General features: G+C 40.1%; 48 protein-coding genes (1 of these 48 running past the window's edge). 20 read left to right on the top strand and 28 right to left on the bottom strand.

The window, feature by feature from the left end; all coding sequences use genetic code 11:
• The 12 genes from H1A14_RS19705 to H1A14_RS19650 form a co-directional block, all read right to left on the bottom strand.
• Positions 1-504: the 5' portion of an HdeD family acid-resistance protein gene (locus H1A14_RS19705; protein WP_194778024.1), read on the bottom strand. Its footprint begins 105 nt before the window's first position; only the first 504 of its 609 coding nucleotides appear in the window; it begins with the start codon at positions 502-504; its stop codon lies off the left edge, out of view.
• Between the two features lie 285 nt (positions 505-789).
• Entirely contained in the window at positions 790-1,083 is a 294-nt protein-coding gene (locus H1A14_RS19700; RefSeq protein ID WP_194778023.1) for a chaperone modulator CbpM, read from the bottom strand.
• On the bottom strand, positions 1,070-1,990 hold the full coding sequence (locus H1A14_RS19695) for a DnaJ C-terminal domain-containing protein (protein WP_194778022.1): 921 nt from the start codon (positions 1,988-1,990) through the stop codon (positions 1,070-1,072). The genes H1A14_RS19700 and H1A14_RS19695 overlap by 14 nt, the downstream gene beginning before the upstream one ends.
• Before the next feature lie 53 nt (positions 1,991-2,043).
• Positions 2,044-2,820: an LOG family protein gene (locus tag H1A14_RS19690; protein WP_194778021.1), complete on the bottom strand. Its 777-nt coding sequence runs from the start codon at positions 2,818-2,820 to the stop codon at positions 2,044-2,046.
• Positions 2,821-3,050: 230 nt separating this feature from the next.
• A complete protein-coding gene (locus tag H1A14_RS19685) occupies positions 3,051-3,734 on the bottom strand; it encodes an ABC transporter ATP-binding protein (RefSeq protein ID WP_194778020.1) in 684 nt (227 codons plus the stop codon).
• The gene (modB, locus tag H1A14_RS19680) at positions 3,731-4,405 is read right to left on the bottom strand and encodes a molybdate ABC transporter permease subunit (protein ID WP_228527892.1); all 675 of its coding nucleotides are present in this window, start codon (positions 4,403-4,405) and stop codon (positions 3,731-3,733) included. The genes H1A14_RS19685 and modB overlap by 4 nt, the downstream gene beginning before the upstream one ends.
• A gap of 8 nt (positions 4,406-4,413) precedes the next feature.
• Positions 4,414-5,169, bottom strand: coding sequence for a molybdate ABC transporter substrate-binding protein (modA, locus tag H1A14_RS19675; protein WP_194778018.1), 756 nt, complete (start codon positions 5,167-5,169; stop codon positions 4,414-4,416).
• A gap of 35 nt (positions 5,170-5,204) precedes the next feature.
• Positions 5,205-5,714 carry a molybdopterin-dependent oxidoreductase gene (locus tag H1A14_RS19670; RefSeq protein WP_194778017.1) on the bottom strand — a complete coding sequence of 170 codons (510 nt, stop codon included), beginning with the start codon at positions 5,712-5,714 and terminating at the stop codon, positions 5,205-5,207.
• A gap of 92 nt (positions 5,715-5,806) precedes the next feature.
• On the bottom strand, positions 5,807-6,148 hold the full coding sequence (locus H1A14_RS19665; protein ID WP_194778016.1) for a winged helix-turn-helix domain-containing protein: 342 nt from the start codon (positions 6,146-6,148) through the stop codon (positions 5,807-5,809).
• Between the two features lie 427 nt (positions 6,149-6,575).
• The gene (locus H1A14_RS19660; RefSeq protein WP_194778015.1) at positions 6,576-10,697 is read right to left on the bottom strand and encodes a hypothetical protein; all 4,122 of its coding nucleotides are present in this window, start codon (positions 10,695-10,697) and stop codon (positions 6,576-6,578) included.
• A gap of 25 nt (positions 10,698-10,722) precedes the next feature.
• Entirely contained in the window at positions 10,723-16,017 is a 5,295-nt protein-coding gene (locus H1A14_RS19655; protein WP_194778014.1) for a hypothetical protein, read from the bottom strand.
• A 327-nt stretch (positions 16,018-16,344) separates the two neighbouring features.
• Entirely contained in the window at positions 16,345-16,785 is a 441-nt protein-coding gene (locus tag H1A14_RS19650; protein WP_194778013.1) for a DinB family protein, read from the bottom strand.
• A gap of 430 nt (positions 16,786-17,215) precedes the next feature.
• Here H1A14_RS19650 and H1A14_RS19645 point away from each other — a divergent pair, with 430 nt between their 5' ends.
• Complete coding sequence (locus H1A14_RS19645; RefSeq protein ID WP_194778012.1) at positions 17,216-18,736, top strand: thiol-activated cytolysin family protein; 1,521 nt, start codon at positions 17,216-17,218, stop codon at positions 18,734-18,736.
• A gap of 175 nt (positions 18,737-18,911) precedes the next feature.
• On the opposite strand, the gene H1A14_RS19640 is transcribed toward H1A14_RS19645, so the two are convergent.
• Positions 18,912-21,464, bottom strand: coding sequence for a serine/threonine-protein kinase (locus H1A14_RS19640; protein WP_194778011.1), 2,553 nt, complete (start codon positions 21,462-21,464; stop codon positions 18,912-18,914).
• Positions 21,465-22,028: an ECF-type sigma factor gene (locus tag H1A14_RS19635; RefSeq protein ID WP_194778010.1), complete on the bottom strand. Its 564-nt coding sequence runs from the start codon at positions 22,026-22,028 to the stop codon at positions 21,465-21,467.
• A gap of 440 nt (positions 22,029-22,468) precedes the next feature.
• Here H1A14_RS19635 and H1A14_RS19630 point away from each other — a divergent pair, with 440 nt between their 5' ends.
• Together H1A14_RS19630 and H1A14_RS19625 are read left to right on the top strand one after the other, a co-directional pair.
• On the top strand, positions 22,469-22,864 hold the full coding sequence (locus H1A14_RS19630) for a DUF2846 domain-containing protein (RefSeq protein WP_194778009.1): 396 nt from the start codon (positions 22,469-22,471) through the stop codon (positions 22,862-22,864).
• A 417-nt stretch (positions 22,865-23,281) separates the two neighbouring features.
• Entirely contained in the window at positions 23,282-23,863 is a 582-nt protein-coding gene (locus H1A14_RS19625) for a hypothetical protein (protein ID WP_194778008.1), read from the top strand.
• 294 nt (positions 23,864-24,157) lie between these two features.
• On the opposite strand, the gene H1A14_RS19620 is transcribed toward H1A14_RS19625, so the two are convergent.
• The 5 genes from H1A14_RS19620 to H1A14_RS19600 all read right to left on the bottom strand — a co-directional run bounded on the left by H1A14_RS19620 (position 24,158) and on the right by H1A14_RS19600 (position 29,568).
• Positions 24,158-25,075, bottom strand: coding sequence for a sugar phosphate isomerase/epimerase family protein (locus tag H1A14_RS19620; protein ID WP_194778007.1), 918 nt, complete (start codon positions 25,073-25,075; stop codon positions 24,158-24,160).
• 167 nt (positions 25,076-25,242) lie between these two features.
• A complete protein-coding gene (locus tag H1A14_RS19615; protein ID WP_194778006.1) occupies positions 25,243-26,343 on the bottom strand; it encodes a hypothetical protein in 1,101 nt (366 codons plus the stop codon).
• Between the two features lie 24 nt (positions 26,344-26,367).
• On the bottom strand, positions 26,368-27,126 hold the full coding sequence (deoC, locus tag H1A14_RS19610) for a deoxyribose-phosphate aldolase (RefSeq protein WP_194778005.1): 759 nt from the start codon (positions 27,124-27,126) through the stop codon (positions 26,368-26,370).
• A gap of 29 nt (positions 27,127-27,155) precedes the next feature.
• A complete protein-coding gene (locus tag H1A14_RS19605) occupies positions 27,156-27,869 on the bottom strand; it encodes a GntR family transcriptional regulator (RefSeq protein ID WP_194778004.1) in 714 nt (237 codons plus the stop codon).
• 775 nt (positions 27,870-28,644) lie between these two features.
• A complete protein-coding gene (locus H1A14_RS19600) occupies positions 28,645-29,568 on the bottom strand; it encodes an AraC family transcriptional regulator (protein WP_194778003.1) in 924 nt (307 codons plus the stop codon).
• Positions 29,569-29,801: 233 nt separating this feature from the next.
• Here H1A14_RS19600 and H1A14_RS19595 point away from each other — a divergent pair, with 233 nt between their 5' ends.
• The 11 genes from H1A14_RS19595 to H1A14_RS19545 all read left to right on the top strand — a co-directional run bounded on the left by H1A14_RS19595 (position 29,802) and on the right by H1A14_RS19545 (position 41,038).
• Entirely contained in the window at positions 29,802-31,328 is a 1,527-nt protein-coding gene (locus H1A14_RS19595) for an aldehyde dehydrogenase family protein (protein ID WP_194778002.1), read from the top strand.
• Positions 31,329-31,401: 73 nt separating this feature from the next.
• The gene (locus tag H1A14_RS19590; RefSeq protein ID WP_194778001.1) at positions 31,402-31,797 is read left to right on the top strand and encodes a DUF779 domain-containing protein; all 396 of its coding nucleotides are present in this window, start codon (positions 31,402-31,404) and stop codon (positions 31,795-31,797) included.
• A 459-nt stretch (positions 31,798-32,256) separates the two neighbouring features.
• Positions 32,257-33,417 carry a dipeptidase gene (locus tag H1A14_RS19585; protein ID WP_194778000.1) on the top strand — a complete coding sequence of 387 codons (1,161 nt, stop codon included), beginning with the start codon at positions 32,257-32,259 and terminating at the stop codon, positions 33,415-33,417.
• Positions 33,418-33,419: 2 nt separating this feature from the next.
• Positions 33,420-34,151: a VIT1/CCC1 transporter family protein gene (locus H1A14_RS19580; RefSeq protein ID WP_194777999.1), complete on the top strand. Its 732-nt coding sequence runs from the start codon at positions 33,420-33,422 to the stop codon at positions 34,149-34,151.
• A complete protein-coding gene (locus H1A14_RS19575; protein WP_194777998.1) occupies positions 34,148-34,915 on the top strand; it encodes a DUF5995 family protein in 768 nt (255 codons plus the stop codon). Before H1A14_RS19580 ends, H1A14_RS19575 begins: the two co-directional genes overlap by 4 nt.
• Before the next feature lie 513 nt (positions 34,916-35,428).
• Positions 35,429-35,683, top strand: a complete 255-nt coding sequence (locus H1A14_RS19570) for a hypothetical protein (protein WP_194777997.1) — start codon at positions 35,429-35,431, stop codon at positions 35,681-35,683.
• A 163-nt stretch (positions 35,684-35,846) separates the two neighbouring features.
• Positions 35,847-36,335 (top strand): YybH family protein, encoded by a 489-nt coding sequence (locus H1A14_RS19565; RefSeq protein ID WP_194777996.1) that lies wholly within the window; start codon positions 35,847-35,849, stop codon positions 36,333-36,335.
• A 202-nt stretch (positions 36,336-36,537) separates the two neighbouring features.
• Positions 36,538-38,553 carry a tetratricopeptide repeat-containing sensor histidine kinase gene (locus tag H1A14_RS19560; protein WP_194777995.1) on the top strand — a complete coding sequence of 672 codons (2,016 nt, stop codon included), beginning with the start codon at positions 36,538-36,540 and terminating at the stop codon, positions 38,551-38,553.
• 316 nt (positions 38,554-38,869) lie between these two features.
• Positions 38,870-39,496 (top strand): response regulator transcription factor, encoded by a 627-nt coding sequence (locus tag H1A14_RS19555; protein WP_194777994.1) that lies wholly within the window; start codon positions 38,870-38,872, stop codon positions 39,494-39,496.
• Positions 39,497-39,505: 9 nt separating this feature from the next.
• Positions 39,506-40,336, top strand: a complete 831-nt coding sequence (locus tag H1A14_RS19550; protein ID WP_194777993.1) for a helix-turn-helix domain-containing protein — start codon at positions 39,506-39,508, stop codon at positions 40,334-40,336.
• Positions 40,337-40,522: 186 nt separating this feature from the next.
• Complete coding sequence (locus tag H1A14_RS19545) at positions 40,523-41,038, top strand: hypothetical protein (protein WP_194777992.1); 516 nt, start codon at positions 40,523-40,525, stop codon at positions 41,036-41,038.
• Between the two features lie 130 nt (positions 41,039-41,168).
• On the opposite strand, the gene H1A14_RS19540 is transcribed toward H1A14_RS19545, so the two are convergent.
• Positions 41,169-41,771, bottom strand: a complete 603-nt coding sequence (locus H1A14_RS19540; protein WP_194777991.1) for a TetR/AcrR family transcriptional regulator — start codon at positions 41,769-41,771, stop codon at positions 41,169-41,171.
• A 135-nt stretch (positions 41,772-41,906) separates the two neighbouring features.
• Here H1A14_RS19540 and H1A14_RS19535 point away from each other — a divergent pair, with 135 nt between their 5' ends.
• The 6 genes from H1A14_RS19535 (at position 41,907) to H1A14_RS19510 (ending at position 46,359) form a co-directional block, all read left to right on the top strand.
• Positions 41,907-42,479, top strand: a complete 573-nt coding sequence (locus tag H1A14_RS19535) for a Crp/Fnr family transcriptional regulator (protein WP_194777990.1) — start codon at positions 41,907-41,909, stop codon at positions 42,477-42,479.
• Positions 42,480-42,601: 122 nt separating this feature from the next.
• Positions 42,602-43,171 (top strand): Crp/Fnr family transcriptional regulator, encoded by a 570-nt coding sequence (locus tag H1A14_RS19530; protein ID WP_194777989.1) that lies wholly within the window; start codon positions 42,602-42,604, stop codon positions 43,169-43,171.
• Positions 43,172-43,346: 175 nt separating this feature from the next.
• Entirely contained in the window at positions 43,347-43,934 is a 588-nt protein-coding gene (locus H1A14_RS19525; RefSeq protein ID WP_228527888.1) for a hypothetical protein, read from the top strand.
• A gap of 259 nt (positions 43,935-44,193) precedes the next feature.
• The gene (locus tag H1A14_RS19520) at positions 44,194-44,805 is read left to right on the top strand and encodes an RNA polymerase sigma factor (protein WP_194777987.1); all 612 of its coding nucleotides are present in this window, start codon (positions 44,194-44,196) and stop codon (positions 44,803-44,805) included.
• A gap of 31 nt (positions 44,806-44,836) precedes the next feature.
• Positions 44,837-45,565 carry an outer membrane protein assembly factor BamD gene (locus H1A14_RS19515; RefSeq protein WP_194777986.1) on the top strand — a complete coding sequence of 243 codons (729 nt, stop codon included), beginning with the start codon at positions 44,837-44,839 and terminating at the stop codon, positions 45,563-45,565.
• A gap of 74 nt (positions 45,566-45,639) precedes the next feature.
• A complete protein-coding gene (locus H1A14_RS19510) occupies positions 45,640-46,359 on the top strand; it encodes a hypothetical protein (RefSeq protein WP_194777985.1) in 720 nt (239 codons plus the stop codon).
• A 35-nt stretch (positions 46,360-46,394) separates the two neighbouring features.
• On the opposite strand, the gene H1A14_RS19505 is transcribed toward H1A14_RS19510, so the two are convergent.
• The 8 genes from H1A14_RS19505 to H1A14_RS23230 all read right to left on the bottom strand — a co-directional run.
• Positions 46,395-49,175: a CHAT domain-containing protein gene (locus H1A14_RS19505; RefSeq protein ID WP_194777984.1), complete on the bottom strand. Its 2,781-nt coding sequence runs from the start codon at positions 49,173-49,175 to the stop codon at positions 46,395-46,397.
• Between the two features lie 28 nt (positions 49,176-49,203).
• A complete protein-coding gene (locus tag H1A14_RS19500) occupies positions 49,204-50,172 on the bottom strand; it encodes a hypothetical protein (RefSeq protein ID WP_194777983.1) in 969 nt (322 codons plus the stop codon).
• 7 nt (positions 50,173-50,179) lie between these two features.
• Positions 50,180-50,935: a PP2C family protein-serine/threonine phosphatase gene (locus H1A14_RS19495; RefSeq protein WP_194777982.1), complete on the bottom strand. Its 756-nt coding sequence runs from the start codon at positions 50,933-50,935 to the stop codon at positions 50,180-50,182.
• Between the two features lie 10 nt (positions 50,936-50,945).
• A complete protein-coding gene (locus H1A14_RS19490) occupies positions 50,946-52,283 on the bottom strand; it encodes a TolC family protein (protein WP_194777981.1) in 1,338 nt (445 codons plus the stop codon).
• Position 52,284: 1 nt separating this feature from the next.
• A complete protein-coding gene (locus tag H1A14_RS19485) occupies positions 52,285-53,505 on the bottom strand; it encodes an HlyD family secretion protein (protein WP_194777980.1) in 1,221 nt (406 codons plus the stop codon).
• A complete protein-coding gene (locus H1A14_RS19480) occupies positions 53,468-55,876 on the bottom strand; it encodes an ABC transporter transmembrane domain-containing protein (RefSeq protein WP_194777979.1) in 2,409 nt (802 codons plus the stop codon). Before H1A14_RS19480 ends, H1A14_RS19485 begins: the two co-directional genes overlap by 38 nt.
• A 6-nt stretch (positions 55,877-55,882) precedes the next feature.
• A complete protein-coding gene (locus H1A14_RS19475) occupies positions 55,883-57,094 on the bottom strand; it encodes a protein kinase domain-containing protein (RefSeq protein ID WP_194777978.1) in 1,212 nt (403 codons plus the stop codon).
• Positions 57,095-57,450: 356 nt separating this feature from the next.
• The coding region (locus H1A14_RS23230) for a hypothetical protein (protein WP_228527887.1) at positions 57,451-57,671 on the bottom strand (221 nt) is incomplete at its 5' end.

Raw genomic sequence — 57,671 nt, 5'->3', positions numbered from 1 at the left:
TATAAATGCCATACCTGTAAAATAAACAATGGCCAATCCCCCAATCATCGGGTTAAAAACAATCATGATCCCGAGCAACATGGAGACTATTCCAAAAAACAACCCCCATCCCCATCCTGCGACGCCGGCACGACGGATGTCCATAGAAGCACCGATTCCGGCGAAACCTTTAAACATAAAATAAAAAGCCACCATCAATGGAAGTACAGCCATCGTCAGGCCAGGATAAAACAGGAGCATGGCCCCAATGATAAAGTCCACGATGGCCCCAGCAAAATGCCAACCCCAATTATCAATTTCTTTTCGGTTAGAAATAGAGAAAGTTAATTCTGTCACTCCTGAAACAAACATGATTACACCAAACAATATACTCAAACTTACAAAACTGGATAAAGGAGTAGCCATGGTCCAGATTCCTACCAGAATAAAGAGGATTCCCAATACCAGAGTAAGCCACCAGTTTTTAACCTTGTATTGCAATTTTTCTATGATTTCTTTAGGCATGATCGTAGGGATTTAGTGTTTTTGATAAGGTATATGACGGAAAGGGATAATGAAGAATAAAATTTTATAAAACTTAGCTAATGCTTAACGAAAATTTTGATATTCAACTCAATGTTAGTATAACTAATTTCACAAAAAAAGTCAATTTTTCAAATTAATCCTACTTTTAATTTTTTTCATCACCTAACTTTTGTAAATGAATGGGCTAAAAGTGTATTTCATTTACCTTATTCGGCAAATAAATAGGCCTTCGGAAAAGAGTTTTCACCTGCAATTTACCATGATCTATTGATCTAAACGCCTAATTTTTTGAAGTAAATAATTGTTTTCTTGTTGCAAGCGGTCGATCTTTTCCAATAACTGAACCACCACATCGATTCCCTCGGGGCTTAGTCCAAGATCTTTATAAATTCTTACCAGCCTCTCCAATTCGGATAGCTTATCTTCTTCCAGGTACTTCTGTTCCTCAATTTCGTACACGTTGATCAGTCCAACCTCCTCCAGCCTATAAATCAAACTGTCCTCCACACCATGATAAGTGCAAAAGGTTTGAATGGTAATCATTTCAGTTTTTTTCATGAGATCTGAGTTTAGCCAATTCAGTGAACAATTCCTTTTCTTTATCCGATAGCTGTTGGGGTATTGTCACTTTATAAGTTACATAAAGATCCCCAAACTGTCCTTCCTTTTTATAAACAGGAAACCCCTTCCCTTTCAACCGGACTTTGGTATCATTTTGAGTGCCAGCCTGTACTTTGAGCCTGACCTTACCATCAAAAGTCTCCACCTGGATTTCTCCTCCCAAAACAGCGGTATAAAGGTCCAGTTTTTCCTGAACATGCAGATCACTTCCTTCCCTTTGAAAACGCGTATCATTTTGAATGACAAAGGTGATGAAAAGATCACCTTTAGGTCCCCCATTTATTCCCTCTCCCCCATATCCCTTGATTTTGATGGTCTGCCCGTCCTCAATCCCGGCTGGCACATTGATCCGTATATTTTTGCCTTCTATTGTAAGGGTATGCTTTTGTGTGGTGTAAATGGCTGAAAGAGGAAGCTGCAATTCAGCTTTGAAATCGTGGCCTTTATACCGTACCTCACTCCCTCTTTGTCCCCCAAAATCCCGGTGTGAACCTCCACCAAACATTGAACTGAAAAAATCTGAAAAATCTTCTTCAGAGAACCTTCCGGAATAAGCCCGTTGCCCTCCTCCACTTGGCCGGGTACCCGAACTTCTTCCCGCTTTCTCAAAGGCTTCTGCATGCTTCCAGTCTTTGCCGTACTGATCATATTTTTTCCTTTTTTCAGGATCGCTAAGCACTTCATTGGCTTCATTGATTTGCTTGAACTTGAGCTCTGCCTCCTTGTCATTGGGGTTGAGGTCAGGATGGTACTTTCTAGCCAATTTCCGATAGGCTTTTTTGATGTCTTCTGGTTTGGCAGAGTTCTCGATCTCTAATACCCTGTAGTAATCTATAAAGTCCATAAGTGAATAAGCTTCAAATTTGATACTTAAGAAAAAAAGCAGAAAAACCGAAATTATGATTTTTTTTCAATCACTTCTTCCTTCTCACCCAACAAAGTAGATGGCTCGATGGGTTGTTTTCTTATAAGGCCAAATCCATCGATAGCAAATTTACGGATATGTGCTTCCATTTCATCAATGGAGTCAGTCAAAATAAAGAGTTCCAAATCACTTTTGTTGATGGTACCATACTCTGCCATATGCTTGATGTAAGCATAAAGGTCTTTGTGAAAATCACTGCAGACAAGCACTACCGGAAAACGTTTCATGATTTTCGTCTGTATCAGGGTCAGGGCCTCAAAAAATTCGTCAAGGGTCCCAAATCCACCAGGCATGACTACAAAAGCGTAACTATATTTAGAGAGCAACACTTTACGAACAAAGAAATACTTAAAATTCATCCATTTGTCCAAGTAAGGGTTGGGATGCTGTTCGAAGGGCAAAATGATGTTACAGCCGACAGATTTGCCACCCACGTTTTTGGCACCCCGGTTGGCAGCTTCCATGATTCCCGGCCCACCTCCAGTCATAACCGTAAATCCCATTTTACTGAGCCTTTCCCCTACTGTAACCCCCATCTTGTAATAGAAGTCGTCTTCCTCAAACCTAGCCGATCCGAATACCGTCACACAAGGACCAACGAAATGGAGCATCCGGAATCCCCTGATAAACTCCAAAACCACCTTGATGACAAATTTAAATTCCTTCCAACGTGTCTGAGGTCCCGCAAAAAATGCCTCCTCTTCAGGATTAACCAAAGGTGAAAACTGCTCTTTTCCGTCTTTTATCATATTTTGGGTTTTTATATAGGATTTTTTCCCTCCTAACTTTTGACTTATCTCAAATTAACAAAGTATGGCCTAAAGCCAAAGGACAAGGCTTGAATTTTTTAAAAGAATGGTAGTTATGGAAGGAATTAAACAATTGTTTTGAATAAACCAACTGTGGTTTAAAGGTGAAATACAAATAGAAATCAATGATCTTTTACACCAAAAGATCTTGAATAATCATTTAATTTTTACTACTTCCATGTCTCCTTAAAAACCTCCCCTACCTTTCCTTCCGATTCAATTTTTCCGTTTTCTATCAATAGGACCCTGTCAGACATTTTTTGGACCTCGTGAAAATCATGGGAAACCAAAATGGTGGTAAGACCATACTTTTTGTGAAAATTCAGAATATCATCCTGGAGTTTAACCCTCATATTGGTATCCAATGAAGACAAGGGTTCATCCAACAATAAAATGGAAGGTTTGCGGACCAAGGCTCTAGCAAGGCCTACCCGCTGTTTTTGACCACCCGATAGCCAATTGGTTTTTTTATCTCTTAAATTTTGAAGCCCTATGGTATCCAACATTTCCTCAATGATGTCTTCAGAGGCATCTCTGGGTAAAGCAAATTTCAAGTTACCGAAAACCGTCATGTTGGGGAAAAGGGAATACTCCTGGAAAACCATGCCTATAGGCCTTTCCTGCGTTCTGAGATGAATTTTTTGCTGGCTATCAAACCATGTCTCTTCATTCACCAAAATACTTCCCAGATCAGGCTTCATCAAGCCGGCGATCATCCGGATGATGCTGGTTTTACCTGCTCCGGATGGCCCGTACAAGGTCACGAGTTCGTTTTTTTGGATATCGGTTTTCACCTGTAATTGTATCAAACCATCAGCGCCGTACAATTTTTTATGAAGATCCAGTTTGATCATAGGATTCTGATGTTTTTGCGTTGCTGATAATTGAAAAAATAAACAAAAGACAAAATCAAAAACGAAAAAACCAAAAGTATCAAAGCATAATGGTTGGCCAAGCCATAATTCATGGCTTCCACTTCATCATAGATACTGATAGAAACCACCTGGGTGATTCCCGGAATATTGCCGCCCACCATCAGCACCACGCCAAATTCTCCAATCGTATGGGCAAAAGTCAGGATGCAGGCCGATAAAATAGCCGCCGACATATTGGGCAAAATCACTTTTCTCAAGGTCGTCCACCTGCTTTTTCCCAAAGAATAAGCAGCCTCCACCAGGTAATAAGGAACCGACCGAAAACCTGATTGCAAAGGCTGTATCATAAAAGGCAAACTGTAAAATACCGAAGCCAGCACCAACCCCTCAAATGTGAAAACCAATCTCAGGTCAAAATTTCTTTCCAGCCAAGCACCCAAACCATTTTCAGGGCTGAAGGCCAACAAGAGATAAAATCCCAACACTGTGGGAGGAAGTACCAATGGCAATGCCACAATTGCCTCCAAAAAGATTTTGTATTTTCTGGGATTGAAAGCCAACCAATAAGCCAAAGGTACCCCCAACAAAAAAAGTAGGATGGTAGTCACCAAAGCCAATTGTAAGGACAGTATAAAAGGACCGTAATCCATCATTTTGGTCAGGGTTTGGAAAAACCATAGTGTAACAAAATCAAACTTGCCTGCTCCCCTTTCACAAAATCAAGAAAATTACCAGCTCTGGGGTCCGATTCCGGTTTTTTGAGCAATACAGCACCTTGGAGCAAGGGTTGGTGGTGGGATTCGGGAATCAGGTAGTAGGTATGATTTATTTTTTTCATATTGGGAGAAAGTGCAAGAGATAAGGCTATGATTCCAATGTCTGCGGCCCCGCTGCTGACAAACTGGGAGGCTTGGGCGATATTTTCACCAAACACCAATTTGGATCGAACCGTATCATAAAGATCCAGGTGTTTCAATGTCTCTTCTGCTCTTTGGCCATAAGGGGCATGCCTGGGGTTGGCGATGGCTATTTTGCGGATTTGTCTGTCTTTAAGCATTCCCATAGACAGCTTATCTCCTAGGTCCTTTTTGCTCCAAAGCACCAGCCTACCGACACCATATCCGAATATGTCAGAGGCTGTTTTACCGTTTTCCTCCAATTTTTGGGGATAGGCCATGTCTGCTGAAAAATAAACATCAAAAGGAGCACCGTTGGAAATCTGTTCGAAGAACTTGCCGGAGGAACCGTATATTACCTCAATTTCGGAAGCATGGGGATAAACCTGAATGAGGGAATCCATGGCAAATCTCAAATCCGCCGCAGCCGCCACCAGGACTTTTGGTTGCTTTTGAGATAAGGCAGGGTTTATGAAGACCAAAACCAAGATGGAAAACAAAAGGATTAACCTTGTCATAAATTATTTTCAAGATGGACTTCTCGGGTCCAATATCAATCTAATTTTATCAATTTCACCGACACCACATCCCTGATCCACCGGGCATGCAGTTTTTCTTCTGGCACTACAAACCTAAAAGGCCCGACGCCATCTTCCAAGGGAATACCATCCCTAGAATGGGCCACCAAAATCTCCTTTCCAGAAAATTCCGGATCGATCTCAGGTAAGGAGAAAATGACCTTGTAACCATCTGCTGCCTCCGCCAAAAGGTATTGGGCCTGGCTTTTCCCCTTAAGTCCGGTTCCAAATTCCATCTTTGCCCTTTTGAGCAAATCCCTTAAAAGTACACCCTGAAAGCTGTGCATTTCCCCGTCCCTGTCCCTGCCCTTTACCTCGGTTTGAGGCATGGCCTTGAGTTCTGCCAGATTAAGTGCAAAAGGATCTGGCCATTCACCCGAAAAAGAAAGGGTAGGAATTTCCTTTGATTGGGCTACGGAATTTTTTCCACAGAAATACAAAAGAAAGAAAAACAACGCAAATAAGGTGCATAGTCTATTTTTCATAACCCAGAACATTCGGTCTTTCCGTTAAGCGATATTTCCAAATATACATATCGCTTTTCAAAAAATACCAAAGTTTGGGAATTTTGCCTAGGTCAAAGGCGGTCCAAGAGATGCTCTCCCTCCGTGGCTATGGATTTGATTTTTTCATCCAACTCCCTGTACTTTTTCAAAAACATCCGTCCAAAGTCAGTGAGCATTGCAGAACCACCTTTCTGTCCTCCTTTTTGCAAGACAACAAAGGCTTCCGGGCTCCTGTTGTTCAGGTCATTGACCATTTCCCAGGCTTTTTTGTAGGACATACCCATGGCTTTGGAAGCTTTGGACACAGATCCATGGACCACAATAAGTTCCAACAACTCTGCCCTTCCCGGGCCAAAGAATTTGCTGTCGTCTAATTCAATCCAACACCTGATTCTGAGCTTTTTTTGGGACATGCGAATATTTTTTTCTAAGGTAAGATTTTAGAAATTGAATTTTTTCCTTTCACGCAACCTAACTTTTATCCTCTCTTACATATGGGAATAATGATTACCCGTCGAATGAATTCAATCCCACATAGCCCTGAAAATCTCTTTATTGAATCGAAATCATTTTAGCCCAATCTTAGAAATAGTAAAGTATATTTCTGTTTGTGATCCTTAAATAGATTAAGATGATGGAAGAGAAAGAAATTGGGTGAAATTGGTTTTACCTTATTTGAGGAAAATTACTTCATTGAAAGCAAAGATGACCATGTCGTTGATCTGAATCACTAACAAAGCACATTACTATTCAAGAAATTTACTTGAAACAACTCCTTAACGTGAAACCTGTATTTATTAAATTAATCTTACGTTTTCAAAATTGTGAATCCAACAAATTTCACTCACAGGTAGGGCAACAAACAAAAGGTACGCGAGTCAGTGGGGAGGTTCTTAATATCCTAAAATGACCCAAACTCCTACTCAGTGGCTGAATAGTTCCCATTTCATGGGTCTTTGGTTTATTTCCTCTCTTGGCCTCATCCATCATCCTATTCATATTTTCCATCCCATGAAACCTGAAATTTAAATCCAAATGGTCAAATATATTGGTGATATTCCCAAAAACCTCCACTACCAAAACACTCAGTGGACTGTCCTCCGGTAACCCAAACCACTTGAGTCGGTCAGCAATTTCCTGGGAAGGAAAAACAGCAGTTCCGCTTGGCTGCATGTCCTTGATTCCTGCCAGGATATTGCCCATTTGTATTTTGTCTGCATTTATCGTGATGGAGCTTGACACAGCAGGGATCGGGTTTACCTGATAGGAGGCCTTGACAAGTTGCATAAACTTATCCTCTTGATCGGCTTGTTGAATGATCTTCACGCCTATTTTCATCTCCTTTTCTCCAAGAAATATATTTCTAAAATCCAAGCCATCCGCTTGATGCACCTGTGCGTACAAGACTGCCCATAGGCTGGTCCTTGGAGGTTTGGAGGTCACATTTTTACCTTTGTACACTGCTTTGGCAAAAGGCGCACTGACATACATCTGAAGACTGTCCCTGTTGAGGGAGCAAAGTAAATTGGGGGCAGGGTGCTGTATCCCTGTCACCCTCAAGGCTCTTCCAAAGCGGCCTTGAGCTGTGGACCATAAGTTGTCCTCCCTATCATCAAAATAAGCATGCCCCACTCGAAATTCATAGGTGAAAAACCCGAAAAGTTCAGGGCTTTCGGCATGCATTCCAGGAGGAATTGGCACAATAAAATGCCGATCACTATCCTCTGCAGGTATCATCTGCTGCATGGCGTTCAATCCTGCCAAGTCATCACTTTGGCCTGGAGAGATCATCCTTACCCATTCTGGGTCCAAGGTTAAAGGACTTTCCTCAGGAGCATTAAGGTGCTCCAGACTGTTATTGGCCAATAGCTGATCTGGGGCATTGGCCAAAACCCTGCAAAAATAAGTGTCGTCTTTGTTTTCTACCGGTTCATCGAACTCTACCCAAAGGTGCCTTCTACGGACTTCCGTCGAGCTGTAATCTTCAGCCCTTTCATAGGGAGAAAAAGCCAAACCAACTGACTTGAGCTTGGGCATCTGACTGGGTCGGAGTACGGTGGGCAGTTTCAATTGGTCCAGCTTGATGGAAGGAACAGCTGCATGGCCAGGTTTGAATTGGGGAGTCACCTCATATTCCACCCATATCTCGTCCGGATGTCTAAGGGTGGTGGTAGTCAATTTAAGCTCATTTTTGGGTTCAATGGCATCCAAGAAAACAATGCGCGTATAACCTCGATTGATTTTTCCATGGGTGCTGGATTGCAATGCTTCGAAAGAAATGCTGTGCTTGATTTCCACTTCACCTGCTTCATCTAACTTCCGCCACTCGTTCACAGCATCGTCCCTGCGGAATTTCCATTGCTTCGCAATCACAAAAGCCACATCTTCCAGGCAATCCCAAGCCCAATCCCTTTGCATTTTGTAACTTATGGCTCCAATCCAGTGATTTTGAAGGTCGGCTAAAGTACTGAAAATTAAGCTGCTTCCGTCAGGCGCAAGGGTATGCCTGATTTTGGCACAGCAACCGAAAGCAATCCGCTCCCCCTTTGGCGCTAATAAGGTCAAACCTTTGGCTTCTAATCCAAGTGCATCTGCAAGTCTTTTTACTGCATTGGCTTCATTGGTTTCCGTCTCCCTTAAGATCAACTGGACCAGAGGATTCTGTTTATTGGTTGGCACGTCATCCGGCCTGAGATATATTCCTTGTACCTCTGGAATCCTACCATGGGTCACCAGGAGTTGGGTCTCAGACTCAGGTTCCTTGTAAAAAGTCAATTGGGTGGGTTTGCCGAACCGGCTGTCCTTTTCCGGATCCGGGTCAATGATGCCGAAATACACATCAGGGTCTCCCTCGGTGGAAGCAATACCTCTAAGGGTCACCCTGACTAGTCTTCCACTAGGAATGACCAAACCCTCCATTTCATCCAGGTCTGTATTGCGAAGGTTGTCTATGAAAAATGGATCTGCCTCATTACCAAGATTCAGCACAGGCACATCTATGAATTCCACTGGTATTTCCAACACACCTTTGAAATCAGTAGGAAAATTCCTTTTGGTTTGGTAGAGGGTAATGTATGAATCCGAACCGTTTTGACTATAGTAATTGTCCATTCTCAAAGATTTCACCTCCACTCTTATGCCTACTTCCTGGACATCAGGATCTTCCAGTGCAGGTTTAAGGGTTTGATTGGGATCAAACTGCAGATTTTTGAGTTCCTCGACCGGATCAATAGACTGCTGTTGGTATTTCATGGTAAAAACCACCGCAGGGTATTCCAAAAGTGGCCTTGCAATTTTCAAGATGGGATTTGGGTCAAACTGTGTTTCCTCAGCATCTAAAGCGTTGAAGATTTCATTTTTTTGGTTGACCAGAAGACTGGGCTTTTCAATCCTTAGCATTCCCGGATTGATGAACCTTCGGAAGCTGACACTTGTGTTGGGATTGGCAGCGGGGTTGAGGGGAGTATGGGTCAGTTTTGGTCCTCCTCCACTGATGTCGGCCATCCGGACACGGAACTCGTACTTTTGTCCATATCTTAGCAGAGTTTGTAGTGGGACAGGTTTTAAGACCTGATTGGGAGTGATGCCTTGCTTCAGGGAACCGGGATTTACATGTTCTTTGTAAGGCTGATCGGTTTTGTAAATGGCAATGGCATCTTTGTCTTCTGTGACCATGTTTTTACCGATCCAATTGGCATAGTACATGGGCAACCAAAAGTTGGAATCGTTGGGGCCGCTGATTTTATTAGGATATACCTGATAAGGAAGTTCGGTTTGGTTCTGCGTAAGAAGACCATCAAGAAAGTGTCCAGGATTGAGTTCTATGGCATTTAGGCTTTCCCAATCCGAGCCAACTTCCCTGACATCCAAGTGATACCCCATTACACTCAAAGGAGCATCCACTCTCTCTCCGGGAGTAGCCGGGTGATCAGTCAATTGGCGAATGTACCAGATGAGAATCTGCTCGTCATCCCATCCCAAGCGAATTCCTGCCTCGTATTGGGGATTGAATCCATCCGGCTTTTCTTTGAGTAAATTGCCACTTTGGGGTTGATCTGCATGGACAATTTTTGCAAAACCATCATCATAGGCTCTTGCTTCCTTGAAAAGTTCATCCCAAGGCCCGAGAGGAGCCACTGGGGCAGGTTCTGCATTCTTTTTGTAAAGCACTGGGAAAACCACAGGTGCAAAAACCGGCCTTTCCTTTTCGATTTGAAGTTTTGGGATTCGGGCTGCATACCTTTTGATAAGCGGACCACCAGCCTGTTCCAAAAGCAAATTTTGCGAATTGGCATAGGGGTCATTGGTGACATCCACATAAAGATACCCACCTTTCTGAAACCAGGTGGGCTCTACCTGTATCTGGACGGTGTAGATCATTCCACAGGCTTTTGCCAATAAGGGCTGCCGCAGAATATGGGCAAATACTTTTCCCCAACTGATCCTCCCGGGCGGGGTAAATGTTGGCTCTGGAACCTGATCCCTGATGGCGCATTCGTAACTGTCGTCAGTCACCGCATTGGGGTGCTTGGGCTGGGTGAAGTTAAAGGCCTTTCTGTAACTTTGAGGCAGGTATTTTTTGATGCTGTTTTTTACCGAAACCACAGGTGGCAGTTTATCTGACGCATCACCCACTGGAAGGTTGAAACTGGAGGCAACTTGTTGGATCAGCTGGGCTTTGGAAGAAGCGGGATCCACGGATACGGGGATGATATGAGGTTGACGAAGTGGATTGAGGGGATTTTGAATGGGGAAATCAGCAGTACCCTCCACCACGCAAAGAGAAAATTCCGGTTGGAAATCAGCAAATCCCGGAACCGTGGAAGTGGCGTTTGGCACTCCTGTAGGCCAAGTGGCAAAAGGATCAGCATTTCTGGGAATTAGGACAATGTTTACGGTTAGATTTTGCCCGTCAAAATCCTGAGGCAAAGCCATCGATGTCAAAAGTCTCCTCGCTTCCATTTGATTTTTTTTAGATTTTAAGATGTCAGGCGATTTGACGGCTTTCCTGCCAGGTCTCCTCGAAACTGATGTTGATCACAAAACAGATGCTGATGTCCAAACCGAAAGTCACTGAAGCAGTACAATCGGTCCGTTCTTGTGGTGTATTGATGGCCTTTCTGCTCACAGTACCTTTGGCTTCAATGTAGATGGTGACACTGACCAATCCTCCGGCAAGGCGGGCTTTGCCTCTGAATAGCAAAAAAGCAGATATGGTAAATTCGGAAGTACCTACATAGAGTTCACAGCCTACCATATAGGTCACCGAAACCGTGCCTATCACCGGTAATCCCACCGCGATAGCTACTCCAAATCCGAAATTCATCTGGATAGATGGGCCTACTTTGGTATCACAGGCCAGTTTGAGAATGACTTCCCCTATCGCATAGATGGTCCCTACTCCCACCGAGACGCACATGACTTCCAACCCACCTCTGAATTGGATATAGGCACCGGCAGTAGGAACCAATTGATTGGCATCATTCGTAACCTTCAAGGCAGCGTTGAAAAAGACCCCAAGTTCCAATCCTGCCTCCAGTTTCAAAGGTGTGGTCGGAGAATTATACAGGTTTTCTTCAGGTGGAAATCTGACTAAAGGTATCTCTTTTTTGGCCTCGAATTTATATTCCCAAATTTCCCCTGCATTGCTCATGGCGATTTGAAGGCCCTTTTTCATCACATCAGCATAATTTCCCTGACTGAGTGAGGCTAGAATCTCCAATAGATCAATGACCGGCTGTAGCGCTGAATGAAATTCCAGCTCAGGGGATGGATAGCCTATTCCCAAAAAGTCCGCATCAGCCCCTCCTTCATATCCGGACTCTTTCCCTTTCTTGGCATCAAAATTACCCTTGATCTTCATCAACCCCGTAAAATCCCCCAAGTCGACCACCATAGCCACATTGTTCAGTCTGCTTTTCCAAGTATCTCCTGCCGCCTTCTTAAAAGTATCAATGTCAAAATTGAGTTTGCTGTCTACCAACTCATCAGGTTGGTTTTTACGTTTTTTAGCAGTTTTGTATTCTATATAAATTTTTAGGGATTCCATGTTGACCAGATAGGTCTTTTGGTCGGGAATGTCGAATGCCAGGGCTTTGTCAAGGGCAGCATTGGCTTTGCCGGCCAGCATTTGGAACCCTTGATCAAGCAAGGTTGATCCCCCTGCAGGAGCAGTGATCTCCAGGAGTTCCAACACTTTTACCCCACCGTCTAGGAAATTGGAATTTTCGGCAAAAGCTTTGACTTTATTTAGTCCATCGCCTGAACCGGTAAACAAGGCTATGGCCTTGCCGAATTCATCGATGGCATTGCCTGAATTGGGAAATATGCCATCACCGGACATCAGGGTGTAGGGATCAGCAAAGAGAAGTGGGGTTTTGCTCAACAGAATTTTTTGGCCAAAGCCGAAACTAGGCGTCAGGAGCATGGCTTTTTGAGTGGCGGTGGTTTGTAGGATGCCATAATTGACGGTTCCATTGGCAGGTGGCCGCATCAATTCAGCCGGATTGGCCATCCGGACTAGTTTCTTGGTCACTGAGTCAGGATCCACCACTTTACCGGGAATCCATTTTCCTTCCCTAATCAGTGGTACAGGTATATGCTGGGGCAATGGAGTCACATCTCCGCTGTTGACCGCATGTTGGACGACACTCCAGCTACCCGTTTTGGGAAGCATTAAGGATCCTCGGGCAGACGCCACAAATACTCCATCAGCATGACCCGGATCGGCCGCATGGGAAAAATCAAATCGGGTTATACGGATCATCTGACCGGTTTTTGCTATGTCCATCACACAGTCTATGTCTCCGCCGATGGATCCGCCCTGCGTGTTTAAAAGCTCCCTGAAGCGAGCTGGACTCAATGGGACACCAGGAGGGGCCAATTGTACGTAACCCAAAATTTTTCGGGCTGGGGTACGGTTGTTTTTGTGACCCTGAACTAAATTTTCAAGTTCCACATCTGCATCAAACCAAACTGGCCGACAATGGATCGGAACAGGTTGGGAACCTCCACCCCATGTTTGTTGATCACCTTTGTGGTCGATGTATTTCTGGCCGTTATGTATGGTATCTTCCCTCTTAAAGTCGCTCAATGAGCCATCTTCCTTAATGTTCCTGATATTGTAAAGTCCCCTTAGGGTGCCAGGATGGATGACATACGGGGTTTCTGTGGTGCTATTTCCGTTGATTTTGAATTTATATCTGAAATCAAACTGCCCATCCGTCTCAGGCTGCCACCCACTGTCCATTCGATAGATAAAACCCGAACTTGCCCGGAAAATTGTAATGGTTCTGACTACGCGGATCCCCCATGGATAAACTAGACTTTTGACTTGAACAACTTCATGACCAGTTCTTCCAAGCATGACATCAAATCTGGCCTGTGAAGTCTGGGCAATCTCAGCAGATGGACCAAGCCAATCCGAAAACATAGAGGCACCATATCCGGAAAAATCAATCGTGGTAACCGGTACGCCTTTGGGTTGGAGGGCATTGGGTGAAAATTGCCCGTTAAAAATCACTGTTACCGAGTCCCCTAAAGTACTGGTCTGGGTATGCTGTCCATTGAAATTCAGAATATTGTTGATTTGGGAAGTGTATCCGGTAAACATATCGGAATCGTTCAACCAAGGCTCCTGGGGCCAGAGTGCACCAGCATCTCCACCTATTGCCCGAAGTTGTATACCCCCTAGCAGTTCATTCGGAAATTTGGGTGAATTAGGTTCTAGTTTAGGCTTTTTATTGGGATAGTGGGAATTCAGACGATTTAACCATGCAAAGGCTTTCAATCCAAAGGGAAGAGTAAAAAGGGAATATACCTCCGCCTTTTTATCCTTGAATTGTGCTAACAAAAATTGGGTGAGCGGAATCGGGGCCAAAGTAACTTTTTCCGGGGAAGAATTGAGCATCCGGGTAGGGCCACCGTCATTGGGGTAATAGTTGAACCCACTTGGGGGATCCATCGGTTGAGTTCCCTCTGTATAGGTGTTAATCACTGGTTCCCAAGCTACCTGAGGCAAAAGAAATACCCTGGCAAAATGACCCGGTACTTTGACTTCCAAACCTTCGATTGTCAATATTTGGCCCTGAAAAGGAGTAACCACAGCCTCACTTTCAGATCTTGCCGTCACCCTGCCGGTAAGATAAGATTCCCTTTTGTCCAACCCTGGATTCATTCCCATACTGACACCTACTTGATTGGCATTGGAACTGACATCCAAAAGAGCAAAAAAATCGCGGGAAATGGAACCTACCGCACGGTCAAACTCGTCCTCATAATTGGGGATTTTAGATCGACCGTCTCTGATTTGGGCATCGGCCAGTACATTTAAAGGACCTGGGGGATTCAACATGGCAGGATTAAGTACCATACCTGAGCTGGGCTGACCGGTAGAGTTTTGACCCAAGCCAGGTCCAAAATGAAAACTGACCTTTACCTCGTCCAATTCCTCTTCTCCCGGATCCTGCTTGATCCAACAAAAGAGCCAGTTTTGGATTTGATTGAAATGCTGTTTTGAATCAAAGGAATCGCCTCTTATGGAACGTCGGGGAAAGCTCAAATTGGCCAGATAAGGATCCGGCAATGTGGGCAAATAACCCAATGTGCCAAAAATCAGAAAGTTGTTACTTTTTAGAATCTTTTTCCAATCTTCATCAACATGTCCGAATACAATCACTCCATTCACAGGGGATATTGTAAAAAGGGCATTTTCAAGTGCTATGGCAAGGCTTTTGAAGTGGGGTATTTCTTCTGTGGGTAGCATATTATCCCAGAGCACATTGTCATCCATCAAATAGAACAGATTTCCAGTTTCTCCAGCTGCAAAAATTACCATGGAATTTTGGGTATCGATCAGAAAACCATGACCGTTGACCTGTCTCGGCCGGTCCACGTGAAGCAGGGCATGACTTTGGACCAGTATCATTTCAATGCCTTCGGCAAGGCAGTTGTAACGAAGGGGAACCAAATCCGGGAAACTAAGCTGAACTTGGGTTCCATGAGGATTCAATTTGTCCTTCCAGTGGTTGAAATCATGAAAGGTACCTTGACCTGTCGCTTTGAGGGCAGTGATCCCTATTCTACCTTCCTCTGCCAGGATCTGGCATTCATTGAGTTGGAACTCATTGCCATCCAATCCTTTCCATGATGCTACCAAGCCGGGTTTTAGGTCTTGGATCAATGCCCCTCCTCCATTGGCTTCCACAGGAGCATTGAAATCTATTTTAGCTGCTGGAATACCCCACCAGCTTTGGGTGATTTTGGCTGCTTCGCTTAGGTAAAATAAGGAGCTTTTCGTTGCCTTTGGAGAAAACTCATCTTCCGAATATTGAAGGGGTATCAGGAGCCTGTTGGATTGAGCGTCAAACTTATTGGGTTTCTTGATTTGTTTGAATTTTCCTGATTCCTCATAGATCTGCCATTCAGAATCGCTGACCAAGTCTATGGAATTGGGCAGGCTGCCTCCAAATGAAAAATTAAATTTATCCGGAGTCTTGATGCTTAAGTCTCTGGCATCCTGACCATGTTTTTTTGGATCCTTGGGTGAAGGTTTTGGTAAATCGAGCGATAACTGACAAACCATTCGGACTCCGGGAGCAACTTGAAGGTTGTTTCCATTTAAAGTCGGAAGAGCACTTAAGGTGATTTTTCCTGATTTGACTTTCAGTCCGAAATACCGGTCAGCAGGTGCTGAAGAAGCAAAAAGATCCGCTTTGACCCACACACTTCCTGCTATAAGGTTGTATTCTTTGGTCACTTCCACTGGTGGAGTGGAGATGGGCGCCAGTCTTCTTTGCTGAAAGCTGGCCTTAAAAAGGATAAGAGGCACATTTGAACTAGCCCTCCTTATGGCCACCAATTTTTCAACTTTATAAAAATCAAGATAGATAGGCCTTCCGTCGATCCTTTCTATGGGACCGATTGTACGGTCCACCCTTCCGCCAATACCCCAATCAGGAACACTGGCGCTTACCTGACTGGACCTGACAGGAACCTCTCGAACAAAAATCCTTTCTCCTCCAGCTATTTCCTCAGCTTCAGAAGTACCTTCAATGGCTTTGACAATTTTTTCCCGGAGGCCTTTGGACAATAAGCTCCTTGAAAAAAAATCGGCTGATTGAATGCTCAATTTTTCAGATGAAACGGCACTTAACTCTTGAAAACGCAATGCCTTTACTAGATTAGGCAATTCATTTTCCAAAGTAGGAATCCCCTCTTTGGGTTTGGGGTCGAGTTGCGCCAAGATGCCCGAAAGCAGTGACTGGATCAGGTTGGTTTCCATAGAAAAAATGGTTGGGAGAAAGAGAGAGACATGCATTTTTTCAATTAGTCTCTTGTTCCCCTCAATCAACAGCAACAAAACCTGACAATCAATAACCGAAAAACTACATTTAAAAATATAAAAATAAATTAGATTAATCAAGCATATTCTTTAATATAATTATCTGAATATCAATACTTTTAAACTATTCCATTTTCAACCTTTTTGTCTTAAAATGGCCATTAAAATTTACTTTTAAATAACATGTTTGACTTTTGTAGTTCTCATTTTACCCAAAAAATGAAAATCCTTTGGATAACAATTGAGTTAGATCACATTTCCTTCGTGTTAAGGTTTGCCATACTTTACAACAACCGCCAACTGCCCTGCATGATAAGCGGTATGTGTGCTGATCCGGCCTAAAGCTTCCGCTTTGGTTTTTTTTCCAAATTCTTTGGTTTCAATGACAGCATCCCAGTCTTTTTGACTTTCTATGGCTTTTTCCAGTTGGATTCCAGCTTCCTCTACTATGGATTTCAATGATCGCAAATCTGTCCATTCTCCAGTATCTTTTCCTGCCTTGAGGGTCTGGGCATCCACCTTCACATCCATGTTTCCGAATACATTTTTGGCAAAGAGCAGTTCTACTTCGGCCATATGCCGGATTAAAAATCCTGCTGAATTTGGACTGTTCCCCAATTTCTTAAATAAGTCTTCGGGACTGATTGAAGCCAATTGATTGGTGAATCGGGTACGGCCTTCTCTCCAGAGTTCAATAAAGTTTTGCATGACAATGAGGGTTAAGTTGTACAGCTTGCTGCATTTTGGTCAAGAATAACTACACTGGCGAAATAACACCAATTGCACCAGATATCTCAAAATTCCACAATTCTTTTGTTTTTACAATATAGTGGATAGGCTGTTCAACTTTTAGAGTTAGAACTTCCATATTTGAACCATGATTTCTTTTTGCTGGCAAAAGCGGTAGGCATAGCGCTACATGGGCATATTGTGCAGCAGCCGTGACAATAGAAGTTGCCTTGGTGGAATTTCCGGGATACTAAGCTTGGTGGCATTGGCAAGTTTGTGAAGGTTTTTTTGGTTGGTATCCTTTGATTATTAGGTAAATGATGAAAAATAATTGAATTATTTTCCCGACCTCATTACCACTTTTGGGAATAATTGACGCGTAACGATTATAACCATTAATCTATACGCCATGAAAAATTTATTCAAATTCAAATTCATTTTTGCGCTTTTAGGAGCGCTATCCCTTTCCTGTCAGGAAACAGAGGAACCATCCACCCTCTCTCCCGACGCCCCGGAGATCAACGACCTTATTTCATCATTAAGCTATGATCCAAATGAACTGCTGAATGTCCAAAACACCGGAAATTCATCAAGCTTAAGAACTAAAGTAGGAGAAAGTACCAACACCACAGGAGTAAGCGGAGGAACTATCGTATGCACTACGGAGCGGTACAACCTAAGGAATAATTTTGAAGAAATAGCCGTACTTCGCCCTACCAACGGGATAGTCTATCCAGGATCCTTGGTGATTGGAGATAAAAGTATGATGGGAGGTCTTCCAACTCCTGTCAATTTGGATCGTGCACCGGTTTCTATGAGATTGGATTTACCGGGAATGGGAGAGAGAGGAACCATTAAAGTGGAAAAACCTGACAATTCCAATGTTCAGACCCAAATGGATGAGGCTTTAAACTGGTGGCATGAAAATGCCGCCCAAGAAGGATATGTCAATGCTGCCAATTCCTCTACTTCAATTTCAACCTCGTATTCCTACGAACAATTGAGTTTGGATGTAGGATTGAATGTCAGTTGGGCAGCAGGGAGCGTAGAATCCCAATTCAAATATGAAAGTACCAGAACCCAAAAAGTAGCAATGATGGTATTCAAGCAGGTTTTTTACACCGTTTCATTGGATGTACCAAGTAAGCCTTCAGATTTTTTCAGTAACAAAGTCTCTCTTTCCCAGGTGGAATCCGTGTTTGGTCCCCAAGCTCCTCCAGCTTATGTACATTCTGTTGCATACGGAAGAATCATTATGTTCAGGATGGTTACGACTACCATGGCATCTGATCTGGAAATTGAAGGTGCTTTCAATTATGCAACTGGATTGAAAAATGCTTCAGGTTCCCTGGAATCTAAATATAAAAATATCCTCAACACATCTAATATTACAAGTTTGGCCATAGGCGGAAATGCAGAAGTGGCCAGTGAAATTGTTTCAGCTACCAAATTCGGTGATCTTGAATCGATTATAAAAGGAGAAAATGCGGTTTTTAGCAAAAGTAACCCCGGGGTGCCGATTGCTTATACGGTGAGGTTCCTGAAAGACAACAGTTTTGCGAAATTGGGTTATACGACCGACTATCAAATAGAAACCTGTGACCAAAATCAACATCCCGCTAGAGAAGTTTCAGTAATCAACAGAAATGCCGCACTCATCGGGCCCATCATAAAGTTTACGATTACCTATAAGCAACTCACAGACGGGATTACTTACAACAGAACCATTCATAGCGGGAACATTAATTTACAGAATAAAGTGACCAGAACAGTGCCGGCAGGATCATTTGATATCAAACTTACAGTAGAAGTCCTTGATGGGTTCAGTTGGAAATTTGTGGCTGAAAGAAATTGGGACAGGCCTACCAAAGCCTGCTATGAAACCAACTCCAATCTCACATCCATTACTTTCAAGACCACTCCATGTTAAAATACATAGGAGAAAAATTAACCTAACTTTGCCAATGTATAAGCTAATGGAGAAAACCTGCCATGTTTAAGAGCTGTAAATGCATCAGGTTCAAAGCTTAGCAATAATGCCTGGCAGGTTTTTTAGCCCATTCCCAAACATGACAAAGTAATATTTGAATTTAACCCTTAAATGCTCAATTATTTATTGCCAGATATGCTTTTTCCAAAGAACCATTGATTTCGGAAATGGTTTCCTGAGAAACATCATCAGAGGATTGACTATTCAACAATGCCATTTCAAGGTATTCTATGGCGGTAGAATAATTCCCTAAAGCCAATGAGCACTCTCCGAGCGCTTGTTGGCATTGGGATATTAATCTATCGTCTTTTTTTTCTGCTGAATCAAGAATCTTATACGCCGTTTTATAACAATTGATGGCTTCTAAATGGTTTTCTTCCGCAGCAAGTACTTTGGCAAGATTCATCAAACTAATGGCATTTCTTTTGTCAGTTTCAGGAAAAAGCTTTTTGTTTACTTCAGCGGATAAGGAAAGGTAGTTTTTTGCTTCTTGAATATTCCCCAAATTAAAATAGGTCATTCCCAAACTATTTGCCACAGAGGCATAGTAATAATGTTCTTCTCCAAACAAGCCTGAAATCGTAGAAAATGATGACAGATACAAAGGTAAAGCCTCATCAAATTTACCCAAATGGAAATAGGCTCTTGCCAGATTGGAAACACTGGCCATCGTTTCTACGTGATTTTTTCCCAAAATAGCCTCTCTTTGCTCCATTGATTTTTTGATGTAAGGGATTGATGCTTCAGCATCTCCTTTGTTTTGATAAAGACTGCCTATGTGGTTATAGGATAATGCCAGCTCAAGATGCGGTTCAGCAAATAGCTCTTTTTTCATTTCCAAGGAAGCCAACAGGTATTTTTCAGCTTCATCGTATTTTTGCATTTTCCTTTTAATGGAGCCTAACATGTGAAGGTCATTGGCCAATGAGGTGTGGGGAGGGGTGAGATGCTTTTGATGAATGGCATGGATGATCCGGATTATGGAATCTGCTTCTTCATACCTGCCCAATTCATAAATGATGTTGCCAAGTCCATCCATTGAATTGGCCAGTTTCATTTCATCTTTGGTTTTGGTATCCAATAATTGTTTGAGCCCTTTTTTGGAATAAAATTCAGCTGAATCCAATTTCCCGTAAAAAAAATAGACATCCCCTTTTAAAATTTCACTTTCGGCAAGAACAGGGTGTGGATAGGTGAATAATTCAGAATTGATTTGATATGCTTGCTCTGCCAGAAATTTACCTTGTTCATACTGCCCCAAACTGAGATAAATCGGACTGATTTTAATAAGCATGGAGGCAAGGAGTTCAGGATCTTTGCCCAGATTTTTTTCAAGAGATTCGACTCCTTTGTTGAGTAATTCCAATGCTGTGATGGTATCTCCGCTACTAGCACTAGGGTCAGCGGCCATAAAAACATCCGAAAGCAGATCAGTAATCTCCTCAGCTTTTTTGGCCTCTTTAATAGCTATATTCCTTTGTTCTTTCAATTGTAAAGCATAAAAAATTCCCATTCCTATCAAAATCACGAGCGAAGCACCTATGGCTGTCAGGATTTTTTGTTGACGCTTAAAGTACTTTTTTCCTACATAAGCCAAATCGTTTTCTCTTACTGAGATCGGATAACCATTTAAAAATGCCCGAATGTCATTGATCATCGAATCCACCGAAGAATATCGGTTACTTGGGTCAAATTGCATTGCCTTCATACAGATTTGAGATAAATCTTCCTGAAACAATTGATTTTCCTTTAATTCCAATTTTTCATACTCAGCGCTCATCACAGCCTTTTTTAAATCACCAGGATTGTCAAAGTAGGCTTCGAAGGGATGTTTTTTCCCAAGTAATTCGTACAAAATTATACCTAGAGAATAGATATCTGCGCTGCTGTTTGGAACACCTTTGGAAATCTGTTCTGGGGCAGCATAAGCCAAAGTAAATCTGCCCGATTCATCCGGAAATTCAGTTTCTTGCAAAATTTTGGAAACTCCGAAATCAAGTAGCTTTACTCTGTCGTCCTGATCAATGATGATATTTTTTGGCTTTAGGTCTAAATGAGCTACAAATGAGCGATGAGCGTATCGGATAGCTTCTGCTATCTGTAAAAAGAGTTCCAGCTTTTCTTTGGTTTTAAGCTCCTTGGATTTGGAATAGGTAATGATGTCTTCTCCTGATATGTATTCCATAGTAAAAAATGGGCGACCATCATCCGTAAATCCGCCATCATATAGCTTCGCAATATTGGGGTGGCTTAGGTTTGCCAGAATTTGTCTTTCCTTTTGAAACAAGGCCTGATTTGTATTGTCCAATACAAATGCCCTCATTATTTTTATGGCCACTTTTTGATCAAATTGGCCATCGGCCCGATTACCTAAAAATACAGAACCCATGGCACCCTGACCGATCAAACCACTCAACTCAAAGGGGCCGACTTTATCCCCGATCAGGTCTTCATCCGAGCTGAATTGATCAAATAAAATTTCGGCAGAATTGGTGAAAATTGGGTGGGTATTTTGATCCGCAGCAAGTAATCGGACCAAAAGGGAATGTAATTCCGGGTTTTCAGATTTGATTTTTTCTAATGTCTTCCTTTTGCTTTCTCCTGCCATTTCCACCAATTGATGAAAATAGGTTTCAACTAATGCCCAACTGGAAGACAGATTTTTCATCTAAATTGCACTTTTCATCTCCGTACTTAGCCATGCTTTTGCCAATCTCCAATCTCTCCTGACCGTATCAATAGATACTTCCAGCATTTCAGCAATTTCTTCATGTTTATACCCTCCGAAAAAATGATATTCCACCACCCGGCTTTGTCGGGGATTGATTTGCTTAAGCCTTTTTAAAGATTCATCCAATTCGAGTACTTGCTCAGGAGTTGTCAAAAACACATTACCTAATGCCCCTTGGGTAAGCTGAATAAAATTCCCGCCACGTTTCACACGGTGTTTCTGCCTTGCATAATCTACGAGATACCTTCTCATCACAATTGCAGCGATCGCCATAAACTGGCCTTTGTTTTCGAATTGGGTCTTTTGCCGGTCCATTTTTAAATATACTTCATGAACCAAGGCAGACGTATCGAGGGTAAAGGCCTGATGTTCAAATCTCAACTTATTGGAAGCTAAACTGCGTAATTCCTGGTAGCAGTTTTGAAATTGGGACCTGAGGATACTGAATTTTTGAGGAAAACCGGAACCAGAAGTTGTAACTACGGAATTTAAATCTGCCACAACATTTTGTTTAATATTGAATAGATAGTTTTAAAAATAGTGAAAAAATAGATAATACACTAAATAACAATTGATTATCCTAGGGAGAAGTAGGTTCAATGAAACCTGGCAATGAGCATATCATGCTTAAAAAAGATAGTTCGCACTTACCCACCGCCCATGTGAGTGTCTTCACTCACATCCTTAACGTTTTTTACTTTCAGATGCTTATCCTAATGCCAATCTAAGCCTCTCCACTTATTTCCTTCAGTCAATATGCTTACCCCAAAAACTGCCTTAAATAATTACTACTTGTCAGAGTTGCATTGTATTTATCAGTTCAGCGAGAATATGGGTTAATTGAGAGAAATTCGAATCTTTTTATTAACGAAAAATTCACGAATATGCTATTGAAAATGATTCGGTTTCTATTTAATTTTCGAAGTTATAATTATAGGTCTATGAAGAAAATATTTTACCTAATTGCTCTGCTTTTTACAGTCCAATTTCAGGTTCAAGCCCAAAGCGAGAAAGCCACGGTTTATTTGTTAAGACCTGATGGACTTGATGATTTTGTCCCCTACTACACTTATTTCAATCAAAAATTAATAAGCAGGTTGGGCGAAGGAAAGTATTCTGTTCATCAAATTGATCCAGGCTTCTACGAAATCCATACCCAATACAGAGGGAAAATCAAGCCAGACCCTGAAACAGTTCTCTCATTGAACCTTGATGCAGGCCAAACTTATTATATTACCCTCACGACAAAAACAAAAGCCTTTGGAAAAGGGAAGTTTTATTGTAATCAAGTATCCGAAGAAGAAGGGAAAGAATTGATAGGGTCTTCTGGAAGATAAAGAATATCTTTAAAAAATTCAATGCAGAAGGAATAGGAGATAATTTCATGTTTGTTTAAGTCTTATACCCAAAACTGCACCATTGGGACGGTTTTAACCTATCCTAATTCTTCAAAAAAAAGAGGATAATAGCCAGTTTATTTTAAGCTTTTTCAGATAATAATAATTTATCATATGCCTATTGAAAATGATTAGATTTCTATCTAGATTTCGATAAAATCATCCTGGATTTATAAAGAAAATTCTTTATCTATTTGTCCTGATTTTTGTTAGCCAATTTCAAGTTTAACCTCTTAATTTATCACCCCTAATGGCAATCCCACAGTCCCTCTTAGCTTGTTGATTTGCAAAATAATTTGCGTACCCCATTTCCTAAAATCAAGTTCATTTTTCTAAATCTATCAACTCTATAAAAAAATGAAAAAAGTATTTCTTGCTTTGTGCTTTGCCCTATTATTTAATGCAACACAGGTATTCTCACAAAATGCCGAGAAACCAATTATTACTAAATTTCTAATTGAAGGAGGTGCCGATTGGGGTGGTGATGAAATCTTGCAAGTATTCTTCACCAATGGTGCTGATCAAACGATGCGGGCTGGCCAAGGTATCAACTTGGGCTTTGGTGGAGAATTGCAATTTGCCAACTTAAAGCAGTTTATGCTTCGCTCTGCCATAAGTTTAAAGTGGTCCCCTACAGCAGCAGATGATGCAAACATTATGTTTTTGAGGTTCCCTGTTCACTTGACCCCCTTTTGGAAAATAAATGATGACTTCAGGTTTGGGGTTGGTATTACCACTCATTTGAACCCTAAATTAAGAGGTGATGGCGTTTTCCCTGATGAATCTTATACAAGTACGACTAACCCTCGATTTGAATTTGGATATAAGTGGGTCGCCTTGACTTATACACCAATGAGCTATAAAGATCAACAAGGGGAAACTTTCTCGGGAAATTCAGTTGGTGTTTCTTTTTCGGGTACATTTCCCAATAAGAAATAGTATCCATTCAGGAGTCAGCTAGTTGTGGCCCCGGTTCGGGATGCTATTGAATGAGAGATGAGATGTGAGTAACGGGAGATTAGGTTTTGATTATAATAATACGAAACGAGGATCCACCTAAGACTTTACTATTAAGACATCTAAATCAAAGTACCAAATATGGGTACAGTCTTGGTAGTTGGTACAGAATACTATGTTCTTATAACCTGCATTTTCAAGGTTTACACTTTCCTTTGACTTTCCCTGAAAACTATATCGCTAATGTGTGTGTCTCACATCCCTGAGTCAATATGCCTACCCCAAAAATTGCCTTAAATAATTCCTACTTGTCAGAATTGCTTTGAATTTATCGGCTTCGGTTTTTTCATAGGCCTTGTCCTCAACTTCTATACAAACTGGGCCTCTATAGCCCACCGATGTCAAAGCAGAAAAGAAATTTCTCCAATGCACATCCCCCAATCCGGGCAATTTTGGGGAGTGGTATTCTAAAGGATGAGCCATGGTTCCCACATGGTTGAGTTTGTCCCGGTACACTTTGGCATCTTTGAGATGGATATGAAATAGCTTGTCCTTGTAATCATAAATGGGTTGTATCTCATCCATCTGTTGCCAGACCAAATGAGAGGGATCGTAATTCAAGCCGAAGTTATCTGAAGGAATAATAGAAAACATTTCATCCCAAATGGCTGGGGTATGCGCCAGGTTTTTTCCGCTTGGCCATTCGTCGGCAGTAAAATACATCGGACAGTTTTCAATGGCAATTTTGATGTTGAGGTCTTCGGCAAACTTGATGATAGCTGGCCATCTTTTGGCAAAGGTTTTTAGATTTTCGGATATGCTTTTGGTATGGTCGGCTCCTATAAAGGTGTTGACAACTTCAAGACCCATTTTGCTGGCGGATTGGATAACTTTTTTGATATGGGCAAAATAAAAGTCGCTTTTTTCCTGATCTGCGTCCAAAGGATTGGGGTAATAGCCTAAACCTGAAATGTAAATCCCTTTGTTTCCTGCATAATCTTTTAGGTAGCCGATCTTGCTCTCATCAAGGGTGTCTACATCGATATGCGTGACCCCAGCATACCTTCTTTCCGCTTTGCCTTTTGGCCAGCACATGATTTCCACACATTCAAATTGATTGGCAGCAGCAAAGTCTATGACTTCCTCAAAAGACTTTTCGGCAAGAATGGCACTTACAAATCCAAGGTTAAGCATTTGGGATGAATTTTAGGTTGATGTTTTTTTGGAACGCTGATTACGCTGATTTAGCGGATATACACTGATTTAATTCTGTTATAATTAGCTTTCCATCGAAAATAACACACGTGTGATCCTGTTCCAAAAATCCATATAAAAATCTGCGACCATCAGCCCAATCAGCGTTACAACCACGATTCCAAGTATTCGCCCAATTCGCTTAAATTCGGACTCCTTCCATTTTGGATATAGGCCCCGGAACAGCCCATGCCCAGCAATAGCCTCTCTTCCAATTCCAAATCCAATAACCAACCCAAGGCATATCCTGCATTGAAATTGTCGCCGCCTCCTGTCAGGATCTTGGGTTCTTCAACCAATTTCCCTTCAACTCTCACCTCACCTTTTTGGGTAATTGCAAAACTTCTATTGGTAGGGTGAATCAATAAGCAAGAAATTGTCATGGTATCAAAAATTACCTTGGCTTTTTCTTCCATCGAAGATTCCTTTTTTCTTGCATTTTCCAATGCAGCGAAGACGATATTCGTTTCGTTTTCATTGAGACCTAGGGTCACTTCCCCAAAATCAGTGTAGCTGGAAATGATCTGAAGGGCTTCCCTGATTTCATGGTTGGATTTTCTGGAAGGATCGCAAAGGTCGAAAAAGAACTTCTTGTCTTTGGGTCCATTTGGCTTTACAATTTCTTCCAAAAGCCCAGTCCATATATTGGAAGCGTGTGGAAGATTGACCCAATCCACAGCCGCAACCAAATGGCTGTCAAGGTAAATTTCCTTTAACTTACTTACCCCCACTCTTCTTTTGACTTTTTCCCAGTTCAGCTCATCAAAAGAACCACAATCAGAAAAGATCAATTTGCCATCTTGGAATTCGAATGCATCTGATTGTCCCGGGTTGGCCAAACTGTGAATTTGAATATTCGGGTGAAAATCGTCGAAAACGGGGTGAATATTGGGATAACCTAAAGTGCCCATACAATGAACTTGAAATCCAATCGCACCCATCGCTTGGGACATGATGGGCGCGTTTCCCCCGATTTTTATTTCTTTGAGGGATAATTCTACTTGTCCACTCTTTCCTGAAAGGGTTTTGATATGGTCGGAAAAACTTGAGATATTGGAAAAAAAGTGGTTTTCTACCCCGGATTTTTTCTGAATGACCCGATAAAGACTATCCACATATCCATCAAAACCAATCATGACGGATTGGTCAATTTTTTGGTCATTTAACTTTTCGGCCAGTTTTTTCAATAAGGCTCGGGATTCATGCAAATTTTTGGAGACCATAAAAATGCCTTAATAACCCACACCTTCTTTGAAATTAGGCTTATCACCGGTTTCAGCACCGTATTTCCTTTTGGCATCTTCCAAAATGGCAGCAGTGGCAGTTGCCCCAATCCTTGTCACTCCCCAGGATTTTATTTTGAGCAAATCCTCCAAGGTCCTTACCCCACCGGCAGCTTTGATCTGCACATCAGGGGCGCTGTGTTTCCTCATCAATTTCAAATCATGTTCCGTGGCGCCTTCATAACTGTATTTGCCATCGCTTCCTTTGATAAAACCATAGCCTGTGGATGTCTTGACAAATTCCACTTGGGCAGCACTGCAGATTTCACAGAGTTTGATCTTGTACTTGTCCTCAGGCAAATAGTCATTCTCAAAAATCACCTTCAATGCGGCTTTATGCTTTTTAGTGATTGCTACAATCGCTTGAATTTCCTTACTCACATATGCCCAGTCTTCCTGAAGGACTTTGCCTACATTGACCACCATATCGATTTCTACAGCACCCTCTTGACAGGCTTTTTCGGTTTCATAGACTTTTACATCTGTGCTGCTATTTCCATGGGGAAATCCTATCACAGTACAGACCATGACATCCGAACCTTCCAGCCATTTGATTGCGTCTTTGACCGCATAAGGTTTGATACAGACTGAAGCTGCATCGTAATGTTTGGCCAATTCACATCCTTCTTTGAGGTCTTTGTCCGTCATCGTGGGATGCAACAAACTGTGGTCTATCATTTTGGCGAGTTCTTTGACTTCTTTTAACATGTTGTTTATTGTTTAACTTTTGAGGATTTCTATTTAAAGTAGCTTCCGATGGCAAAGGAATCTGTGTTGAAAAACAGGGAACTGTAAATGAAAAGGTCCCTTCTGGAAGTTCCATATTTTCTGTATGCATGAAGAATAGGTTCTCCTGCTTCAGTCTCTAAATAAGATGCCAATTCTTTGTCAGCTTTGATCGCTCGTACTTCTTGATCCATGGACACAATTTCGATGTCATAATTCAGGGCAAGCGTGGCAAACAACGAGTCGTTGGTAAGTTTTTTGTCTGTGAATCTGGGTAGGTCAAGGTTTGGTATATAGGTATATTCCAACATAATGGGGGCTAGGTCAATCAACCTGAGCCTATGAAGAAAAACACACTCGGCTTCTAATTCAGCATCTGAAAGGGCATAAAAAAAATCATCCGGCCAAGATTGCAACACTGGCCCCTCCAAAATATGATTGTTGACTTTTTCATCCGTATGACTGATTACCTCCGAAAAACCTTTAAAAGACAAAAGTCCCAAACGCCTTTTCTTAAGATTTACAATGCTGCCTTTCCCTTTTCTTTTGATGATATAGCCCTCTTTTTCCATTTTTTGAAGGGCCTGCCTCACAGTGGACCTGGTCATGTCATGTGAAGAAGACAATTCATTTTCCGAGGGAAGCAAATCCCCTTCTTTATACATTCCTTCGATGATTTGGGATTTGAGCAGTTGATGCAGTTCCCTGTATTTAAAGGTTTCCATAACCAAAAATAGGAATTCCAACTTGTATATACAAGTTGGGGCGTATTCAAATTGTCATAGCAGAAGAAAATTTCAATTGAATATTTCTGACTTCATGATTACAATGAGGATTTGAAAAAAAAACATGTTTGTACGCAATGATGCCAGTAAAATGGTAATTCAATATAATTCTCGCCAGCAAACTGAAAGGTCCGGCACATCCCTGCCCGACTACTGGCGGGCCTGCCCGACTACTGGCGGGCCTGCCCGACTACTGGCGGGCCTGACCGACTACTGGCGGGCCTGACCGACTACTGGCGGGCCTGACCGACTACTGGCGGGCCTGACCGACGCCAAGCTTCCGAAATATTCGGCTATTGGCAAAGAAGCGGATAACCATTTAAAAAAATATGAAAATTAGAATGGGGTTTGATTTTTCATTCAAGTTATCGGAATGGAACAAAAAAATATAAGATCAGGTAATTTTATAGACCAGAGAATTAATCAAAAAAAAATCAGAAGGTCCTAGGTTCATTTTTTAACCAAATTATCAAAAGTCTACACGATTTTTTAAAAATGAGGTTTAAATTTTAACCAAAAAAAAAGGAGTCTGCTTAAAAGACTCCTTTGCTGGGTTTATTTGTAACTGACTACAGCCATACAAACTTTGGCGTTTTGCATTATTTTCTTAACTTTTAAGCACCAAAATTTTCTAAACTTACCAAATACTATCTTAAATACCATGAAAATGGTAATTTATTTTGTACTAAAAATTTAAAACCCAATGATTATTTGGTTAATTCGATTTTTTCTTAAAAACCTTCGGTGTGCACCCAAATTCGTTTTTGAACACCCTGATAAAGTAAGTGATATTGCTGAATCCAGACATATATCCTACTTCTTGAATTTGAAAATCTCCCATTTTTAAATATTGTTCTGCCAGTTTAAGCCGCTCATTCTGAATAAATTCCATAGGTGTCATGCCCAATTCCTGCTTAAAAGTCCTTGAAAAATGTGGTTTGCTCATGCATGCTTTTTGACTGAGGGTATCTAAGGTCAGGTTTTCCCTGATGTTGTTTTTAATGAATTCCACCACAAATCCCAATCTGTTGCTTGAAGCAATGTCCTTATAAGTCATCTCAAGCATTTCCCTTGCCTGAGTTTGCGTCAATCGGATCAACAATTCCTTCAATGCCAATGAAGCAATGACATCCTTTTCTTTGGATCTTTCTTTGACCCCTATCCTGATAAATCTGTTGATGATTTCTGAAAGGTCTTTGGTATTGATCAAGTGAAAATAGGATAGGTCAAGTCCCCATTCTTGAGTCATCATTTTATTGGGATACTTTTCATTCAGAAGGTTAAACGTGTTTTCAATCATTTCCTTGGAAATGGACAAAGCGATGCATTGGGTGGGATTGTTCCACTGGGCCTCAGGAAAATCAATCTTCATCATTTCATTGGGAGGCACGATTACCGATTCACCAGGCAGGTAATCAAAACCCGGTCTGTCAAACAAATGCATGACTTTCTTACCCTTCAGCATGGTCGTCAATACCAAATCTCCAAATCGAAGATTGACATCTTTGGCCTCTTGATGGGTTTCAAAAATATTGAGTTCGCAATTGTTTAAAGTATAGGTGGTGCGATTTTCCACCAATGTTTTTAAGTCCCTGTCATTTCGCCAAGGTACTCCGGCAATAAAGTTAGTATGGGTCATTGGTAATTGTTGTCTCGATTAAAGATACAAATTCTGAGGCAAATTAACCTTCATTTGAAAGGGGAAATCCAAACAGATCCCCTATACATAATCGAAAAGAAAGACCAAAGGTTGAGGGTTTGTCATAAAAAACGTCAATCAAGGATCATGTTAGGTGGATAATATGATGCGATTGGTGGATTTTTTAAGTTGTTTATTTGAGAAATTTGATCAAATCCAAAATAACATTAATTATGTCAACAGAAACATTATCAACATCCAAGCCTGTAGAAAGGCCGAAAATCAAAGAAAAGTATGATCATTTTATAGGAGGAAAATGGGTAGCACCAGACTCCGGAGAATATTTTGACAACATCTCACCCATTGATGGCAAGCCTTTTTCCAAAGCTGCAAGGGGTAACAAAGTAGATATAGAGAAGGCACTAGATGCTGCCCATGAAGCTTTCACCAAGTGGTCTGTTACATCTGCCGCAGAAAGAAGCAAGTTGCTCAACAAGATTGCCGATATCATAGAAGAAAATCTGGAGATGTTGGCCAGAATCGAAACCATTGACAATGGCAAAGCATTACGGGAAACAAGGGCTGCCGATCTTCCACTTTGTGTAGACCACTTCCGGTATTTTGCTGGCGTGATTAGGGCAGATGAAAGCAGTATTTCCGAACATGATGAACATACGGTAAGTATTGCCCTTCAGGAGCCACTTGGAGTAGTGGGCCAGATCATCCCATGGAATTTCCCCCTTTTGATGGCTACTTGGAAGATTGCCCCTGCCCTGGCAGCGGGTTGTTGTACGGTAGTAAAACCCGCAGAACAAACGCCTACCAGCATCATGGTATTGATGGAATTGATCGCGGATGTGCTTCCTCCAGGGGTGCTGAATGTTGTTACTGGTTTTGGGCCAGAAGCAGGCAAACCTTTGGCCACCTCTACCCGGGTTGCCAAAGTCGCCTTCACTGGTGAAACCACCACAGGTAGATTGATCATGCAATATGCCTCGGAAAACCTGATTCCCGTGACCATGGAGTTGGGTGGCAAATCGCCCAATATATTTATGAAGTCAGTGGCAGATGCAGACGATGCGTTCTTTGATAAGGCGATAGAGGGAGCAGTAATGTTTGCTTTAAACCAAGGAGAGGTCTGTACCTGTCCTTCCAGAATTTTGGTGCACGAGGACATCTATGATACATTTATGGACAGGGTAATTGAAAGAACCAAAGCCATCAAAATGGGCCATCCGCTTGCTGAGGACACCATGATGGGTGCCCAAGCGTCCAATGACCAATATGAAAAGATTCTTTCCTATCTGGATATCGGCAAACAGGAAGGCGCTCAGGTTCTTTGTGGCGGTGACAAAGCAGGATTGAACAGTGGACTGGAAACCGGTTATTACATTCAGCCGACCATTTTCAAAGGACACAACAAGATGCGTGTTTTCCAAGAGGAAATCTTCGGTCCTGTCACTTCGGTCACTACGTTTAAAACCACCGAGGAAGCCATTGAAATTGCCAATGATACCATGTATGGCTTAGGTGCTGGCCTATGGTCCAGAGATGCACATGAGCTTTACCAAGTACCCAGAGCCATCAAAGCGGGTCGGGTTTGGGTAAACTGTTACCATGCCTATCCAGCACATGCACCTTTTGGCGGGTACAAAAAGTCAGGTTTCGGAAGAGAGAATCATTTGATGATGCTTAACCATTACCGTCAGACCAAAAATATGCTGATTTCCTACAGCAAAGAAAAACTTGGTTTCTTCTAATAGATCCGGAGCAAAGGATTTCTTTGTAGATCCTTTGCTCCATTTTTTTTCTTTAACTCCAACCCTACCCCAAATGACCCCTCGCGTATTGATCACCGACAAAGCCAAAGATACCATTGACCAACTCAAGAAAAGGTTTGGAACAGAATTGATGTTTCACCAAAGTGGAGGCTGTTGTGATGGATCTTCGCCCATGTGTTTTGAAAAAGGAGACTTCAAAGTAGGCAGTCAGGATGTATGGTTGGGAGAAGTATATGGATGCGACTTTTTTATGAGTGCAGATCAATTTCAATATTGGAAACATACACAGTTGACATTAGATGTGACTCCTGGAAGGGGAAGCAGTTTCTCAATAGAAATCCCAATGGGAATTCGTTTCATGATTCGCTCCCGCTTATTCACCATGGAGGAACTAGAAAGTCTTCCCCCGACCAAAACCGGGGAAGAGATATTGGCTGAGCAAGATTAATTTTTATTATCCCCTTTCATAAGGGATACTGCCTAAAGGCGATATTGATTGATACAAACTGGATATTAGGATACTTCCTCTGCTAAATCCTATCGTTTTCCAAATTGATCACTTTTCCTATTAATTTACCGATACGCAGTTTAAGAAAAAAAAATTAACTGAAAGACTCCGTATCCGCCATGTATTAACCTCTGTGCCCTTTGTGGAAATAAACCTATTTCCATTTAATCCAAAACCTTACTCAGTCAGTTCATTCAAAGCCTTTAACCTTTGTTTCCAAAAAAAACTCTGCTTCCTCCGCGCATAAACCTCTGTGCCCTTTGCGGTAAAAAATCTCAGAGGACCCGAATACCTCAGAGGTTTGGCCCTATTGGTTCATAGAGGGAGCCTGCATTTAGCTTACCTTTTATTAAAAAGAAAATTCAGTTATCTTCCCTTGATAGAAACTCTCTATAAAACATGAAGAAATTACTGATCGTCTTGCTAAGCCTATTCTTTTTTTATTGGCTGACCACATTTTTTGTCCCCTCAGTAGTGGAGAAAGGAAAAAATCCGATCAAAACACCACCCCCATACACCGTTTCGGACAAAGCCATGCAAATGTATGAATCCCTTGACTTTATTGCGGACCTTCACTGTGATGCCCTGCTTTGGGGAAGGGACCTTACCAAAAAATCCAATCGGGGCCATGTGGATTTTCCAAGGATGCAGGAGGCGAAGGTAGCCTTTCAGGTTTTTACCATCGTAAGTAAATCACCTGTAGGTCAAAACATCGAGCATAACGAAACGGAAACCCTGGACAACATCACCCTTCTGAACATTGCCCAAGGCAGACCCATATCGAATTGGTTTTCTCTGATGAAACGGACCGAGTACCAAGCCAACAAGCTCCATAAGTTTGCCATAAACTATTCGGATGAATTTATGATCGTGAAGTCTAAGGCAGATTTTGAACAATTGCTGGCCATCCGACAACTCAATCCGCAGGTTATCGGAGGCATGTTGGGGGTAGAGGGAGCCCAGGCTTTGAAAGGGGACCTTAAAAATCTGGACATTCTTTTTGATGCAGGAATCCGATTGATTGGGCCTACTCACTTTTTTGACAATGAGCTTGGTGGATCCGCCCATGGAGTCAGCATGGATGGGCTGACACCCTTTGGACGGGAGGTGATCCGGAAAATGAATGAAAAAAACATGATCATCGATTTAGCCCATATCTCTCCAAAAATGATGGATGACATCTTGGACTTGTCTGAAAAACCTGTTTTGGTATCCCATACAGGGTTAAGAGCAGTAGTGAACAATCAGAGAAACCTTTCAGACGAACAAATAAAAAGAATTGCCGGTAATGGCGGATTGATTGGAATTGCTTTTTTTGAAACCACCGTAGGAGAAGACGCCTTGGCGGGTATAGTAAAAAGCATGGCACATATCAGGGATCTGGTGGGTATAGAACACGCTGCTCTGGGATCAGACTTTGATGGCAGTGTGGAAGTTCCATTTGATATCACAGGTTTTCCGTTGATTGTGGAAGCATTGATGAAAGAGGGATTTACTGAATCAGAAATTAGGGCTGTGATGGGTGAAAACATCAGGGCTTTTATGCTGGACAATCTATAACTATGGAAGAAGACATATTACATCAAGAAGTTAGTTTCTTTAAAAATATCCAAGCGTATTTGAGAGAGTTTGTCTATGGAGGAATTGATGGTGCCGTCACAACTTTTGCCGTAGTTGCCGGTGCCGTCGGAGCCAACCTCGATCCCTCCATCATTATCATTTTGGGCTTTGCCAATTTGCTGGCGGATGGTTTTTCGATGTCAGTGGGCGCTTTCCTTTCTGCCAAATCAGAAAACGAAAACTACCTTAAACACCGCAATATTGAATATTGGGAGGTAGACAATTTACCACAAACCGAACGCAAAGAAATCGAGGACATCTATAAAGCCAAAGGTTTCGAGGGCAGTTTACTGCAACAAGTCGTGGATGTAATCACTTCTGACAGAGATAGATGGGTAGACGAAATGATGAAAGATGAGTTGAACATGATTCTGGAAACCAAAAGTCCTTTTAAAATCGGCTTGGCCACATTCCTGTCTTTTATATTGGTAGGTTTTATTCCATTAATGGTCTATGTCTGGGATTATTTTAAAGATACCACATTTAATGTTTTTTTCTGGACCTGTCTCTTTACAGGAATGGCTTTTCTTTTCATTGGTTGGTTAAAAAGTTTCGCCAATCAAACCAATGGTTTAAAAAGCATTCTTGAAACACTCGCCTTGGGATTTCTCGCCGCATTGGTTGCCTATTTTGTGGGTGATTTCTTAGAAAGCCTCCTGAATACTTCTGCATGAAAAACATAGACCACGTTCTCGAAAAAATGGATGCCCTTGTTGATCAATTTTCACAAGAACAACACCGGCTGGGATATTTTGCAGGACTGTATAGACAAGTGACAATAAGGGTGAAAGAAGGTATAGGGAAAAATGAGTTTGAAGACAATCCAAGGATGGAAAAGCTAGTATGCCTTTTTGCTCAAAGGTATTTTGATGCGCTGGAAACTTTCAAACAGGGTGAAAAACCAACTACAAGTTGGTTGAGAACATTTGAATCAGCACAATCGAGTGCCTATATGGTACTTCAACATTTGATTTTGGGCATCAATGCCCATATCAATTTAGATCTAGGGATTGCCGCAGTAGAAACTGCTGGCATTGGAAAGTTGGAAACAATCAAAGGAGATTTTGATAAAATCAATTTAATCCTTGGAGAAATGGTAGATGGGGTTAAAAAGGAGATAGGGAAAATATCCCCCATATTTAAGCTTATGATGCGGCTTGCCAAAGGCAGGGACATTATGCTTGTCAATTTTAGTATTCAAATTGCTAGAAATGGCGCATGGAAATTTGCACAGGAATATGCCCAAGCAGAGGATCAGGGTGTTTGCATAGGTCTCAGAGATCAAGTCATTGCAGGATTGGCAGAAAGTTTACTTAACCCGGGAAAAAGACTTTCGCTTATGTTTAAGGTGGTGGCATTTACTGAAAGAAGATCTGTTGCCAAGACCATTTCCCTTTTGGAGAATCTGGCCATATCGAACAAACCCGCTCGAATTTAACATCCATCTTTTACTTTTTTGCTTCAACTTCCCAATGGCATATTGGGTCAAACGAGTATATGTCAATATTGAAATCCCCATATTGTAGAATATGAATATGAAAAGTGTGTGATAAGATTCCCCAAGCTGTTGTTTTATTTAAATTTCAATCCGATGATTCAATGTTTATGTGCTTTTTTTTCTTAAAAAAATAGAAGTCCTATCCTAGTTCAAGTAATAATACAAGGCAAAACCATCGAATTTGAAAAATATTCATCTTGGTTTGGCATGATTTCAGCTTCTTAAATAACTTATAGAACCCAAAAATTATCCAAGTCCTGAAAAATCTAATATTTGATTAAAAACAAAAAATTTGTTACAAAATACTATTTTGATAATTTGAAAAAATCAACAAAAAAATAATATCAAAATAAGTTTTATAGTAATAAAATTTTATATACTTTGAAACATTGTTTCATAGTTCTGTTAATCAATTATTTTAAGATTGGGATGTTAACATATATAATTATTACCATGATGATCTTTGCATTTGTCAGCTCAATTTGGTTTTTGGTGGCTGCCCACCGGGCGGAAATCGAACCTGATGATTTCGACCAAGAAGCATTTGATAAGAAATTTGAACCAGCGCCTGGCTGGAAGGTGGGTCAGTTACCAGAAGAAATGGATACTCCCCCGGTCAAGAAAATCAATGTCACCCAAGAAGTTAAACCGGAGTCCGTTTATGTGGGAAAACCGGAATTACAAGCCTACAAACGAAAAATTTCCTGATTCAGTGATTATATGACAGGTACAAAAGAACTCTTTTTCAAAGGAGTTCTTTTTTTTTATCACGCTCAGGATCAAACCAAATCGGAACTAGCTAGAAATTTTCTTAAATAGTCTCCATCTCATAAGATTTTTTGTATTTTTAAGAAACACTAATTTCCACATTATGAGACCTTTAGAAATTTTCAATCCACGCATTCGAAAAACTTATGTTGTTTTTGTCTTTTTGATATTAACAGGTCTATCTTCCTATGCACAAACTGAAGATTATAAAAACGAGCTAGTAACCAAATGGGATTCATTCATATCATATTGGCATGAACAGGATGCCGAGGGATGTGCTTCGTTTTTTTTAGAAGATGCATTGCATATTGCTCCTGAATTCCCTATCAACGATTCGAGAGAAGCCATTGCGGAGTTTTATAATTTTCTTTTCTCCAACCATTCCTCAAGCCAATATCAGCACAATATCATTTCAATCGAGACCTTAGGAGAGGACATATTGGAAAATGGGGAATTTATGGTCGACTGGGTGCGAAATGACGGAAGTGAGTGGCTGTTTCATGCCCGCTCTCTTACCCATTGGGTAAAAAATCAAGGCGGGGACTGGAAGATCAAAACCTTGATGTTTAACAGTGCTCCTCAACAACCTTAAATATTTGGGAAAATACCTTCGACGCATAAACCTGAATAAAATACTCCCCTCGACCATACGCCGTAAACTGAGTCAAATTGAATATACTGGGGATTATTTATTACAAAATGAATTAAAAAAGAAAAATCCCTGGTTAAACCTCCGATACTTTTTGCTTTTATTCTGTTAAACTTCTTATATTCAGTAGAATAAAAACTTGAATATGAAAATATTTTTATGGCTGGGTTTAACAGTAGTATTCATTTCCCCAGGTTTTTCCCAATCTGACTTACTCGATAGCCTTCAGCAAATTGTTGCTCTTGACAAGAAGGACTCCACTCATGCCAAAGCCCTATATGCCATTGGGGTAAATTTAGAAAGAAGCGATCTCAAAAAATCTACTGAAAGTTATTTTAATGTGTTAAAATTACCGGTCGGTCCTGGAGTGGAAAAGTACCAGGCCTCGGCTGCCATCAGGTTGGGAGGCAATTATAGCGCGACTGGCCAACCCGACAGCGTGGAACATTATTTTCAGCTGGCAAAAAATTATATCGATACCTACCCCGAAGATCAAAAGATGCCCTACCAATATCACAATGGAATGGGTGTACATTATGGAAGGTATGAGCAATATGATCAGGCTTTTTATCATTATCACGCAGCAGCCGAAATGGACCCAAGTATCATAGGGGAAGACAATGTAGCGGGAGTATATCTGAATCTTGCAGGCGTCTACCGAATAGTAGAAGACCAAAAAAGAGGGATGGAGGCTACCTTTAAGGCTTTGGCAATTTTTGAAAAAACACAAAATAAAACCGGATTGGCCTATGTGTACAATCTATTGGGTACTATATTTTATGACCTGAAACAATATGATGATTCTGAGAAAAATTTATTAAAGTCACTGGAATACAGAAAAGTTTTGGGGGATAAAAGAGGCGAAGCAACCGTATTGGCAAACCTAGGTACCCTGATGATGGATAAAGGGAATTACAATGGAGCCTTGAAAAATTTCTCGGAGGCTATGTCAATCCAGGAGACTTTGGGTCTTAAAGAAATGGTCGGTGTCCAACAAATCAACATAGGTAAGAACTATGAAAAGATGGGTGAATACCAAAAGGCCTTGGAATTTTTAAAATCCGCCAAGACTACTTTGCAAAACGCAGGTGTAAATCGCCATGATGCCCTACTCCTTACAGATATGGGAAAGGTGCAGCGGTTGTTAAAGCAAAAGGAAGAAGCCTACACCAATTTGATCGCTGCCTCTCAGACTGTCAGAGATAAGAAACAATACACCGAAGCCGTTACCGCCTTCAAAAACCTCAAAGAGTACCATTTGGAAGAAGCCAACTTTAAAGAGGCCTTGGAAGCCCAGAGTCTGGAATATGCCTACCGGGATTCAGTAGGCCTTATTTCCATGCAAACTCAACTTAAAGAACTGGAATCCAAGTATTCACTAGACCTGAAAGAAAATGAGATCAGTCTCCTGAAGACAGAACAAGAACTTGATCGGGCAGCCTTGGCCAAACGGAAAGCCAATCAGAACCTGACCATAACTGTCTTTGTCTTTTTGATTCTACTCGCTGGTATTTTGGTCAACAAATACAGAACTGTAGGACGCACCAAGAGACTTTTGGAAGTGGAAAAACTGCGGAACTCCATCGCCAGAGACTTACATGACGACCTGGGGAGCACTTTGTCCAGTATCCATATCCTTTCCCAAATGGCTTTGCAAAGGAAGGAGTCAGCCGATAAAAGCATTTTTTCAAAAATCAATGCCCAGACAGCCACAATGATGGATAAATTAGGTGATATCGTCTGGTCAATCCATCCCGACAATGACAGTCTTGAACAACTTTTGAGCAAAATGCAGGAATTTGCAGGAGAAATCCTGGAACCCAAAGGAATCAGCTATGCATTTGAAGTGGATGAGCACGTCAAAGGAATCAAACTGGATCTGGATAAAAGAAGAAATCTATTTTTGATTTTCAAAGAAGCTGTAAACAATGTGGCCAAGTATGCTGAGAGCAAGTATTTGCAGGTCAAACTGGAAGTGAATCAGGGCAGCCTGAGCTTGATGTTGAAAGATGATGGAAAAGGGTTTGACATGGCCACCATCAAAAAAGGAAACGGATTATCCAACATGCACCAAAGAGCCGAATTGATGGGAGGAAACATGTCCATCGAAAGCCTACCCAATTTGGGAACCTCCATCCATCTGCAGGCACCTATCACATGATTAGGGGATTTTTTAATAGGTTGGTTTTAAGGATATTTACTTATAAAGAGATATAGTGGAAATAAGGTAGAAATATTGTTGAAATATGCTATGCCTGAGGTTTGTAAAATATGCTGAATCGCCTAGGTTAAAATTAAGTCCGAGACTGAATTAAGTGGATAGAGATAAATTTAAGGCACATTCCTTATTTAAAGACATTTCAACGAAGGTAAATTCAATCATAATTCAGCTCAACTATTTCAATTTATTTCGGCGAAGCCATATTTCACAAAGTATATTTCTATTTAACTATAAACAATCCTCCCTTTGACAAAAAATGATCAGAACACTCCTATACGAAGACAACGACCTCCTTAGAGAAAGCATCAGCAGTATGGTGAGCTTAAATGGTGAACTGGAACTGATGGGCACTTTTTCGCATGCGAATGAACTTGAAAAAGAGCTGAAAAAGTATCGGCCGGAACTGGTTTTGATGGATATAGAAATGCCGGGCCGATCTGGAATAGAAGCTACGCACATCATAAAACAGCTATTGCCCAACTGTTGGGTTTTGATATTGACGGTATTTGAGGATGCGGAAAATGTATTGAAGGCAATCAAAGCAGGGGCCTCAGGCTACCTTTTGAAAAAACACATTGCATCAAGACTTTTTCAGGCGGTGGAGGACATTCAGCATGGAGGGGCACCCATGTCTCCCGGGGTGGCCAAAATGGTGATCCAATCCATCCAAAAACAAGGGAATTCGGAAAATTATGGAATGACGGGTAGAGAAAAAGACGTCCTATTGTCTCTAAGTAAAGGAAATAGTTTTAAATTGATTGCTGCAGAATATGGCATCAGTATCGATACCGTAAGGACGCATATCAAAAGAATCTATGAGAAGCTTCAGGTCCATTCCCAAACTGAGGCAGTTTCTAAAGCGATCAATGAAGGTTTGGTTTAGCACAATGTCATGGTCAAAGTAGCCGTTTTTAATCCCCATCCACTTCTGTCGGACTTTGTTCAGAACATTTTTGTAATCGATGCGGTGATCGACCCCAAAGATGGGAATATGGTAGGCCACTACCCTCCTACTCCCCAAAACTGCATATTCCTATACATCAACCAACCTTTGAAGGCAAGGAAGGTGGGTGAAAAGGAGTTTTTTTCAGCCCCAAGGGCATTGGTGGTGGGACCACAGGTTACCCGCATGGAACTTATGATCAATAGAGATCATAAAGTAGCAGTCATTGGCTTTCTTCCTGGTGGACTATTTAGGCTTCTGGGTATTCCCTTGAGTGAGATCTATGACGAAGGCTATGATGCCTATGACCTGATTGGCAAAGATGTATATGATCTTTTAGACAGGTGTGCAGAGATGTCCTGCCTCCAAAAGATCAAACAAGAAGTGGACAACTATCTATTGAGTAAACTTTCCAATTTGAAAGAAATCCTACCGATAGACAGGGCTTTGAATCTGATGCTTTCCGTTCAGGCCAACACTTCCATATCCCAAATTGCCTCCGACGCTTGCTTGAGCTTGAGACAGTTTGAACGAAAATGCAAAGAGCGTTTGGGCATGTCTCCAAAACTGTATGCGCGTTTGATCCGGTTTTCCAATGCCTATCGGCTTTTTGAAAGGTCCCCCAATCCAAACTGGAGCGAAATAGCCTATCTGTCGGGCTACTATGACCAGATGCATTTCATCAAGGACTTCAAAGAATTTTCGGGAATTACCCCAAGTATGATGGAGGAAGCACTCAATGAGGCCCCTTTCAGATTCCAGGCTCCGATAAGGATTTGAATTTCAGATAAATAGGCAAGAGGAATTGTCAGCCCTTGTTTTTTGTCCCATATAAATTCATGTTCTTAATTTTTATCAAAAATTAAAATTTAATTTTGAAATATTTCTTGATTTATATCAATCTCCCTTTAAAAGATAGCCTCCATCTTTGTCTCAGAAATTTTAAAAACTAAAAAACAATTAAATATGAGACCAGTAATATTGCTTTTTATGGGATTAGCTTGGTTAAGCTTATGCTCATGTCAGGAAAATGAGGAACCAGTAGTTATGGATATTCTCGGGGATTGGAAAATTGATGGAAGAAGTACGGAAGTATTGCTCAATGGGGAGGTTAAAACCTTAGCTGCTATGGGCATTGAAGTTTTTGGTCTTGAAGAAGAATCAGCCAAAACTTATGTTGAAGAATATTTGCAAAATCAGATTTTGGGGCCATTGAGTCTTTCAGATGCTGATGTATCTTTTTCGCAGGACTTGATCACTGTGAAACAAGGAGGAGACCAAAGACAAAGCGTTTGGCAATTACTAAATGACAAAACTGTATTGAAGCTGAATTCTTTGGAAGAAAACCAAGTTTCCTATTTTTTCAATTTCAATCACAACTCAGTTCAGCAAATAAACCTGTCTTGGGATTGGCAAGTTCAGCATTTAGCCGACCCTACTAAAGTTCATGATTTAGCGCTTACATTGAAGTTAATCAAATAACCTCATAGGGTTTCCTCACCAGCTTTTTGAATACAATTACAAAAGGCCTGTCAATTATTCATATTTGGCAGGTCTCTTTTGGTTATTTTGCCGTATGGTTTTATGAGAATTGTATTTCTATTTCAGGAAATTATAGTGAAAGAAGCCAGCTATTGTACACAGCCAACCCTTTTTCACTCAAATAAGGCTGTACCATCTGGTTAGCCGTTTTGGTGAATTCCTCTTTTTGATAGGCGTGACTATCTGTCATTTGAAAATAGGCAAAATGGATACTTACGCTTAAAAACATCAGGTAATCTAATTCATCATTGCTTATTTTTGGATTTAAATAATTTTCATCTCTCAAATACATCAGTAACCCTTTCCATTTTATTTTTCCCGCTTCATTCAAGGTATTCACCTTTTCAAAAAGATTTGGAAAATTGCGCTTTAGCTCGTTGTAGTCAATGGTTAAAAACAGGTACTTCAGGTTGATTTCAAAGCTAAAGCCAGGAAGTTCGAGCAAATAGCGCATCAAATCAGATGAATCATTTGAGGTCTGAAGAGCAGCAAGCTCCATATTCATTTCTTCAAACAGACTTGTAATAACCTCTTCTTTTGTGGGGAAATGATAGGTGATGTTTCCATAACTCTTATTCATAAATTTTGCGACATCACGTAAAGTCACGTTCATTACTCCTTTTTCGTTGAATAATAACCTGCTGACCTCAAGAATACGTTTTTTTGTTTTCATGTTGCAAAATTAGTCCATTTGGCCTATTTTTACAAAACGATTTAAGCCAAGTATGAAAAGTATATATAAATCCGCAAAATCAAAATCCCAATTATGGTGCTTTATGAAGAAAACTTGGATAAAACTACAGCTGTTATGACTGATATAGAACATTACATCCACAGCACATTTGGGTTAGACAGGACTTTTGCAGAAAAGGTATCTGGATTGTTTCAGAAGGTTAACCTTCCAAAAAGGTCTTTTTTCTCCAAGGGAGGAGGTTCTTGTGAAAAAATGGGCTTTGTTCATCAGGGGATTCTACGGGAATTTGCGGAATTTGGGAACAAGGAAGTTACCCGATGGGTCGCTACTAAAGGTCATTTGATAATGGATAGGCAGAGTTTTTTCATGCAAATGAAGGGCAAATGGAATATTCAGGCTTATACTGAATGTGAGATTTTTGTAATTAGAAGAAATGATTACGACCGCATTGGAGAAATTGTTCCAAAATGGCATCAATTTGAAAAAGCATTTGTAGCCAGGCAATTGGGTGAGATGGAAGACAGGATAAGTGAACAGATTGCGCTCAGTGCTGAAGAGCGGTATTTCAAACTGTTTATGAAGGACCGGAATATATTCAATGAAGTGCCTTCCAAATTCCTTGCCTCAGTTTTGGGTATGACTCCTGAAACGTTCAGCAGGATCAGAAACAAGCAATTGAGGCAATGATGGTTTTAGATTTACACCTGGGAATAATAAGTGTTACCATACCTTCAGGATGCCAACTTACAGTACTGAATCCTTCACTTCTGATAATGGGATTTTTAAATTAAATTTGGCAAATTGGAGCCATGCATCCTTTATTAAGAGAATATTTTCAGAGATTAAGTCCGGTAGCTGATCAGGATATTGAATATCTCTCGCCGTATTTTACTGAGAAAACCTACAAAAAAAATGAATTCCTTTTACGTGAGGGGGAAATCTGCAAGTACAATTATTTCGTCATCTCTGGGTGCCTGAGACTTTTTACCACCAATAAGGAAGGGGTGGAAAATACAAGATATTTGGCCTTCGAAGGAAAATTTGGTACCAGTTTTACAAGCTTAATTTCTGAAAAACCAGCCTTTGAAAATATTCAATGCCTTGAAAAGACGACTGTCTTGCGAATATTCAGAGATGATTTTTATCATTTGGTGGAAACAGAACCTCTAATCAACAAGGTGTATCGCAACATTTTGGAGTCCGCTTACATTACCACACAAAAACGAATCTATGATTTTCAAGGTGCCGATAGCCTGGAAAGAGTACAATGGCTTTTGGAACATCAACCCAAAATCCTCAGTAGGCTTTCCAATAAAGTCGTGGCGAGTTATTTGGGCATCACTCCGTACACCCTTAGTCGCCTAAAAGCCAAATTGTAAGGTAAAACCTTGACTTAGGGCAACATTTAATTTCGAAAACCATCCGAGCTTTGTAAAGAAAAAAAGAGCGGAAAAAATGCACCTTCTCAAAAATGTAAAATTAAATTGGATACGATTGGTAATTGTCACCTGTTTATACTTATTCAATTTTCCAATCACAGTTTATCCACAAGACATGGCCCCAAAAGTACCGACCCCAGTAGAATTCATGGCAGGGCATCAACGCTTGTTTTTCCAAATGGTGGTCAAAAAACAATTCACACCTGAAAGCAAGTTTGGGTTTCTAAGTGTGGCTACTTTTACCAGTAGTTATGACAATGACCTAAATGATTTGGATTTGGTCATGCCTGTACTGATCAATTACAATTTCTACAAAGACTTCAGTTTCGTCGCAGGCACCACGATCAACAATAGTGTTGGGTTTTCCCCACTAGCCGGTATGCAGCATTCCTATGCCAATAGAAAATGGCTGGCAGTGAGCATTGCCTCACTTTTTTTGAACGAAAGCAGAAGCATCGAGCTATTCGGGATTTATGAATACAAGCCGCAGATCAGCAAGGGCTTGAATCTCTACACCAGACTACAATACATGTATGTCCATAAGACAATAGAAAATCAACATGCCAGAAGCTTTCTTCAACTCCGAGCTGGCCTTAAAAAGGAGGCTTTTAGTTTTGGATTGGGAGCCAATCTGGATCAGTATGGGCCAGAAAGAGAATTCAAACCCAATTATGGTATTTTTGTGGGCTGGGCATTTCAGTAACCTCATTAATTTTTTCTTCATACAGTCCTTGATTTATTTTTAAGGCCATTCCAAAAATAGTATCGAACGATTTTTTATTGAGTTTTATTCGACAATCGACCAAACTTATGACTGGTAATATTGAGGTATCTTCAATACAGGTATATGTAGGAAGCGGCAATTAAATTTCATCTCATTTGGTCATTTTAGAAAATTCAGCAAATAAATTCTATATTTTAGGTTACATTTTTTAACCTTATTGCGACTAATAGATGTATACATGGCCAACAAAAAGCGCAAACTTTCTGATAAAGAAATCCTAAACGGAATTCGAGATAAAAATCAAATCAACAAGATGCTAAGTCATCTTTACCAAGAAAACTATGCTTATTTAGAAACCTGTATTCTTAGAAAATATGGTAACGAAGAGGATGCTGCAGACATAATCCAGGAAACCTTTCTGGTTTTCATTGACTTGGTTGTCCATGACAAATTCAGAGAGCAAGCCAGTATCAAATCCATGTTGTACAAAATCGCAAATAATTTATGGGTTTCCGAAATAAGAAAAAGGAGCAGTATGAATAAGAGAAATGAAATCTATGAATCCGAGAAAGAAATCATACAAAAGGATATGAATCAGCAACTTGTTCAATTTGAGAACAAAAAATTCATTCTGGAAATTTTTGAAAGTCTTGGATCTTCCTGCAAAGAATTATTGATCAAATTTTACTATTTGGAAATGTCGATGAAAGATATTCTTCAAATGGAAAATTATGCCAATGAACAGGTGGTTCGCAATAAAAAGTACAAGTGTCTACAAGGGTTAATCAATAAAATCAATGACAATCCCAACTTGCGTCAAATGCTTAAATCAGCTTTAGAAAATGGATAACTTTACAAAACTCGAGGAAATTGAAGCCTATTTGGATGGGGAAATGACTCCGAGCCAACGTGCTATTTTTGAAGATAAAGTACAGCAACAACCGGAACTGGGCGAATTGTTACATTTGGTGAAAATCAGCCGGGAGACAATAAACTTAGCTGGATACAAGAAAGAAATTTCAAGGATACACCACACCTTTATTCAGGAAAAAAGACTAGAATCCAAAAGCAAAGGTCCAAAAAAATTAAGGACTCTGGTAGTATTACCGAACATTTTAAAAGGAATTGCGGCAAGTTTGATCCTGATTGCGTTGGCAACGATTGTGGTGATCCATGATACCAAGCAAAACTTCTTTGAAAAAAAGTATATCGAATATAAAATTCCTCTTGAAAGATCTTCTGAACAAAAAAACGGAATACCAACTCAATGGTACATAGAAGAAAATTGGGAAAAAATAATTGAAAATTACTCCGTTGAAACCCAGAATCCCCAATACCTTTTTTTTAGTGCCATGGCAAATTTCAATTTAAAAAAATATGACACAGCCAATGACCAGTTTGAGGAAATACTGGAGTTGAACCGAAACGCTCAGAATAAAGTATTTCTGGATGAAGCGGAATTTTATTCCGTATTTACGCACATTAAGCTTGGAAATTACCCGGAAGCAGTGTCTTTAATCAAAAAAATAAACTCTAGTTCTAGTCATAACTATAATGGCTATTTTTCAAGTTGGGATCAATTCAAGTTACAACTCACACACTTTTTTTGAAAAAGGTAAAATTTTTGGTTACATGTTTGGTTATAGAATCGACTAAGTGATGAAAACAAACCTAATCAAAAGTTATGAAAAAAATCAATTATTTATTGGCCATTGCTCTTTTGTTCCTGTATGCATGTGATCAAGAAGAAGCGGTACCTTCCTTTGGAGAAGGAGATGGAAAGTTGGGAATAGGATTTGTCATTTCATCCAGTGACAATCCCAATGCCAGAGTCATGCAAGATTATCTGGTAATTGAATCGGGTTTTATTCAGATTGAAGAACTTGAGTTGGAACTCGAAGGAAGAAATGATATGGGAAAGTTCGAAAAGGAAATTGAAATAAAATTCAGCGAAATTAAAAAAATTGAATTCGATAAATTTGACGCTTCGGTGGATTTCTTTATCAACATCCCAGAGGGGGAATACAAAGAAATTGAATTGGAAATGGACCTTATCGATTACAAAAACGAACCTTCCATCTATCTTTCCGGAACCTTCAATGATTCGGAAAACAATTCGATTCCAGTTGTATTCGAATACTTTGATGATGAAATCGAATTTGAAGTTGAAATAGAACCTGAGGACGACGATGAATACTTCAGGGTAGATAGAATCGAAAATCCATTGGTTTTGTTTGAGTTAAATCCTTCCAAATGGTTTAATGGAGTTAGCGAAGAAGATCTGGAAAAAGCAGAGAGAATAGAAGGAGTCATTGTTCTCAACAAAAATACAAATCGAAGGCTTTTTGACAAGGTAGCCAAGAGAATAAAGGAAGCTGCAGAAATTGAAATTGAAATAAAATAAAGCAGGAGAAGTTGCCGACACCCAAAAAGGCTATCTCAATACTTTGAGGTAGCTTTTTTGTTTAAAAAAAGCAATAGGCCTAAAATTATTGTAATCAGGATCAGGAAGTATAACCACAGTGATGTTGTCAATTTGGCGGGGCTTCCGATATAAACAAAAGGAGCCCAAAATTTGGGATGTCTATAATTTACCATTTGCGGATCCTTCAACAATTGGAGTTTGGCAAGTTGAAGGGATTGGGCAAAACCATTTCCCTTACTAACATAAGCATAAAAAGCCTTACTGATGTATTCGGATACTACATCGTCTGATTTCCATTTTGTGGTAATCATATTAGGGTATCCAGCATAAGTGAAAGCCCTTGACAAACCTAAAATGCCTTCACTGTTACTGATTTGTCCTGAATTGGACTCACATGAGCTTAAAAACACAAATTTGCCCTTTTCAATATTAGATATCATGATTTCATCCAGATAGAGTTTATGGTCATTATCACTGGGATAAAAAGCCACAAAAGACTTTCCCCCATCGGAATGATTAACTTCTGCGTGAGTGGCCAGATGAAGAATGGGGTAATTTTGAAAATTTTTTGAAAAGAAGCTTTTAGTAGCCTCGTTTCCTATTTTAACCTCACCTTGAAGATGCTGAACTTCATTCAATGAATAGGGCAATTGTACGAAGCCACTTTTATTGATAAAATCATCATTCCTTGCAAACGGAGCCATGGATAAAATTTGATTAAAATCAGATTTTTTAAAATCATTGATCCTTAAAAATTTAGCCGAAAATGAATAACTTATGGCAAATTCTTCAACCAGAAACCTATTTTGTTCATTCATCAATGCCTCAAAGGGTATATCATTAAGCATTGCATGAGGAATCAAAATCAGCTGATCATACAATTCGATTTGCTCCAAATCGAATAGAAGGGAATACAAGGTTTTGTTGGTTTCTGAATTACTGAATTTCTCCCCTAAATTTGAATTGAATACTTGATCATTAAAAGATTCTATCAATTCCTCCAAGTCTGAGGGCAAAGGATGTACTTGTATCTCGATATTTTTTCTATCTACTAAAAAACTGTACAAATTATGATCCGCCACATAATATGAAATCAAGGCGGAATTTTTAGGCAAAACCTCTTTCTGGATGAAATCCATATTTAAGTCAGCTTCAGAAAACTTAAAATCCACAAATTGTTCCCTTTCATTGAAATCATCATGAAGTCTTGATAATTCAAGCTTAATATCCAAAAGGTCCTTTTGGATAGCACTGATGATGTTTATATCATCTTCATTGTTTAGCATAACCATAGTTCTGGAAAACCTATAATTTAGATTTCTTTCTTTTTCGAGAAGATCTGGAGGAAGTCCAATGGTTGATTTAAAACGGTTTTCTATGTTTCCGATTAACAAACCGATCGATTTGCTGCTTTCGGTAAAGTAAAATGCCTTTTTGAGGTAAGCCATATCTTTATCCTTATCGTATCTTTCATAAGCATAACTGATGGCTAAATTATAGGCATCGATAACAAAGTCGCTCAAAAAAACCCTGGCCTCATCATTGTCATAAATGGTACTCAGGTATTTAACCCTGTTGAATGCAGACTCAAAAGTTTTAAAGGCCGCTTCCCAGTATTTCTGATCATTTTTTTGTTTTGCCATTTTAGCCAAAGTCTCTGCCTTTTTGATGTGACTTTTAAACATGCTGAAAGAAGCAAAACTCAGCCCTATTTCATCTGGATTGACGAAAAAATCAGCATCTTCAAAGGAAGGGTCAAAATGGATCAGTGAAGTGTGGAAATGATTTAAGGCCAGATCCCAATTTTCTTCATCTGCGAAAATTTTACCTAACAAGTAATGAGATGTTCCAATCCTGAAATCCTTGCCAGTAATCCCCAAATCGGCATAAAACAGTCGATGGTTTTCTATGGCTTGCCTTAATTGTTTTTTTGCATCACTTAAATAGCCTTTCAGCATCAGAACCTCTGCCATCTGATTAACAAAACCCAATTCTTGAAGAATTTCATCATCAGTAATTTGCTTCAGAAAGTATTCTGCTGAATCTGGCATTTGCTTTTCGAGAAAAATATCAGCCAGATGAATGTAAATCCTGTCGTTATTGATTTCCAATGGCAACAAGGATTTGAATACAGTGATTGCAGTATCCAGCTGATTGGTTTTCATCAAAGATGACCCTATGTTATTAACAAAAGAATGATGCGCATACAAATAATATGGATTGTCTAAATCCCCACCTATTTCTTGCTCTACCAAATCGTCAGCTTTTGTAAAGTAATTAATGGCTTGAAAAAAATTACCCATTTCATAATATATCACACCAAGTGAATTGTAAAGCCTAGAGGCCTCAAGCTTAGAGTTTTTATATTCAAAAACATCCTCGGCGATTTTTAAAAATGCTGCGGCACTGTCTAATTTGCTTATGCTGTAATATGCTTCTCCCAAAAACAAATTAGGTGCAAAAAACAGGGTGTCCTGAAGATGACTTTGAAGTTCCAGACTTTTTCTAAATATGCTGATCGCTTCTTCATTTCTGCCTTGTTCTATCAAAAGGACACCCAAGTTTTCAAAGATCCCAACTTTGCTTTCTTTGTCAAAAGACTCAGAAAAAGACCCGTGCTCAATTACCTTTTTGTAATTGAATAACGCCAAACTATCATTTACTGATTCGGGGGCTTCATGGTAAAAATTAGATTCCGCTTGGTTCAGGTATTCCTTAATGTCCTCGACCTTCTGACCTTTTACGGATGGAAACATCAATAAGAGCAAACATAGAGTAGATAAAGTTTTTTTCATTAATGAAAAATAACCAAAAATTCATTAATTACTGTAGTCTCGCCACGATTACTAGATATGGAGGTCTTGGTTTTCTTTTGGTTACATCATCCTGCATGATGCGGAAGTTTGGATCTAGCTCGGTCGAGGATTCGATCAAGTCTCTTTTTTCCTGCATCTCGTCAATTAGCTCTTGAGGTACATCGGCCATAGTCTCAAAATAGAACAGCCTAATATCAATTTTATTCAAAGCACTCAAACTTTCATCAGATACCCTGTAATAAAGTGTAAAGTCTCTTGCATCACCGTTGATTGGTGTTTCCCCAAAGGTTTCATCTTCCAAAGTCTCCAACATATCAATATCCCCGGTATCATGATCAACAGATACTCCAAAGTCTGCTAACTTATTCCCATCGGGGCCATCGATGTCAAACTTACAACTATCGTCATCATCATCTTCATCGTCATCTTCGTCGTCATCATCGTCATCGTCGTCATCGTCCTCATCTTCGCATGGTACTATACCATCCTGGTTTCCATTATAAATAGCCCTCGCAAACCTTTCTCCTTGATCCAACACAAAAATCTCATCCAAATAATTGATCCCTGCAATGGTTAAAAAATAGGAACAGGCTGGAGCATCATTGGATGGTTTAAATTCAATTCTGTACCTTAAACCAGTTTCACTTTTATTGATATCAATGGCACCGGTGATGGAATCCAATTCAAGGCCTTCTGGGAAGCCTTCGAAAGTTCCGGACAATTCATTGGTTGGGGCAATAATCTGTTCAGATTCAATATTGATAAAGTACAATGTATCAGCATAACTGAAATTGTTACAATCAAAGGTGTCTCCAACTGAACCGTTATTCGGGATACCATTATTGGTGTTTCCGTTGCCATTGCCATTACCATCCACATCATCATCACTTATGTCTACCTCGGAAATACAAGAAAACATGGATATTAAAGCTATGATTAAGGGGATTACTGTAAAATTTGGGCTAATTTTTTTCATGAACATATCAGTTTAGAATGACTTGAATCAAGACCATGGAATAATTGTCATTGGTCTTGTTTTGACAAGTATTTTGAATCCTGGCGCTCAAGTCTTTAACTCCGGATCTAATTTTAAAACTTGACCTGATAAAAGAACAATCAATTCTTTCCAGTAATCCGTCACTGCAAATAAGAAAGTAATCCCCTTCTTTTATGGTTGTTACCTTTTCTATCTCCGGATTGATATCCCTTTCAGCACTTAAAACCCTTGTTATCTTGTGCTTTTTAGGATGGCGCATTGCCTCTTTCTGTGAAAGACCCATTTTGCGGACAAGGTAATTGCCATAAGAATGATCCAAAGTTTGAAATAAGATTTCTCCATCTCTAATGTGATAAACCCTTGAATCACCTATCCATACAATTTTCAAACCAAATCTGTCCGCGATAACTCCAGCCATGGTGGTTTTCATTCCAAGGGTGTCCGGACAAGCTTTCTCATACAATGCTAACCTTTCCTTTACCTTTTCCAGACACTGAAGAATGTCAACAGACTTAACCGCTTCCAAATTACCCTGAGAAAAGTAATCTTTAATCGTATCACAGGTGATTTTTGAAGCAACTTCACCCGCTGGATGTCCCCCCAAACCATCGCATACTATGAACAAATGTATACCTGATTCAAGTTCACAAACCAAAATGCTATCCTCATTGTTCGCCTTTTTGCCCAATTCGGAAAATGATTCGATTTGAAAACTATACTTTTGAGAAATTTGATGAGTCATGATTTTGATTTTAAACAGCTTCTAATAACATCAGCAACTGATAACTGAAATACAAAGAAAGTTTGGCTTGATTGAATTTACCCAATGAAGCATTGAACATATCCCTTGCTGTGAGGAGCTCAACCGAACTGATTCTGCCCAACCTGTACTTTTCTTCCTGGAGATCATATGAGAGTTTGTTCTTTTCCAGCGCTCTTAAGGTAATCTGATACTTTTCTCGATTGGCTAAAAAGGTATTGTAAAGCTGTAGTGTATTTGAAACCAAAGAGTTTCTGGTATCATCCAAATTCAATTTGGTATTGTGAAGCCTGATTTTTTCTTCCCTCACTCTGTTGAGGTTTTGCATTTGGGTAAATATGGGTATGCTTAAACCCACGCTGATATACTGTCCGAGATTGTTAAAAACTTGCTCCATGATTAAGGTTTCATTTGTTACAGATTGGCCCATGTTGACACTGTAATTGGACAACACGCTGGCTCCAAGTCTCAATGATGGATAAAATGCGCGGTTGGCACTTTTTAACACCATATCTGAAACCTTTAACTGCTCCTCAAACTGTCCAATGATTGGATGATTGTTCACTACCATAGAAATCACTTCATCTTTGCTGGTGGGTAAATAAAGGATATTTTCAAGCTCCGAGATATCCAATTCCTCTAACGCTATAGGTGTGTCGTAGGGAAAATTCAGAAGTTCTTTCAATTGCTGAAGGATGATTTCAGTTTCATTGTTAAGTCTGATCATTTCCGCTTTTTCGGTTTCCAGTCTTGCTTCAAATGCAAATGCCTCATACTCCGTCAATCTGCCAACCTTTATCTTTTCAGTGATGATTTCCAATTCATTTTTGAGTATTTTAATGTTGCCGCTCACTGCTTTTGTGCTTTCCTGTACGATCATATAGCTTGAGAACAGGTCAACAATCTGAAAGCATATTTCAAGAAAAACTGCTGATTTAGCATATTCAGCTGACCTTTGTCTATGCATATTTTCAGAAATTGCCAGCAGATTTTGAAATCCTGAAAATAGATTCATCCGCAGACGAAGTCCCATTTCTCCACCGCTAAATTGTTCAAAGGCGAAGGCGTTGGTTACAGGATCAATGTTCTTCCCAAATGAGAAATAATGGTTCATGTCATACGATAAACTGGGCAATAGGGCAAATTTGGCACTCGATTTCCGGATGTTGGCTATTTGAATGTCATTGTCTGCCAACTGCACGGGGATATTTTGCTTGGCGGCTATTAAGAAACAATCATTCATGGATAGTGTAGTCTGTCCATACACAAAACAGGCAGGAATCAGAAACGCCACCATCGCATAAATCCATATGGAAGATTTGATTCTCATATCAACTGGCGTTTCTAAATATTTTTCTGAAAAAAAACTTATAGACTGGCAGCCTATCCTGGATAATTTCACCTTTTAACTGATAACCTTGTTTTAAAGCAAACCGCTCATTTTTGACTAATTCAATGAGAGCAAAAAAGGATTCGTTTTCCTTTCCTTCTCCCACGAAACTTACTTCTCCATTTAGCGCCCCGAATTCAAATTGATTGAATGCACTAAGTTTAAGTTTGGCTTTCTGACCCACCTGAATCAGGGGAAGATGGTTTTCAGGAATGTTGACTTTGGCATAGTATTCCATGGATTGTGGGACTAAAGACATCAGCATGTCGCCCTTGAGAATGTAATTGGTGGACTGTCTGGTATTGAACAAGAAATTGACCTGTCCATCTTTTGGCGCAATCATGTATTGCATTTTCAATTCTTTCTCCAGCTTGGAATAAGTTTGCTTGGTTAGGCTCAACTGGCTTTTTTGGTCAATCAGGTTTTGTTCCAAATAAGCAATCTCCTCCTCCAATTCTAATTTGGCTATTTGTAATTGATGTGAAGTTTTGTTCAGATTATTCCTTGACAGCATTTTATCACCGGCGTACTGTCGGGAGACATTGGAAAGTTCAGCCAACTTTTCCTTCATGGATAGGTAGGCGTCCTTTGCATCCATGTACTCATACCTGCTTAGCATTCCTTTATGGAAAAGGATTGAGTCCCCTTCAAACTTTTCTTTCGTAGACTCCAGTCTCCCAACCATTAAGGAAAGCTGTTCCTTGGTCATAGAAAGGTGGTTGTCTAGCTGGTTTTGGTTTAAATTGTATTCACTTTGAGATAAATTCTGACCGTTTTGCAGCGCATTTAGCTTCCTGGACTTGGCCTGTATCAACTCAGAAATCGACTGGATCTTTTCTGCCAATAGATTAATGCCAATGGCTGCTTTGGCTTTTTGATCTTCCAGTTCCAGGTTCTCCAAAACAAGCAGGGTGTCATTTTGGGCCACTCTTTGACCTTCATTTACCAAAATAGACTTGATCTGCACATCAAAAGGCGCAATGAAGTCGATTTGTGGATCTTTGGCGATGATTTCTCCTTCACTGATCGACACAGAATCATTGATCTTCAAACTGATAAAAAGGATCAAGACCGATAATGTTATAAAGATCAGTACCTTAAAAAACCATTTGGTAAATTTATCATCAGCTATATTGTAGCTGTAATTGCTGTATTGTTCCATCACTCAAACTCAATGTTTTGTTAAACTCAATATGTTCCAATGGCTCATGGGATATCATGATAAATGTCCTATCCCGCTGTCGGTTAATGAATTTTTCGATTTTTTCTCTTGATACCCTATCTATTCCTGACAGCGTTTCATCTAGAATAATCATTTGTGCATTGGACATAAACGCACGCATTAATAAGACCTTTTTCCTTTGGCCCGTCGAAAGGTTTTTGCCCTGCTCGTTTACTAGAAAATCAAACCCTTCTGATTTTTCATTGATGAATTCGTAGAAACCTAATTCTTTTGCCAGTTCAAGCGCTTTGGAGGTATCTATGTCGTAATCAAAGTTGATATTATACTCAAGAGTATCATTGAAAACGATATCCTCATTACTGATCAGCAGTATCTTTTTCCGCAAGGAACCCTGACGAAAATATCCCGATTTCTCTCCGTTGATCAACACATCTCCTTGATGAGGATCGTATAATAAGGCAAGAACTTTACAGATTGTGCTTTTGCCTGCGCCATTTTTACCTTCCAAAAGAATCCTGTCGCCTTTTTCAATTTTCAAATTCAGATCCGTAAAAATGGGTTTCTGTGGAATGTAGTGAAATCCTACATTCCGGAATTCAATGCTGTTTATTTCTTCAAGGTAAATTCCTGATTTGGTCTGATTGGGAAGGTGCTTTTCAGTATTGCCAAAATCAAAATACCTTTGAAGAATGATTTCATTTTCCTGGATATCCAAGCTTTGTTCCAGTAAGTCTTTTACGGCTGAGAAAATCTGACCTGTAAATGCCAAAAAGGTGATAATTTGCCCTACCGAGACGGTCTGGTAGAGGATAGAACTACGGGTAAGAAAGTAGGTAATCCCAATCGTAGAAGTCACTACGATCAAATTAACCACCACTGAATTGACCAAACTAACGTAGCGAACACGCTTTTGTACATTCAGAATACTTCGGATTGATGGCACTACGCGTTGTAGAAACGCCAACTCAATCCGAAAGGACTTGATTACTTGGAGTCCTTCAATATTTTCGAACAACAGGGAAAACAACCTGGATTTTTCCAGAAAACGTCTGTTCTCATTGGAGCGGATATAGGGAGTAATGACATGAAACCAAACAACAAAAAGTGACAAAATAAGTATTACTACCAAGGTGGCTTGCCAATGTATGGCAAACAAAAATGCCAAAGCTGCAAGGCTGACAAATGTGTCAAGCAGCACTGAGGTGAAAAATTTAATAAAGAAAGTTTTAATTTTTAAACTGTCCTTGACCCTTTCCGTCAGATCTCCTTTGCTGAAAGTCTGAATGTAGTGAATCGGAAAAAAATTCAGCTTTTCTACAAATCCAGTTAGAAAATAATTGTCAAAAATATTGGAGAGATGAATGGAAATGTATTTTTTGTAAATGTTGATCAGCAGGTTAAATATTTTGAACAAGAAAAGACCTAAAGCAAATACCAACAAGAGGTTTAGATCTTTATCGGGCAAGATATGGTCAATCAAAATCTGACTTTTGAAAAGGGTAAACTGACTGAAAAACGATACCAATATTGCTGTAGTGATGTACATAAACCATAACCTGTGATAAGGCTTCATCTCCCCATAAAGTCTACGGTAAGGATTCTTATGACTATAAAACTCCTGATTTGGTGTTTTTATGTTTTGGTGCTTTTTTACAGTAAGTACTACTGGGACTTTTAACTTTAGTTTTTCTTCTTTGATTTTTACAGACCTAAATTGCTTAGGAAGAAAATTGATGTCTTGATTAAAAAGCAAATCCAAAAGAAACTCTTTTTCAGAGTCGCTGTCCAAAAATCCGAAATTGTCTTTCAAATAGGAGAAATAGGTCAGCTTGTTCATGACCATCGCAGGACTTTCTGATAGCTTTTGCCGATCAATTTCATACTCGAAAAGTTCAGTATTTATAAGCTGATCTATTACATGGCTATTGCTGACCAAGTCATAATTGACAGAAGCCAGGTGCACTTTGTTGAACAATTCTGCATGTGTCCACCTGATTACTTGTCCATGGGCTGGATCGATGACCACATATTTTTTGTTTTTTATTTCTTTAATTACGACGAAATGGAGGCCACTCCTGCTTTTGACCGAAATGATGCAGGGAAGCATCGCTTTGATTTTTTCGGGTTGTGATTTGAGGGTATGTACATCAAGAAGGTTGAAAGAAGTTTCGAAACCATTGTCTGAAAAAAACTGCTTGATGTCCTGAAGACTTGAACCGGATTCACTCAAGAATATATTGTCCGCAATGAATTCCCTGTCCACAGGAATTCCATGAAGGTCATAAAGGATCTTCGCAGAACTTATCCCACAGTCGTTGTGCTTTAATTGTTGTTCAGTTATCCTAGACATGTTTCTTTACTTTGCAGCGGAATGAAGAGATTTACTTTTCCTTAAAAAATCCTTATAAATTGCTTCTGCATCGGGATACCTTTGTGATGGGGTTTTGCTTGTGCAGTTCTCAATTATTGATTTGTATTCAAGTAAGATCGGCCTTCCCCAAGCAGTTTGTGTTGGAAATACCAATTCTTTGGTTAGAATTTGTTCAGACAACTCCTCCCAAATGAACCCGGTAAATGGCACTTTTCGGTAGAGTATGAAATAAACTATCATGCCTATTTGGTAGACATCGGATAAAAAATCAGGTCGAAAGGTAAATTTATCCATACTGATGGGTTTGATTCTTTCCGGTGGCAAGTAATACAAGACCCCTCCTACTTTGACAATTTCATCTCCTGAACTGGCAGCGTCTATAGACATGCCCAAATCAATGATTTTAATCTCCAAGTCTTCACATACCAATACATTCGAAGGATGGATATCTCCGTGAATGATTTTCCCTTGGTGAAGCTTTCCAAATCCATGTAGGATATTATTGATCAGTTTAAATTCCTGATCATGTGTAAGAGGATCTGATTTCCTAAAATATCTAGGTATCCCAATTCCGCTTACCAATTCCAAAACCATATAAGCAAATTGTGCTTCCTCTTGGTAATCAAAAAGTTGATAGATGGCCGAGATTCCCTTACCTTTTGTCAATAGACTCATTTCCAGCCTGAAAAATTCCAACTCCTTTTTAAAGGTTTTCTCATCGGAAGCTTTGTTTCCGTTGAGCAATTTAATGACATAAGAATCATTTGATTTCAGGTGACAGACCTGATAGATGTCAACCATTTTTTTATTGGAAATCAAAGAAATTACCCTGTATGCTCCAATCCGGTCATCTTTACAAAACAAAGGATCAATGGATGAAATGACTTCTTGCTTTGTTTCGGGAATGAGAAAACCCTTTTTTAATGCGATTTTAAAAATCCCGGAACAATGCTTTTTCAATTCTTCAGAACTGTGATTGAATTCAAATTCAAACTCAGAAACCACCTCATCCAAGGATTTTGGATCCTGAAATTTGTTTAAAAAATGTTTGATAGAATCATTGATGAGGTAATTCCTTTTGATCAGAGGACTTGAAATTTTAAAAGAATTACCCCTGTATTTGGGTTTGATTTTTTGTAATGTTCGTTGGTCGAGTTCTCTGATCTTTAGGAAACTTGACATTCTGTATCTTTCCATGATCATGTGGTTTTATTTAGGTATCAAATGGCAATGACTAGGGAAGGACGATGGTATCGCCCTTCCCCAGCTTCATTTTAAGAACTGAAAGAGCTCTCGGAGCTGTCAGAACTTAATGATGATTCAGAGCTCAAGGAAGAATCCGAGCTAATTGAATCCGAGCTACTGGAAGAACCTGCTGCAACGATTTCGTTGATGGCTTCTCCTTTCAACTCGTTCATGAATTTTTCTAAAGTAATCATGGTTGTGTTTTTTAAATTGATGGCTACTCTGTGGAAATGGGTTTTCGCCTTCCCCCGAATTCCCCCGACTATACAGCAAATGAGGAAAACAGTGCAGAAAATGCACTTTCGTTGTTACGTAACATTAAATAGTCGTTGCTGCCCAGAAAAATGTAACCCTTGGGAAAGGAAATTTAATTCAATTGCTGATTTTAGGTAATAAAAGGTAAAATGGAGTAAACGAAATATGGTTATCCGCTTTTTTGCCAATGCCCCAATATTCTTCTTCAAACGGGTCGGAAGTCCAAAGTCCGAAGTCCCGCCGTCGTCGGGAAAGGATGTGCCGGACATTTCAG

The organism is Pararhodonellum marinum (assembly GCF_015354735.1).
GTDB classification, from domain to species: domain Bacteria; phylum Bacteroidota; class Bacteroidia; order Cytophagales; family Cyclobacteriaceae; genus Pararhodonellum; species Pararhodonellum marinum.
The sequence above is the reverse complement of the archived record's forward strand: the minus strand, read 5'-3'. Positions and strand labels throughout refer to the sequence as shown.

Coding starts and splice junctions, on each gene's coding strand:
- H1A14_RS19700 (WP_194778023.1), bottom strand. CDS start 1,083: ATGAAAAAAACTGAAATGATTACCATTCAAACCTTTTGCACTTATCAT.
- H1A14_RS19695 (WP_194778022.1), bottom strand. CDS start 1,990: ATGGACTTTATAGATTACTACAGGGTATTAGAGATCGAGAACTCTGCC.
- H1A14_RS19690 (WP_194778021.1), bottom strand. CDS start 2,820: ATGATAAAAGACGGAAAAGAGCAGTTTTCACCTTTGGTTAATCCTGAA.
- H1A14_RS19685 (WP_194778020.1), bottom strand. CDS start 3,734: ATGATCAAACTGGATCTTCATAAAAAATTGTACGGCGCTGATGGTTTG.
- modB (WP_228527892.1), bottom strand. CDS start 4,405: ATGGATTACGGTCCTTTTATACTGTCCTTACAATTGGCTTTGGTGACT.
- modA (WP_194778018.1), bottom strand. CDS start 5,169: ATGACAAGGTTAATCCTTTTGTTTTCCATCTTGGTTTTGGTCTTCATA.
- H1A14_RS19670 (WP_194778017.1), bottom strand. CDS start 5,714: ATGAAAAATAGACTATGCACCTTATTTGCGTTGTTTTTCTTTCTTTTG.
- H1A14_RS19665 (WP_194778016.1), bottom strand. CDS start 6,148: ATGTCCCAAAAAAAGCTCAGAATCAGGTGTTGGATTGAATTAGACGAC.
- H1A14_RS19660 (WP_194778015.1), bottom strand. CDS start 10,697: ATGGAAGCGAGGAGACTTTTGACATCGATGGCTTTGCCTCAGGATTTT.
- H1A14_RS19655 (WP_194778014.1), bottom strand. CDS start 16,017: ATGGAAACCAACCTGATCCAGTCACTGCTTTCGGGCATCTTGGCGCAA.
- H1A14_RS19650 (WP_194778013.1), bottom strand. CDS start 16,785: ATGCAAAACTTTATTGAACTCTGGAGAGAAGGCCGTACCCGATTCACC.
- H1A14_RS19645 (WP_194778012.1), top strand. CDS start 17,216: ATGAAAAATTTATTCAAATTCAAATTCATTTTTGCGCTTTTAGGAGCG.
- H1A14_RS19640 (WP_194778011.1), bottom strand. CDS start 21,464: ATGAAAAATCTGTCTTCCAGTTGGGCATTAGTTGAAACCTATTTTCAT.
- H1A14_RS19630 (WP_194778009.1), top strand. CDS start 22,469: ATGAAGAAAATATTTTACCTAATTGCTCTGCTTTTTACAGTCCAATTT.
- H1A14_RS19625 (WP_194778008.1), top strand. CDS start 23,282: ATGAAAAAAGTATTTCTTGCTTTGTGCTTTGCCCTATTATTTAATGCA.
- H1A14_RS19620 (WP_194778007.1), bottom strand. CDS start 25,075: ATGCTTAACCTTGGATTTGTAAGTGCCATTCTTGCCGAAAAGTCTTTT.
- deoC (WP_194778005.1), bottom strand. CDS start 27,126: ATGTTAAAAGAAGTCAAAGAACTCGCCAAAATGATAGACCACAGTTTG.
- H1A14_RS19605 (WP_194778004.1), bottom strand. CDS start 27,869: ATGGAAACCTTTAAATACAGGGAACTGCATCAACTGCTCAAATCCCAA.
- H1A14_RS19600 (WP_194778003.1), bottom strand. CDS start 29,568: ATGACCCATACTAACTTTATTGCCGGAGTACCTTGGCGAAATGACAGG.
- H1A14_RS19595 (WP_194778002.1), top strand. CDS start 29,802: ATGTCAACAGAAACATTATCAACATCCAAGCCTGTAGAAAGGCCGAAA.
- H1A14_RS19590 (WP_194778001.1), top strand. CDS start 31,402: ATGACCCCTCGCGTATTGATCACCGACAAAGCCAAAGATACCATTGAC.
- H1A14_RS19585 (WP_194778000.1), top strand. CDS start 32,257: ATGAAGAAATTACTGATCGTCTTGCTAAGCCTATTCTTTTTTTATTGG.
- H1A14_RS19580 (WP_194777999.1), top strand. CDS start 33,420: ATGGAAGAAGACATATTACATCAAGAAGTTAGTTTCTTTAAAAATATC.
- H1A14_RS19575 (WP_194777998.1), top strand. CDS start 34,148: ATGAAAAACATAGACCACGTTCTCGAAAAAATGGATGCCCTTGTTGAT.
- H1A14_RS19570 (WP_194777997.1), top strand. CDS start 35,429: ATGATGATCTTTGCATTTGTCAGCTCAATTTGGTTTTTGGTGGCTGCC.
- H1A14_RS19565 (WP_194777996.1), top strand. CDS start 35,847: ATGAGACCTTTAGAAATTTTCAATCCACGCATTCGAAAAACTTATGTT.
- H1A14_RS19560 (WP_194777995.1), top strand. CDS start 36,538: ATGAAAATATTTTTATGGCTGGGTTTAACAGTAGTATTCATTTCCCCA.
- H1A14_RS19555 (WP_194777994.1), top strand. CDS start 38,870: ATGATCAGAACACTCCTATACGAAGACAACGACCTCCTTAGAGAAAGC.
- H1A14_RS19550 (WP_194777993.1), top strand. CDS start 39,506: ATGGTCAAAGTAGCCGTTTTTAATCCCCATCCACTTCTGTCGGACTTT.
- H1A14_RS19545 (WP_194777992.1), top strand. CDS start 40,523: ATGAGACCAGTAATATTGCTTTTTATGGGATTAGCTTGGTTAAGCTTA.
- H1A14_RS19540 (WP_194777991.1), bottom strand. CDS start 41,771: ATGAAAACAAAAAAACGTATTCTTGAGGTCAGCAGGTTATTATTCAAC.
- H1A14_RS19535 (WP_194777990.1), top strand. CDS start 41,907: ATGACTGATATAGAACATTACATCCACAGCACATTTGGGTTAGACAGG.
- H1A14_RS19530 (WP_194777989.1), top strand. CDS start 42,602: ATGCATCCTTTATTAAGAGAATATTTTCAGAGATTAAGTCCGGTAGCT.
- H1A14_RS19525 (WP_228527888.1), top strand. CDS start 43,347: ATGGCCCCAAAAGTACCGACCCCAGTAGAATTCATGGCAGGGCATCAA.
- H1A14_RS19520 (WP_194777987.1), top strand. CDS start 44,194: ATGGCCAACAAAAAGCGCAAACTTTCTGATAAAGAAATCCTAAACGGA.
- H1A14_RS19510 (WP_194777985.1), top strand. CDS start 45,640: ATGAAAAAAATCAATTATTTATTGGCCATTGCTCTTTTGTTCCTGTAT.
- H1A14_RS19505 (WP_194777984.1), bottom strand. CDS start 49,175: ATGAAAAAAACTTTATCTACTCTATGTTTGCTCTTATTGATGTTTCCA.
- H1A14_RS19500 (WP_194777983.1), bottom strand. CDS start 50,172: ATGAAAAAAATTAGCCCAAATTTTACAGTAATCCCCTTAATCATAGCT.
- H1A14_RS19495 (WP_194777982.1), bottom strand. CDS start 50,935: ATGACTCATCAAATTTCTCAAAAGTATAGTTTTCAAATCGAATCATTT.
- H1A14_RS19490 (WP_194777981.1), bottom strand. CDS start 52,283: ATGAGAATCAAATCTTCCATATGGATTTATGCGATGGTGGCGTTTCTG.
- H1A14_RS19485 (WP_194777980.1), bottom strand. CDS start 53,505: ATGGAACAATACAGCAATTACAGCTACAATATAGCTGATGATAAATTT.
- H1A14_RS19480 (WP_194777979.1), bottom strand. CDS start 55,876: ATGTCTAGGATAACTGAACAACAATTAAAGCACAACGACTGTGGGATA.
- H1A14_RS19475 (WP_194777978.1), bottom strand. CDS start 57,094: ATGGAAAGATACAGAATGTCAAGTTTCCTAAAGATCAGAGAACTCGAC.